The sequence below is a fragment of the Parafannyhessea sp. LCP19S3_B1 genome (assembly GCF_052121955.1).
In the GTDB taxonomy this organism is placed as follows: Bacteria; Actinomycetota; Coriobacteriia; order Coriobacteriales; family Atopobiaceae; genus Parafannyhessea.
On record NZ_JBQKDH010000003.1, the window covers coordinates 57,672 to 115,052 of the forward strand.

General features: G+C 66.5%; 49 protein-coding genes (2 of these 49 running past the window's edge). 26 read left to right on the plus strand and 23 right to left on the minus strand.

Annotated elements, in window-relative coordinates; all coding sequences use genetic code 11:
- The 6 genes from iorA to ACTQWE_RS01995 all read left to right on the plus strand — a co-directional run.
- Positions 1-1,527, plus strand: the 3' portion of a protein-coding gene (gene iorA, locus ACTQWE_RS01970; RefSeq protein WP_441855489.1) for an indolepyruvate ferredoxin oxidoreductase subunit alpha. 351 nt of this gene lie to the left of the window's left edge; the window shows 1,527 of its 1,878 coding nt (coding positions 352-1,878); its start codon lies off the left edge, out of view; the stop codon is at positions 1,525-1,527.
- On the plus strand, positions 1,517-2,095 hold the full coding sequence (locus ACTQWE_RS01975; protein WP_441855487.1) for an indolepyruvate oxidoreductase subunit beta: 579 nt from the start codon (positions 1,517-1,519) through the stop codon (positions 2,093-2,095). The genes iorA and ACTQWE_RS01975 overlap by 11 nt, the downstream gene beginning before the upstream one ends.
- A 43-nt stretch (positions 2,096-2,138) precedes the next feature.
- Positions 2,139-3,374: a phenylacetate--CoA ligase family protein gene (locus tag ACTQWE_RS01980; RefSeq protein ID WP_441855485.1), complete on the plus strand. Its 1,236-nt coding sequence runs from the start codon at positions 2,139-2,141 to the stop codon at positions 3,372-3,374.
- Between the two features lie 169 nt (positions 3,375-3,543).
- Positions 3,544-3,975 (plus strand): zinc ribbon domain-containing protein, encoded by a 432-nt coding sequence (locus ACTQWE_RS01985; RefSeq protein WP_090846166.1) that lies wholly within the window; start codon positions 3,544-3,546, stop codon positions 3,973-3,975.
- A 550-nt stretch (positions 3,976-4,525) separates the two neighbouring features.
- Positions 4,526-6,295, plus strand: coding sequence for a threonine--tRNA ligase (thrS, locus tag ACTQWE_RS01990; RefSeq protein ID WP_441855483.1), 1,770 nt, complete (start codon positions 4,526-4,528; stop codon positions 6,293-6,295).
- 110 nt (positions 6,296-6,405) lie between these two features.
- Positions 6,406-7,326, plus strand: a complete 921-nt coding sequence (locus tag ACTQWE_RS01995) for a PLP-dependent transferase (protein WP_441855481.1) — start codon at positions 6,406-6,408, stop codon at positions 7,324-7,326.
- A 53-nt stretch (positions 7,327-7,379) separates the two neighbouring features.
- On the opposite strand, the gene ACTQWE_RS02000 is transcribed toward ACTQWE_RS01995, so the two are convergent.
- The 6 genes from ACTQWE_RS02000 to ACTQWE_RS02025 all read right to left on the minus strand — a co-directional run bounded on the left by ACTQWE_RS02000 (position 7,380) and on the right by ACTQWE_RS02025 (position 11,324).
- Entirely contained in the window at positions 7,380-7,895 is a 516-nt protein-coding gene (locus ACTQWE_RS02000; RefSeq protein ID WP_441855479.1) for a dihydrofolate reductase, read from the minus strand.
- Between the two features lie 7 nt (positions 7,896-7,902).
- Complete coding sequence (thyA, locus tag ACTQWE_RS02005; protein WP_170104010.1) at positions 7,903-8,751, minus strand: thymidylate synthase; 849 nt, start codon at positions 8,749-8,751, stop codon at positions 7,903-7,905.
- Positions 8,752-8,828: 77 nt separating this feature from the next.
- Entirely contained in the window at positions 8,829-9,122 is a 294-nt protein-coding gene (locus ACTQWE_RS02010) for a hypothetical protein (protein ID WP_170104012.1), read from the minus strand.
- Positions 9,123-9,166: 44 nt separating this feature from the next.
- Positions 9,167-9,601: a (deoxy)nucleoside triphosphate pyrophosphohydrolase gene (locus tag ACTQWE_RS02015; RefSeq protein WP_441855476.1), complete on the minus strand. Its 435-nt coding sequence runs from the start codon at positions 9,599-9,601 to the stop codon at positions 9,167-9,169.
- Positions 9,601-10,320: an acyl-[acyl-carrier-protein] thioesterase gene (locus ACTQWE_RS02020; protein WP_441855474.1), complete on the minus strand. Its 720-nt coding sequence runs from the start codon at positions 10,318-10,320 to the stop codon at positions 9,601-9,603. Before ACTQWE_RS02020 ends, ACTQWE_RS02015 begins: the two co-directional genes overlap by 1 nt.
- A gap of 65 nt (positions 10,321-10,385) precedes the next feature.
- Entirely contained in the window at positions 10,386-11,324 is a 939-nt protein-coding gene (locus ACTQWE_RS02025; RefSeq protein ID WP_170104017.1) for a diacylglycerol/lipid kinase family protein, read from the minus strand.
- 126 nt (positions 11,325-11,450) lie between these two features.
- On the opposite strand from ACTQWE_RS02025, the gene rnd reads away from it, so the two are divergent.
- The 6 genes from rnd (at position 11,451) to ACTQWE_RS02055 (ending at position 16,906) form a co-directional block, all read left to right on the plus strand.
- Positions 11,451-12,581 carry a ribonuclease D gene (gene rnd / locus ACTQWE_RS02030; protein ID WP_441855472.1) on the plus strand — a complete coding sequence of 377 codons (1,131 nt, stop codon included), beginning with the start codon at positions 11,451-11,453 and terminating at the stop codon, positions 12,579-12,581.
- Positions 12,582-12,773: 192 nt separating this feature from the next.
- Positions 12,774-13,460: a zinc metallopeptidase gene (locus ACTQWE_RS02035; protein ID WP_441855470.1), complete on the plus strand. Its 687-nt coding sequence runs from the start codon at positions 12,774-12,776 to the stop codon at positions 13,458-13,460.
- A 2-nt stretch (positions 13,461-13,462) separates the two neighbouring features.
- On the plus strand, positions 13,463-14,890 hold the full coding sequence (gene xseA / locus ACTQWE_RS02040) for an exodeoxyribonuclease VII large subunit (RefSeq protein WP_441855468.1): 1,428 nt from the start codon (positions 13,463-13,465) through the stop codon (positions 14,888-14,890).
- A gap of 26 nt (positions 14,891-14,916) precedes the next feature.
- Entirely contained in the window at positions 14,917-15,186 is a 270-nt protein-coding gene (xseB, locus tag ACTQWE_RS02045; protein WP_441855466.1) for an exodeoxyribonuclease VII small subunit, read from the plus strand.
- 45 nt (positions 15,187-15,231) lie between these two features.
- A complete protein-coding gene (locus tag ACTQWE_RS02050) occupies positions 15,232-15,579 on the plus strand; it encodes a histidine triad nucleotide-binding protein (protein ID WP_441855464.1) in 348 nt (115 codons plus the stop codon).
- Between the two features lie 148 nt (positions 15,580-15,727).
- On the plus strand, positions 15,728-16,906 hold the full coding sequence (locus ACTQWE_RS02055; protein ID WP_441855462.1) for an acetate/propionate family kinase: 1,179 nt from the start codon (positions 15,728-15,730) through the stop codon (positions 16,904-16,906).
- 180 nt (positions 16,907-17,086) lie between these two features.
- Here ACTQWE_RS02055 and ACTQWE_RS02060 read toward each other — a convergent pair whose 3' ends face one another.
- On the minus strand, positions 17,087-17,968 hold the full coding sequence (locus ACTQWE_RS02060; protein WP_441855460.1) for an aldose 1-epimerase family protein: 882 nt from the start codon (positions 17,966-17,968) through the stop codon (positions 17,087-17,089).
- 157 nt (positions 17,969-18,125) lie between these two features.
- Here ACTQWE_RS02060 and pckA point away from each other — a divergent pair, with 157 nt between their 5' ends.
- The 5 genes from pckA (at position 18,126) to ACTQWE_RS02085 (ending at position 25,449) form a co-directional block, all read left to right on the plus strand.
- Complete coding sequence (gene pckA, locus ACTQWE_RS02065; protein WP_170104028.1) at positions 18,126-19,727, plus strand: phosphoenolpyruvate carboxykinase (ATP); 1,602 nt, start codon at positions 18,126-18,128, stop codon at positions 19,725-19,727.
- 200 nt (positions 19,728-19,927) lie between these two features.
- Positions 19,928-21,733 carry an NAD(P)-binding protein gene (locus tag ACTQWE_RS02070; protein WP_235927335.1) on the plus strand — a complete coding sequence of 602 codons (1,806 nt, stop codon included), beginning with the start codon at positions 19,928-19,930 and terminating at the stop codon, positions 21,731-21,733.
- Positions 21,727-23,550 (plus strand): [FeFe] hydrogenase, group A, encoded by a 1,824-nt coding sequence (locus tag ACTQWE_RS02075; RefSeq protein WP_441855458.1) that lies wholly within the window; start codon positions 21,727-21,729, stop codon positions 23,548-23,550. Before ACTQWE_RS02070 ends, ACTQWE_RS02075 begins: the two co-directional genes overlap by 7 nt.
- Before the next feature lie 258 nt (positions 23,551-23,808).
- On the plus strand, positions 23,809-24,402 hold the full coding sequence (locus tag ACTQWE_RS02080) for a TetR/AcrR family transcriptional regulator (RefSeq protein ID WP_170104030.1): 594 nt from the start codon (positions 23,809-23,811) through the stop codon (positions 24,400-24,402).
- Between the two features lie 57 nt (positions 24,403-24,459).
- Positions 24,460-25,449, plus strand: coding sequence for a DUF5692 family protein (locus ACTQWE_RS02085; RefSeq protein WP_170104031.1), 990 nt, complete (start codon positions 24,460-24,462; stop codon positions 25,447-25,449).
- 118 nt (positions 25,450-25,567) lie between these two features.
- Here ACTQWE_RS02085 and pta read toward each other — a convergent pair whose 3' ends face one another.
- Positions 25,568-26,545, minus strand: a complete 978-nt coding sequence (gene pta / locus ACTQWE_RS02090; RefSeq protein WP_441921220.1) for a phosphate acetyltransferase — start codon at positions 26,543-26,545, stop codon at positions 25,568-25,570.
- Between the two features lie 203 nt (positions 26,546-26,748).
- Between pta and glf the strand changes: the two genes are divergently transcribed.
- Together glf and ACTQWE_RS02100 are read left to right on the plus strand one after the other, a co-directional pair.
- Positions 26,749-27,948 carry a UDP-galactopyranose mutase gene (gene glf / locus ACTQWE_RS02095; RefSeq protein ID WP_170104033.1) on the plus strand — a complete coding sequence of 400 codons (1,200 nt, stop codon included), beginning with the start codon at positions 26,749-26,751 and terminating at the stop codon, positions 27,946-27,948.
- Between the two features lie 64 nt (positions 27,949-28,012).
- Positions 28,013-29,044, plus strand: a complete 1,032-nt coding sequence (locus tag ACTQWE_RS02100; protein WP_441855453.1) for a glycosyltransferase family 2 protein — start codon at positions 28,013-28,015, stop codon at positions 29,042-29,044.
- 265 nt (positions 29,045-29,309) lie between these two features.
- Here the strand turns inward: ACTQWE_RS02100 and ACTQWE_RS02105 are convergent, their stop codons facing one another.
- The 6 genes from ACTQWE_RS02105 to ppk1 all read right to left on the minus strand — a co-directional run bounded on the left by ACTQWE_RS02105 (position 29,310) and on the right by ppk1 (position 36,873).
- Positions 29,310-30,422, minus strand: coding sequence for a glycosyltransferase family 8 protein (locus ACTQWE_RS02105; RefSeq protein WP_441855451.1), 1,113 nt, complete (start codon positions 30,420-30,422; stop codon positions 29,310-29,312).
- Positions 30,423-30,595: 173 nt separating this feature from the next.
- Entirely contained in the window at positions 30,596-31,612 is a 1,017-nt protein-coding gene (locus tag ACTQWE_RS02110; RefSeq protein ID WP_441855449.1) for a P1 family peptidase, read from the minus strand.
- Positions 31,597-32,226 (minus strand): Maf family protein, encoded by a 630-nt coding sequence (locus ACTQWE_RS02115; protein WP_441855447.1) that lies wholly within the window; start codon positions 32,224-32,226, stop codon positions 31,597-31,599. Before ACTQWE_RS02115 ends, ACTQWE_RS02110 begins: the two co-directional genes overlap by 16 nt.
- A 118-nt stretch (positions 32,227-32,344) precedes the next feature.
- The gene (locus ACTQWE_RS02120; protein ID WP_170104040.1) at positions 32,345-32,530 is read right to left on the minus strand and encodes a ferredoxin; all 186 of its coding nucleotides are present in this window, start codon (positions 32,528-32,530) and stop codon (positions 32,345-32,347) included.
- Between the two features lie 132 nt (positions 32,531-32,662).
- Positions 32,663-33,979, minus strand: coding sequence for a 23S rRNA (uracil(1939)-C(5))-methyltransferase RlmD (rlmD, locus tag ACTQWE_RS02125; RefSeq protein WP_170104170.1), 1,317 nt, complete (start codon positions 33,977-33,979; stop codon positions 32,663-32,665).
- Positions 33,980-34,065: 86 nt separating this feature from the next.
- Positions 34,066-36,873 carry a polyphosphate kinase 1 gene (ppk1, locus tag ACTQWE_RS02130; protein ID WP_441855444.1) on the minus strand — a complete coding sequence of 936 codons (2,808 nt, stop codon included), beginning with the start codon at positions 36,871-36,873 and terminating at the stop codon, positions 34,066-34,068.
- 609 nt (positions 36,874-37,482) lie between these two features.
- Here ppk1 and ACTQWE_RS02135 point away from each other — a divergent pair.
- The 6 genes from ACTQWE_RS02135 to ACTQWE_RS02160 all read left to right on the plus strand — a co-directional run bounded on the left by ACTQWE_RS02135 (position 37,483) and on the right by ACTQWE_RS02160 (position 46,429).
- Positions 37,483-38,736: an arginine deiminase gene (locus ACTQWE_RS02135; RefSeq protein WP_170104043.1), complete on the plus strand. Its 1,254-nt coding sequence runs from the start codon at positions 37,483-37,485 to the stop codon at positions 38,734-38,736.
- A gap of 118 nt (positions 38,737-38,854) precedes the next feature.
- Entirely contained in the window at positions 38,855-39,850 is a 996-nt protein-coding gene (gene argF / locus ACTQWE_RS02140; protein ID WP_170104045.1) for an ornithine carbamoyltransferase, read from the plus strand.
- A 154-nt stretch (positions 39,851-40,004) separates the two neighbouring features.
- Positions 40,005-41,486 (plus strand): amino acid permease, encoded by a 1,482-nt coding sequence (locus ACTQWE_RS02145; protein WP_170104047.1) that lies wholly within the window; start codon positions 40,005-40,007, stop codon positions 41,484-41,486.
- Positions 41,487-41,559: 73 nt separating this feature from the next.
- Positions 41,560-42,690, plus strand: a complete 1,131-nt coding sequence (locus ACTQWE_RS02150; protein ID WP_441855441.1) for an aminotransferase — start codon at positions 41,560-41,562, stop codon at positions 42,688-42,690.
- A 376-nt stretch (positions 42,691-43,066) separates the two neighbouring features.
- On the plus strand, positions 43,067-44,665 hold the full coding sequence (locus ACTQWE_RS02155) for a YfcC family protein (protein ID WP_441855439.1): 1,599 nt from the start codon (positions 43,067-43,069) through the stop codon (positions 44,663-44,665).
- Positions 44,666-44,890: 225 nt separating this feature from the next.
- The gene (locus ACTQWE_RS02160) at positions 44,891-46,429 is read left to right on the plus strand and encodes a YfcC family protein (protein WP_441921222.1); all 1,539 of its coding nucleotides are present in this window, start codon (positions 44,891-44,893) and stop codon (positions 46,427-46,429) included.
- A gap of 171 nt (positions 46,430-46,600) precedes the next feature.
- On the opposite strand, the gene trpS is transcribed toward ACTQWE_RS02160, so the two are convergent.
- Both trpS and ACTQWE_RS02170 read right to left on the minus strand, forming a co-directional pair.
- On the minus strand, positions 46,601-47,653 hold the full coding sequence (trpS, locus tag ACTQWE_RS02165; protein ID WP_441855435.1) for a tryptophan--tRNA ligase: 1,053 nt from the start codon (positions 47,651-47,653) through the stop codon (positions 46,601-46,603).
- 59 nt (positions 47,654-47,712) lie between these two features.
- A complete protein-coding gene (locus tag ACTQWE_RS02170; protein ID WP_441855433.1) occupies positions 47,713-48,447 on the minus strand; it encodes a M48 family metallopeptidase in 735 nt (244 codons plus the stop codon).
- A gap of 109 nt (positions 48,448-48,556) precedes the next feature.
- Here ACTQWE_RS02170 and ACTQWE_RS02175 point away from each other — a divergent pair, with 109 nt between their 5' ends.
- Positions 48,557-49,168 (plus strand): 5-formyltetrahydrofolate cyclo-ligase, encoded by a 612-nt coding sequence (locus ACTQWE_RS02175; protein ID WP_441855431.1) that lies wholly within the window; start codon positions 48,557-48,559, stop codon positions 49,166-49,168.
- A gap of 49 nt (positions 49,169-49,217) precedes the next feature.
- Here ACTQWE_RS02175 and ACTQWE_RS02180 read toward each other — a convergent pair whose 3' ends face one another.
- The 7 genes from ACTQWE_RS02180 to ACTQWE_RS02210 all read right to left on the minus strand — a co-directional run.
- Entirely contained in the window at positions 49,218-50,285 is a 1,068-nt protein-coding gene (locus ACTQWE_RS02180) for a type II 3-dehydroquinate dehydratase (protein ID WP_441855429.1), read from the minus strand.
- 175 nt (positions 50,286-50,460) lie between these two features.
- Complete coding sequence (locus tag ACTQWE_RS02185) at positions 50,461-51,756, minus strand: shikimate kinase (protein WP_441855556.1); 1,296 nt, start codon at positions 51,754-51,756, stop codon at positions 50,461-50,463.
- 10 nt (positions 51,757-51,766) lie between these two features.
- On the minus strand, positions 51,767-52,912 hold the full coding sequence (locus ACTQWE_RS02190) for a bifunctional chorismate mutase/prephenate dehydratase (RefSeq protein ID WP_441855427.1): 1,146 nt from the start codon (positions 52,910-52,912) through the stop codon (positions 51,767-51,769).
- Positions 52,913-53,002: 90 nt separating this feature from the next.
- Positions 53,003-54,127 carry a chorismate synthase gene (gene aroC / locus ACTQWE_RS02195; protein ID WP_441855425.1) on the minus strand — a complete coding sequence of 375 codons (1,125 nt, stop codon included), beginning with the start codon at positions 54,125-54,127 and terminating at the stop codon, positions 53,003-53,005.
- Positions 54,128-54,130: 3 nt separating this feature from the next.
- A complete protein-coding gene (gene aroA / locus ACTQWE_RS02200; protein ID WP_441855424.1) occupies positions 54,131-55,435 on the minus strand; it encodes a 3-phosphoshikimate 1-carboxyvinyltransferase in 1,305 nt (434 codons plus the stop codon).
- Positions 55,436-55,452: 17 nt separating this feature from the next.
- Positions 55,453-56,547 carry a 3-dehydroquinate synthase gene (gene aroB / locus ACTQWE_RS02205; protein ID WP_170104065.1) on the minus strand — a complete coding sequence of 365 codons (1,095 nt, stop codon included), beginning with the start codon at positions 56,545-56,547 and terminating at the stop codon, positions 55,453-55,455.
- A protein-coding gene (locus ACTQWE_RS02210) for a prephenate dehydrogenase (protein ID WP_170104067.1) crosses the window boundary here: on the minus strand, positions 56,544-57,381 show its 3' portion. 26 nt of this gene lie beyond the right edge of the window; 838 of the gene's 864 nt are visible here — the last part of the coding sequence; the start codon falls outside the window, past its right edge — the gene reads right to left on this strand; its stop codon occupies positions 56,544-56,546. Before ACTQWE_RS02210 ends, aroB begins: the two co-directional genes overlap by 4 nt.

Sequence of the window (57,381 nt, forward strand, 5' to 3'; positions counted from 1 at the left end):
GACACGCGCACGTTTGCCCAGTTCAGCAAGGTGCCGTGCCTTGACCCGTCCGGCGTCGCGGACGCGTACCAGATGATGCGCGACGCGTTCGCTCTCTCAGAGGAGCTCCACAGCCCCGTGTTCCTGCGGCCGACCACGCGCGTGGACCACGGCTACGAGGCAATCGACGTCCTCGAGCCCGAGGACTACCTCAAGAGCAAGCCGGAGGGCTTCGTTAAGGATTCCTCCAAGTGGGTCATCTTCCCGCGACTCTCCGTGCAGGCGCACGCACGCATCGAGCAGAGAAACGCCAGGCTCTCGCACGAGCTGGGCTCGTACGCCGGAAACTTCGTGGACTGGGAGGCGGGCCACGCCGGCGCCGCAACCCACGCCGGCGCCGCAACCCACGTCGGCGCCGCGGCGCCGCGCCCTTCTCGCAAGGCGATCGCGACGCACGGCATCAACTACCAGTACGTTCGCGAGAACCTTGCCGAGGGCGAGTGCCGCGTGCTGCGCGTGGCGACGCCGTTCCCGTTCCCGGACGACCTTGCGCTCGAGTTCCTGGACGGCGTGGACGAGGTCCTGTGCGTGGAGGAGCTCGACCCCGTGATCGAGCGTGCGCTCACGGCGCTCGCGGGCAGGCACCACCTGGACGTGACGGTGCGCGGCAAGCTCTCCGGCGACGTGAAGCCGTCCGGAGAGAACTCCGTGGAGTACGTGGGCCAGGTGCTCGACGCGTTCCTGGGGCGCGACGTCGCCCGCGGCGCTGGCTGGCCCGATCCACCGCAGCTTCCCGTGAGGCCGCCCGTGCTCTGCGCCGGCTGCCCGCACCGCGCGAGCTTCTATGCGGTCAAGCAGGCCATGCGCGGCAAGAAGACCATCTACTGCGGCGACATCGGCTGCTACACGTTGGGAAACGCCCGCCCGCTCGACATGTGCGACACCTGCCTGTGCATGGGCGCCGGCATCAACATCGCGCAGGGCGTGGGCCGCGTGGAGCCCGACACGCACTGCTTCGCTTTCGTGGGCGACTCCACGTTCTTCGCGTCCGGCATCACGGGCGTCGTAAACGCGTTCTACAACCAGGCCAACATGACGCTCTGCGTGCTGGACAACTCCACTACCGCCATGACCGGCCACCAGCCGCATCCTGGCACGGGCCGTACGGCCATGGGCGAGAAGGTCGCCCCCGTGAGCATCGAGCGCGTCCTCAGGGCAATCGGCCTTACCGTGGTCGAGACGGTGGACCCGCTCGACCTGCAGGCGACGGTGGAGACCGTCGCGCGCGTGGACGCGGAGCCCGGCGTTAAGGCCATCATCTTCAAGAGCCCGTGCGTGTTCCTGTACAAGCCGGGCGCGCAAAGCCACGTGGACCAGGCGCGCTGCGTGGGCTGCCAGCGCTGCGTCAAGCAACTGGGCTGTCCCGCGCTCGTGCCGCAGGCAGACGGCAAGGTAAAGATAGACGACTCGCAGTGCACGGGCTGCACGCTGTGCGAGCAGGTGTGCCCGTTCGACGCGATATCGGGAGGCAGCGCATATGAGGCGTGACATCGTGTTGTGCGGGACGGGCGGCCAGGGCACGGTGCTCGCGTCCTGCCTGCTTGCGACGGCGGCCATGCGCAAGGGCCTTCCCGTCAAGACGGCCGAGACCATTGGCATGGCGCAGCGCGGGGGCTCCGTCCTCAGCCACGTGCGCGTGGGCGAGGGCGTGGCGTCGCCCCTGGTGGGCAGCGGCCGCGCGGACGTCATCCTCGCGTTCGAGCCGGCGGAGGCCGCGCGCCAGCTGCACCTGCTCAAGCCCGACGGCGCCGTTGTCGTGAGCGGGCGGCCCGTCGTGCCGGTATCGGCCGTCACGGGCGGCCCGGCGTACGACCTCGATGCCGTCATGGGCTACCTGGAGGGCGCCGTCAAGAGCCTCACCGTGGTGGACGCGGACGCCGCCGCGCGCGAGCTTGGCTCCACGAAGGTGCTGAACGTGCTGCTGCTGGGTGCGGCCGCGCGCACGGGCGCGCTCGGCTTTTCCGTAGAGGAGGTGCGCGCCGCCGTGCACGACGTGGTGCCGGAGCGCTTCCTCGCGCTCAACGACCGCGCGCTCGACTACGGCGCCTCGCTGTAGCACGCCGCCGCGCCGTACAAAGACCACCCAACCGGGAGGAAAGATGCAGATAAGCGACACCCAGCTCGAGCTCGTCAACACGCAGATCGCGCGCCTCCGCGCGTCGGACAACTTCTACGGACGCCGCCTGAAGGAGGCCGGGATCACCGGCGTGGCAGACGCCGACGACTTCGGGCGCCTGCCCTTCTCGTCCAAGCAGGACCTCCGCGAGGCGTATCCGCTGGGCCTCGCCGCGGTCCCAGAGGAGAAGATCGTGCGCATCCACTCGAGCTCCGGCACCACGGGCACGCCGGTCATCGTCCCGTACACCGCGCGCGACGTGGAGGACTGGGCCACGCAGTTCGCCCGCTGCTACCAGATGGCCGGCGTCACGAACCGCGACCGAGTGCAGATAACGCCCGGCTACGGCCTCTGGACCGCGGGCATCGGCTTCCAGGCCGGCGCGGAGAAGCTCGGTGCCATGGCCATCCCCATGGGCCCCGGCAACACCGAAAAGCAGCTCCAGTTCATGATAGACATGCAGTCCACGGTCATCTGCGCCACGTCCAGCTATGCGCTGCTGCTTGCGGAGGAGGTGCAGAAGCGTGGCCTTCAGGACAGGATCTGCCTGCGCCGCGGCGTCATAGGGTCCGAGCGCTGGGGCGAGAAGATCCGCCGCCGCATCAACGAGGGCCTCGGGATCGAGTCGTTCGACATCTACGGGCTGACGGAGGTGTACGGTCCGGGCATCGGCATCAGCTGCAGGGAGAACGACGGCATCCACTACTGGGACGACTACGTCTACATCGAGGTGGTGGACCCTGCCACCGGCGAGCCCGTGCAGGACGGCGAGTGGGGAGAGATCGTCATCACCACGCTCGTGAAGGAGGGCGCGCCGCTCATCCGCTTCCGCACGCACGACCTCAGCCGCATCATCCCCGGCCAGTGCCCGTGCGGCAGCCGCTACCCGCGCATCGACACCATCCGCGGCCGCTCGGATGACATGTTCAAGATCCACGGCGTCAACGTGTTCCCGCGCCAGGTGGAGGAGGTCATCGCGTCGTTTCCGCAGCTGTCGAGCGAGTACCAGATCCGCCTGTCTCACCTGGAGGGGCGCGACACCATGCGCCTGTACGTGGAGACGGACGGCACGCAGAACTTCCTCGCGCTCGCGGACGAGGTGGCGCACGAGTGCCGCAACCGCATAGGCTTCACGCCGCTCGTGAAGATCGTGGAGCTGGGCGTGCTGCCGCGCAGCGAGAAGAAGACGCGTCGCGTGTTTGACGAGCGCTACGATTAGCGGCAACGCCGCGGACGTTGCGCGATGTAGTGAGCTTGTGCGCAACCTGCACAAATGCCCATCGCGCGCGGCGCCCGCGCGCAGTCTGTTACAATCTTCTGCGATGCTGCAGCTTCCTGCGAGCGCAAGCCGGGAAGCACGTATGTCAAATAAGAAAGGTCACTAAGACATGTCTGAGCTTCTCGACCAGCTGATTACGCCCGAAGTCCGCATGGTGCTCTACCTCATGGTTGCGTGCCTTGTCATGCTCTACATCCTCTCCATCGTCTACGTCATCCGCGACGCCCAGCGCCGCGGTGCGGAGCCCTGGTGGCTGTGGGCCGTCATCTCCATCATCCCCATCGTGGGCCTTCTGGCGTACGTGATCCTGCGTCCCAGCTCCTACCTGGTGGACCGCGAGGAGCAGGACCTGGACATCGCGCTTCGCGAGCACCAGCTCAGCCACTATGGCATCTGCCCCAAGTGCGGCGCGCCCATCGACCGCGACTTCGTGGTGTGCCCCATCTGCAACACCCAGGTGCGCAACGTCTGCCCCACCTGCCACCGCCCGCTGAACGCGGACTGGAAGGTGTGCCCGTACTGCCGCACCCGCATCCAGTAGCGCGACATCCGATAGCGTCGCACAAGGAAGTCACCCGCAAGGGCACCGCGCAAGTCGCGGTGCCCTTCTTGTGCCGGGCGCACGGCCGCCTCGCGTGCCCGCGCATGTGGCTTTTGGCTGACGCGGAGGTCGCGGCCACATATCGCACGAAGCTGTTGTAAAGTAGTCACGTCTGTAATTGGTTTGCGAACGGCCGTGGGCCGTCGGCAAACGCAAGTCGTGCCGTCAGGCACGGGGGAGTCGTCAGGTCATGCGTTCGAACAGTGACGAGTACAGGTTCTGCCCACGCACGCGCGCGAGTCGCGCCAACGCGAACGGTATTCCCACCATCACTACGACGACTATCTAGGCGCCTGTCCTTTCGATGGGACGGCCACGCGCTGTCTTGCGGCAGGCGCCGCGCTGCGTTGACCCCAGGGCTTCGGCCGGGCGCGCACGCTCTTCTCCCTTGGTATGAGCAAGGTCATCACACGGCACTTACATCATTTCACGGCAATGTCTGAGGGCGGGACCCATGGCGGGCACGCCCCACACACGAAAGGTTGCGAGCATGAAGGTTCTTTACAACGACGGTCACGTGGGAGAGGTTCCCGCCGACGAGGAGCTCCACGTACTTCGTCACTCCGCGGCGCACATCATGGCGCAGGCCATCAAGCGCCTGTACCCCCAGGCGGACTTCGCGTACGGCCCCGCCACGGACAACGGCTTCTACTACGACATCGACCTTCCCGAGGGCACCAAGATCTCCGAGGACGACTTCCCGGCCATCGAGGACGAGATGCGCAAGATCTGCAAGGAGAACCTGAAGTTCGAGACGTACGAGCTCCCGCGCGCGGAGGCCATCAAGCACATGGAGGAGCGCGGCGAGAAGTACAAGGTGGAGCACATCGGCGACCTTCCCGAGGACGCGCGCATCACGTTCTACAAGCAGGGCGAGTACGTTGACATGTGCGTGGGCCCGCACATCCTGTACACGAAGGCGCTGAAGGCGTTCAAGCTGACGGGCGTCTCTGGCGCGTACTGGAAGGGCGACAGCAAGAACAAGATGCTCACCCGCATCAACGGCGTCGCCTTCCGCAACAAGCAGGAGATGGACGAGCACTTTGCCCTGCTGGCGGAGGCCGAGAAGCGCGACCACCGCAAGATCGGCCAGGAGATGGAGATCTTCATGATGAACGAGGCCGGCCCCGGCTTCCCGTTCTGGCTGCCCAACGGCATGCGCATCCGCAACTCCCTCATGCAGTACTGGCAGGAGATGCAGGACAAGTACGGCTACGACCAGGTGCAGACGCCGATCATCCTCTCGCGCAAGCTGTGGGAGACCTCCGGTCACTGGGACCACTACAAAGAGAACATGTACACCACGAAGATCGACGACGAGGACTACGCGATCAAGCCGATGAACTGCCCCGGCGCGTGCCTCATCTACAAGAGCAAGCCGCGCAGCTACCGTGACCTGCCGCTGAAGCTCGCCGAGGCCGGCATCGACCACCGCCACGAGCTGAAGGGCGCGCTGCACGGCCTGTTCCGCGTGCGCGAGTTCCAGCAGGACGACGCCCACCTGTTCATCCGTCCGGACCAGATCACGGAGCAGGTGACGGACGTCGCGCACCTGATCACGGCGTACTACGCGCAGTTTGGCTTCCCGTACCGCGTGGAGCTGTCCACCCGCCCGGAGAACTCCATGGGCTCCGACGAGGACTGGGAGCGCGCGGAGGAGGGCCTGAAGAAGGCGCTCGAGGCCATGCACGTGGACTACAAGCTCAACCCCGGCGACGGCGCGTTCTACGGCCCCAAGATCGACTTCCACCTGGAGGACTGCCTCGGCCGCGAGTGGCAGTGCGGCACCATCCAGCTCGACTTCCAGCTGCCGCACAACTTCCAGCTTGAGTACGTGGACAAGGACGGCACCAAGAAGCAGCCGATCATGATCCACCGCGCGGGCTTCGGCAGCTTCGAGCGCTTCATCGGCATGCTCATCGAGCAGTATGCCGGCAAGTTCCCCACGTGGCTCTCGCCTTGCCAGGTCAAGGTGCTCCCCGTGAGCGAGAAGACCCGTGACTACGCGAACGAGGTCGCGCAGACGCTGCGCGACGCCGGCGTCCGCGTGAAGGTGGACGACCGCGACGAGAAGATCGGCTACAAGATCCGCGAGGCCCGCTCCGTGGACCGCGTCCCCTACATGCTCATCCTGGGCGAAAAGGAGAAGGAGGCCGGCAACATCAGCGTCCGCGACCGCGCGACGAACGAGACCACGCAGCGCGACCTGACCGACTTCGTGAAGGGCATCTGCGCCGAGATTAAGGAGCGCCGCGGCTAGGTTGCTGCGACAACCTCATGGCAAGACAGGGGCCGTCCCGCGGGGCGGCCCCTTTTGCGACGGCGGCACACGTGCGCCGCTCGGGCGAAACGCGACGGGAGGGGAGAGCGATGGGACAGGAGCAAACGCGCACGGACGCGGCACGTATGGACGCGCCGCAAGCCGGGCGAGAAGGGCGCGACGCCGTGGCGGGGGAGACCCTGCAGGACGCATGCCGCACCTTTGCCCGGGCCCTTGGCGGCCGTAGCCGCGCGTGGGTCGTTGCGGCGCCGGACGTCGCGGACGTGGCACGCCGGCTGGGAATCGACCCGACGGCCGTGGTGGAGCCCCTCGGCGGGACGCCCATCCGCATGCGCGACGTGCGGACGCTGGCGCGCCGCCGTGACGAGGCACCCGCCGCCGAGCGCATTCCGCTTGCGGTTGACGTGAGCCTGACGTCCGCACTGGGATGCCCCGCCGGCAGGCTGGGGGCGGACGTTGCCCTCGCCTCGCTCGACCGCGTCATCTGCCAGCCCGGCTGCGGCATGGCGATGGTGGGCCTCCGCCGCGAGGCCCTGCAGGGAAGGGATGGCTGCGCCGGCATGGCGGACGTGGCGTCTGCGCTGCCCGTGCCGGACGGGCAGCGGCTGCGCGCGCTTGCGGCCGGCATGGCGACCTTCGACGAGCGCCGCCGCCGCGCGAACGACGTCGCGCAGGTCATGGCGGCATACCTGCGCTGCCACCCCGTGGTGCGCGACGTGCGCTACCCCGGCCTCACGGACGACCCCTCGTACGAGGCCGCGGCCGCGAACCTGGAGGACGGCTTCGGTCCCGCCGTCGACGTGCTCGTGGATGCGGACGTCGCGTGGCGCGCGGTGGGCCGCGGCGTGGACGGCTCCGTCGACCTGTGCGGACGATACGTGCCCGGCGCCACGGCAAGCCGCGTGCGGCGCCTGGCCACGGCCGCGGGCGGCGCGTGGCTCAGGGTCGAGTGCGGCTGTGGGGACGCGAGGGAGCTCGTGGCCGCGGCGGAGGCTCTTCTCCGCCCGTAGGCCCTGCGGCCATCGTAGTGGACGGACGGCCCCGTGCCCGTCCGTGCTATACGCTACGCGCGCCTGTCGTAGCGCGCGAAGTCAAACGCGACGCCCGCCTTCGTGACGCCGCCGTCCTCGCGCTCGGCGAGCACCCACGAAGGGTCCTCGTCCAGGTTTGGGAAGAACGCGTCCGCGCCGGGCACCACCGTGTCGTTTCTGGTGACGTAGCAGCTGGAGCAGCGGGAAAGAAGGGCGCGGTACAGCGACTCGCCGCCTATGAGCCACACGCGCGCGTCCGCGGACGTCGCGTCGAGCGCGGCCTGCGGAGACGTCACCACGTCCACCGTCGTGCCCGCGGGGAGGTCCTCCGCCTTGGGCGGCACGTAGGCGGCGTCGTGCGTCACGATCACGTTGCGGCGGCCCTTGAGAGGACCTCCCGGGAAGCTCTCGTAGGTCTTCCGGCCCATGACGCAGGTGCAGCCGCGCGTGAGCTCCACGAAGCGGTGCATGTCCGCCTTGTTGCGGACCAGCAGCCTGCCGTCTTTGCCGATGGCCCAGTCGCGCGTGACGGAAACGATGGCGTCCATGGTCCTCCTAGATCGCTATGGGGATGTCCTTCACCTGCGGGCCGTGGCTGTAGCCCTCCACGATGAGGTCGTCGGTCGTGAAGTCGTAGAAGTCGTGCACGTACGGGTTCAGGCGCACCTTCGGGGCGGGGTAGGTCGGCCTGCTGATGAGCTCGCGCACGATGTCGACGTGGCGGTCGTAGATGTGGGCGTCCGCGATCATGTGAACCAGCTCGCCGGCGTGCATGTCGCTCACCTGCGCCACCATCATCAGAAGGATGGCGTACTGGCACACGTTCCAGTTGTTCGCGGCAAGCACGTCCTGGCTGCGCTGCACCAGCACCATGTTCAGCGTGGGCTTGTCGTCGCCGGGCCGTTCCGTCACGTTGTAGATCGCGTTGTACGCGCACGGGTACAGGTGCATCTCGGACAGGTCGGAGAACGTGTACAGGTTCGTCATGATCCTGCGGCTGAACGGGTTCTCGCGCAGGTCCTTCAGCACGCGGTCCATCTGGTCGAAGTCGCCGTCAGCGTAGTGGCTCACCTGGGCCACCTGGTAGCCGTACGCCTTGCCGATCGACCCGTCCTCGTCTGCCCACTCGTCCCAGATGTGCGGCTTCAGGTCGTGGATGTTGTTCGACTTGCGCTGGTAGATCCACAGGACCTCGTCCATGCAGCTCTTGAGCGCCGTGCGCCTGAGCGTGAGCGCGGGAAACTCCTCGCGCAGGTCGTAGCGGTTGCACACGCCAAACTGCTTTATGGTGTACGCCGGCGTGCCGTCCTCCCAGTGCGGGCGGACCTTCTGCCCCTCCGTCGTGGTGCCGTTCTCGATGATGTCCCGGCACATGGAGATGAAGATGTCGTCAGCCTTGCTCATGCGTGCCTCCTTCGTGGATGCTGCCCTGGCTCCATCAGCCGTCCTGGTCGTCGTAGGTGTTCCATGCGTCGGAGTCGTCAGAGTACCCCGTACGCGCCGTCGGGCACGTCAAGCTCAATCGTGTCCGAGTGACGTCCCAGCTCGTTCAGGAGGGCGAACCTCGTGACGCCCGCGACGAACCCTCCAAGCGCGTTCGCCAGAAGGAGAAGGACCACCACGCCGACCGCGGCGATCACCACCGGCTTCGCGCCGGAGTTCGCGTTGTCCGGCGACGTCGTGGCCGATGCCGTCTCTATCACTGCGGGGCGCGTCGCGGCGTCCGCCTGGGCCATGCTCGTCTGGTCGCTCGCGACCGGTTGGGTGTCTGGCATGTATATCCTTTCTCTAACTCAGGGCACTATCATAGCAGCTGCGGCTACAGGCGCCCCTCCGTGAACACCTCGTCCCAGCTCATGCCCAGGCTCATGACGACGTCGCGGTCCGCGGGGAGCCACCCCACGTCCAGAAGCTCGTCGCGCGTAAGCCAGCGCTCCGCCTCGTGCTCCCTCGAGTGGGGCGCCTCGCCCGCGGCGGGGGTGCACGCGAACACGTCCATGCTCAGGTGGAAGTCGTCGTAGTCGTGCTCCACGGTGTCAAGGTAGAACACGCCGCCCAGCTCGCAGCCAAGCTCCTCCCTCACCTCGCGGCGCAGCGCCTGCTCCGGCGCCTCGCCCTTCTCGACCTTGCCGCCGGGGAACTCCCAGCCGTCCTTCATGTCGCCGTATCCGCGCTGGGCGGCGTACACGCGGTCGTCCCTCCAGATGACCGCCGCCACCACGCGAACCACTGGCCTGTCGTCCTGCGTGCCCATCAGTCGCGCACCTCTATCCTCACGATCGCGTACGGCTCTCCGTCCGGCCGCGCGAGCCTGACCGTGCGGCCGCCCTCGGAGCGAAACACCTGCGGTTCCACGATGTCGTGCAAGAGCGCCATCGACTCGTACTGCACCGTGATGCGCCACGGCACGAGGGCCTGGCCCGTCTGCTCGAGCGCGTCGAGCGCCATCTGGATGTACTGCGCGTTGTTGACGTGGCCGTTCGTGTCCAGGTGCTGGCGCGTCACCGTAAGCGCGGGAGCGCATGCGAAGTCGCCCTCGACGTCGATCTTGCGCCGCGTGGGTGGCATGTCCAGGCGCGGCGTGTCCTCCAGGTAGGCCATCTGGGGCTCCGGGAACTTGATGGGCCGGCCGAGCTTCGTGTCGAACAGGAACCACAGCGAGTCCGCGCGCACGTACGGGGTGCCGTCCTGGTCCGATATGGTGAAGTTCCTGCTAGCGAGCAGGCGCTTCACGCCGTAGCACCACGTGCTGACGGCGATGGGCGTGTTGAAGCGCGGCAGGTCCTCGATCTCTATCTGCCAGGCGGAGAGAAACCACGCATAGTGGTTCCTCCTCATGTCGTCTAGGCCGATGCCAAGGCTCTCGCTCTGGAAGCACGAGCAGTCCTGCAGGTAGTTGACGAGCCCCAGAAGCGACAGCCGCGCGTCGCTTGCGCACTCGCTGTAGCGGACCCTGCTCTCGAACGTGTACATCTGTCTCCTATCGCATCGCAAAGGCCCCCGGACTCCGGGGGCCAAGGCGCTCTTGCTCCGTTGTGCTATCCCAGCTCGACGCGGTTCCTGCGGTCGAAGTACGGGCTCGCCTGGTCGACGACGAGCTTGTTGCACCGGGGGATGACGTGGGCCTTGTAGCCCATGACCATGCCGGGGATGGTGTCACCGTCCACCTGCATGGGGATGGGCGAGTCGGACCTCACCTCGATCTCGCTGCCCGAGAAGTGCTCGATGAAGGGCCTGCCGCCCTTTGCCTGCTTGTCGAAGAGCCCCGTGAAGATGGGGACGAGCAGCTGGACGGCATCGGAGGTCTCGAGCACGATAACGTCGAGCTTGCCGTCGGACATGGAGCAGTCCGGCACGATCTGGATGTCGGCCTGCATCTTGGCAGTGTTCGCGACGATGCAGGCGATGCCGTCGCGCTCGAACGTCTCGCCGTCGACGGTGATGGTGAAGTGCTCCACCTTGGGGTGGGCGTTCGCGAGGGCCGCGGTGAAGTACGCGGCCTCGCCTATGATCTGCTTGTTGGGGATGGCCTCGCGCATGAGCACGGCGTCGTAGCCCGAGCCCGCCATGAGGCCGAAGCCGCGCGAGTCGCTGTTGCCGTCCGTGTCCGTCCACGAGATCTCGCCAAAGTCCGCGCGCACGAAGTAGCCGTCGCGGCACGCCTTCGCGATGGAGGCGGGCTCCGGGGCGTTCGCGAGGTTCTCGAACACGAGGTTCGCGGTACCAGAGGGGAAGACGCAGGTCAGGACGTTGCGGTCGCGCAGCTCGTACAGCAGGCTCGTCACGGTGCCGTCGCCGCCCGAAACGACGACGAGGTCGAAGGACTCCGCGTCGCGCAGCTCCTCCTCGCCCTGCGAGTTGGAGTCGAGGCCGCGGATGACGATCTCGTCGTCCTCGCGCATGAGCGCGTGGACGAAGTCGAATACGTCGATCGAGCTCATGCCCGACTTGAGGTTGTGAACGATGAGGATGCGCACGGTGCCCTCCCGCCTTGTTATGTATCATGGTGTAGTCGCGCCGACGTCGCGAGCCATATCCACAAAGGATAGCGTAACGCCCGTCGGCGCAGGGCGAATGCTGACACAATCAACGAAAGAGCTTGCGTGTATATATCTGATTCAAAGGAGCTTGCCGCGTTCTGCGAGCGAGCCTCATCCTCGCGGGTGCTTGCCGTCGACACGGAGTTCCTGCGCGAGAAGACCTTCTATCCCAAGCTGTGCCTCATCCAGGTCGCGACGGAGGACGAGTCCGCGGCCATAGACCCCATCCTCATCCGCAACCTCTCGAGCCTGCGGGCGCTGTTCGAGGACGAGTCGATCACGAAGGTGTTCCACGCCTGCACCCAGGACCTCGAGGTCATCCTCGAGGAGATGGGCTGCATCCCCGCCCCCGTGTTCGACACGCAGGTCGCGGCCGCGTTTCTGGGCTACCGCCAGCAGATAGGCTACGGCGCCCTCGTGGAGGCGTGCTGCGGCGTGAGGCTCCCGAAGGCGGAGTCGCTCACGGACTGGTCGAGGCGCCCCCTCGACCCCGAGCAGCTGCAGTACGCGGAGGACGACGTACGCTACCTGCCCGGCATATACCGGCAGATGACGGAGGAGCTCACGCGCCGCGGCAGGATATCGTGGATTGCCCCCGAGATGGCCGAGGTCACGAGTCGCGAGCACTTCTCGCGCCCCCCGGAGCTCGCGTACCTGCACCTGAAGCGCTCCGGCTCGCTCACGCGCAAGCAGCTTGCCGTCGCGCGCGAGGTGAGCGCGTGGCGCGACGTGGTCGCGGCGGACCGCAACATCCCGCGCAAGTGGGTCGTGTCCGACGAGGTCATCATCGAGTCGTGCAAGCGGGTGCCGCGCTCCGTGGACAGGCTGCGCCGCATCCGCGGCACGGAGCAGCTGAGCGCGAAGGACGCGCAGGGCATGGTCGACGCCGTGGGCCGCGGCGTCGCGTGCCCGCCCGACGACTACCCCCAGACGAAGCGCCACGACCGCCCGTCCGCCGAGACGGAGAGCGTCGTGGACCTCATGTACGCGATGCTCCGCCTGATATCCGAGAAGAGCGGCGTCGCCACGCAGGTGATCGCGACGAGGGACGACCTGCTCGACGTCGCGAGCGGCAGGAAGGGGTCGCGGCTCATGAAGTCGTGGCGCTACGAGCTTGCCGGACGTGAGCTGGAGGGGCTGCTTTCCGGCAGCGTCGGGCTCACCGTGAAGGACGGCAGGGTGGAGCTGCTGTAGCCTCGGGCACGCCTCTCGTGCCGGATTCGCGCGCGGCGAGCCCGACCGGCGACGCGGCTTACAGCAAATCGCGATTTGTTGTTTGGGTGCTGCGGCGCGGCCCCGATTGCGTTACGGGTTCGGCTCCGGGGGAATTTGTGTCCACCGCGTTGGGTACAAGGACTCCATACGTCTACTAGATCGGAGAATCACATGTACTACGGCTACGGCATGGACTACGCCTACCTAGGGATCATCATCCTCTCCATCGTCCTGGGCGGCATCACGCAGTCCTACATAAACACCCAGTACAAGAAGTGGTCGCGTGTGCCGGCGTCCATGGGCAAGACCGGCGCCCAGGTCGCGCGCGCCATGCTCGACTCGTCCGGCGCCTCGTCCGTGGGCATCGGCACCGTCGACGGCCACCTGACTGACTACTTCGACCCGCGCGACAACAACCTGCACCTCTCGAGCGAGAACTACGAGGGGGGCTCCGTCGCGTCCGTCGCCGTCGCGTGCCACGAGGCCGGCCATGCGGTCCAGACAGCGAAGGGCTACGCGTTCGGCCGCTTTCGCACGGCGCTCGTGCCCGTCATAAACTTCACGTCGCGCACGTGGGCGATCGTCCTCGTCATCGGCATGGTGCTCGGCATCGCCGGCCTCACGCAGCTCGCAGTCGCGTTCTTCGCGTTCTCCGTGCTGTTCCAGCTCGTGACCCTCCCGGTCGAGATTGACGCGTCGCGCCGGGCCGTGCGCTACCTCTCCACGGCGGGCGGCGGCATCGACGAGCGCGGCGCGCGCCAGGTGCTGACGGCCGCGGCCCTCACGTACGTCGCCGCGGCCCTCATCTCCGTGCTCCAGCTGCTGTACCTGCTCGGACGCACGGGCGACAGGAACTAGCCGTGGGTGCTGCACAGGAGGGGCCGCTCTCGGTGCACGAGGCGGTCACCGTCGCCGGCGCGCACGTGGACGCCATACCCTCGCTCGTCGTAACGGGCGAGGTCAGCGGCTTCCGCGGCCCCAACGCGCGCTCTGGGCACTGCTACTTCCAGCTGAAGGACGACCAGTCCGCCATGGACGCCATCGTGTGGCGCGGCACGTACCAGAAGTGCGGCTTTGCGCTCAGGGATGGCCTGAAGGTCGTCATGGGCGGCAAGTTCAACGTGTACAAGGGCTCGGGCAGGCTCTCGTTCGTCGCGCGCACGGTGAGCCTCGCGGGCGAGGGCGCACTCAGGCAGAAGGTCGCGGAGCTCGCGCGCAGGCTCGAGGCAGAGGGCCTCATGGCGCAGGAGCGCAAGAGGCCCATCCCGCGCTTCTGCACGCGCGTGTGCGTCGTGACGTCGCTCTCCGGCAGCGTGATCGACGACGTGAAGCGCACGCTCGCGCGGCGAAACCCCCTCGTCCAGATTCAGGAGGTCGGCTGCTCCGTGCAGGGGCCCGGTGCGCCGGCGACGATCATCCGCGCGCTTCGCGTCGCCGCGGAGGCGCGGCCGGACGCCATCCTGCTCGTAAGGGGTGGCGGGTCCTTCGAGGACCTCATGACCTTCAACGACGAGGCGCTTGCGCGCGCCGTCGCGGCCAGCCCCGTGCCCGTCGTCACGGGCATCGGGCACGAGCCGGACACGTCCATCTGCGACATGGTGTCCGACAGGCGCTGCTCCACGCCCACGGCCGCGGCCGAGTCCGTGGCGCCCGCGCTCGAGGAGATCGTGGGCATGATAGAGGACCGCAGGACGCGCCTCGTGCGCACCATGCAGGGCATCGTCAGGTCAGACGTCGCGGCCGTCGACCAGCTGGACGGCTCTTCTCGCGTGGCGATGCGGGCGTACCTCGACAAGAGGCGCCTGTACGTGGAGTCCATGGCGTCGCGCAAGTGCCTGACGGACCCGTACGCCACCATCGAGGACAGGTCCGCCCAGCTCAACATGACGGAGGAGCGTCTCGCGGCCTCGATGCCCCGGCTGATCTCCCGTCTTGCGGACGGCGTCGAGGGCGACGCGCGATCGCTTCGAGGCGCCATGCCGGGCGCGCTCGCTCGTGCCGAGAAGGGCGTGTCCCAGAGCGGACGCGCGCTCGGCGTGCTGGGAACGAGGCTGCTCGCACCGTACGAGAGCGGGCTTGCGCGCATGGCGGGACAGCTGGACGCGCTCTCGCCGCTGAGGGTGCTCGGCAGGGGGTACGCGATCGCGCGGGGGCCGGCCGGCCACGTCGTGAGCGACGCCTCGAGGCTCGCCCCCGGCGACGCGGTGAGCGTGCTTCTGGGCAAGGGCTCGTTCGAGGCGACGGTGAGCACCGTCGACACCGCGGGGAAATCCGCACCGGAACGCTGACGTAACGCATGCAACTTGGAGGAGACATGGCAGAGACCGAGTTCAGGAACATTGACGAGATGAGCTTCAAGGAGGCCTCCATCGAGCTGGAGCAGATCGTGAGGTCGCTCGAGGTGGGCGATCTGGAGCTCGAGGAGTCGCTCGCGCGCTACACGAGGGGCGTCGAGCTCCTGAAGAGCCTGCGCGAGCGCCTCGCGAACGCGGAGCAGAAGGTCCAGGTGCTGATGGACGCGTCCGACACGGACGTGAAGGCGGACAGCACCGCGGCGCCGGCGACGGCGTTCCTGGACGACTAGACGGCTTTCGGCAGGCGGAGAACGCAAGCAAGGGAGAGTGCCAGCATGGCCAAGAAGGACGACTGCATCTTCTGCAAGATCGCGAACCACGACATCGAGTCCGACTACGTGTACGAGGACGACCTCGTGTGCGCGTTCAAGGACATGAACCCCCAGGCCCCGGTGCACGTGCTCGTGGTGCCGAAGGACCACTACGACAACATCGTGGACGACGTTCCCGGCGAGGTCCTCGCCGCGATGGCGAACGCGATCAAGGAGGTCGCGAAGAGGACCGGCATCGACAAGACCGGCTTCCGCGTCATCGCGAACACCGGCGAGGCGGCGGGCCAGACGGTCATGCACCTGCACATGCACGTGCTGGGCGGAGAGCCCCTCGGCGAGAGGATCATCTAGCCTGATCTCCACGGATATGGTGGAGCTATGGCCCGCGGCACCTTTTTCCTGTGGCGAAAGAGGTGCTGCGGGTTTAATATGTCCAAGGTTCTTTAGTCATTTGGGCTTATCGAAGCTATGCGGTCATGCACCGCGCGAGAGGAGACTCATGATAGTACTCGTGATCAACGCCGGCAGCTCTTCGCTGAAGTACCAGCTGCTCGACACCACGACCAAGAAGGTCTATGCAAAGGGCAACTGCGAGCGCATCGGCATCGACGGCTCCTTCATCGGTCACGAGGAGAACGACGGCGGCAAGCAGAAGCTGGAGGTCGCCCTCCCTGACCACAAGACCGCCATCAAGCACGTCTTCGACATCCTGGCTGAGGCGGGCTTCGACACCGACAAGATCGAGGGCATCGGCCACCGCGTCGTTCAGGGCGGCTGGTACTTCCCCGAGTCCAAGGTCGTCACCGACGAGACCCTGGGCTGGGTGCGCGAGGTCGCGCCCCTGGCGCCGCTGCACAACTACGCAGAGGCCGACGTCATCGAGATCTGCCGCGAGATGTTCCCCTCCATCGGCAACGTGATCGTCGCCGACACCTCGTTCCACTACAACATGCCCGAGAAGGCCTGGCGCTACGCGCTGCCGCGTGACGTGGTCGACAAGCTGCACATCCGCAAGTACGGCGCTCACGGCACCTCTCACCGCTACATCTGGAAGACCACGAGCGAGTTTTTGAACGGCGACGTCCACAAGCTCGTCTCCTGCCACCTCGGCTCCGGCGCGTCCCTCTCCGCAATCGAGGACGGCCACGACATGGACACCACCATGGGCCTCACGCCGCTCGACGGCCTCATCATGGGCACCCGTTGCGGCACCATCGACCCCGCCACCGTCTGCTACCTCCAGCGCGTCGGCGGCTACTCCGTGGACGAGGTCGACACCATGATGAACAAGCAGTCCGGCCTGCTCGCCGTCTCCGGCGTCTCGTCCGACTCGCGCGACATCGAGGCCGGCGCGCACAACGGTGACGCCAACTGCCAGATGGCACTCGACATGTTCTATTACCGCACGAGCCAGCTCATCGCCGAGATGGCGCAGTCCATGCACGGCTTCGACACCATGGTCTTCACGGCCGGCATCGGCGAGAACTCCGCCGAGATGCGCCTGGGCGTCGCGAAGGAGCTCGAGTGGCTCGGCGTCAAGATCGACGAGAAGGCCAACGAGGTCCGCTCCGACGAGCCGCGCGTCATCAGCACCGACGACTCCAAGGTGAAGGTGCTCGTCGTCCCGACGAACGAGGAGCTCATGATCGCCCTCGACGTCGAGGCGCTGCTCGGCTAGAACTCAGCCTTCGGCCAAAGGGCCGCTGGGCGAGAAGAGCGCAAGAAACGGGGCGGATGGTGATACGGGTCGCCATCCGCCCTTTGTCGTGCCGGCCCGTTGTCTGGGCGAAATCTCACGTGCAAGGTCGCGGAGCGTCTCTGCGCGCCGCGCGGACGCTCGCTTGGAATGGGCGCGGCCCTACAGGGGCATGAGCGAGAACGACCACGCGCGCCTCTCGCCCGGCGCAAGCGTCGTCATGCCGCGCTTGTGCTCGAACTCGTCGTCCTCGTCGGTCGCGGTGGCGCAGCCGGTCCAAGGCTCGAGCGCCACGAAAGGCGCGTCGTTTGCGGCGGACCAGACGCCCAGGTAGTCGAAGCCGTCGAAGTCGACCTGCATGCCGTGGCCGGCGGGTCCCACCAGCCGCACGGAGCGGTCGGGCACGTCCTCGAACACGAGCGTGTCCACGTCGAACAGACGGTGCGTCAGCGCGAGCGTGTCGGCGTCTTCCAGGAGCTGGAAGCGGTCCTGGAAGTTCAGCAGGCCGGTCGACGTGTCGATGCGAGGGCTCGCGTACGTCCACGGCCGCGGAAACTCGAGGCGGTAGTCCGAGAAGGACTCGCCCTCGTCGCCGGCGACGGGGACGTTGAACGCGGGGTGTCCGCCGAGCACGAACGGCAGGGGAGAGTCGCCGGTGTTCGTGACCGCAAACGTCTGGGTGAGGCGTCCGTCTGCGGCCGCGTAGGTCATGTCGAGCTCGAAGTCGTACGGGAAGGACTGGCGCGTGGCGGCGGAGGAGCGAAGGCGGAACGCGAGCGTGCCGTCCGTGGAATCCAGCGCGTCGAACTCGCAGTTGCGCGCGAGGCCGTGGCGCCCCAGGCGCACCTCGCCCCCGCGGGAGTGGGCGCGGTCGTCGCGGATGTTGCCGACGATGGGGAAGAGCACGGGCGCCCTGCGCGGCCACCACGTGGGGTCTCCCTGCCACAGGTACTCGCGCCCGTCCTTGCGCAGGCTCATGAGCTGCGCGCCCTTGGAATCGACCGTGAACGCGAGGCCGCCGGCCTCGCACGAGTGCAACGACATGACTCCTCCTTCTGGCATGCGGCCCAAGGCGCGGATGGCAGATCTTCTCGGCCGCCGAATCTTGCGGATGACTTGATTGTAAACTCTCTTCTAACTTGCCGGTAATAGGTTCAAAATGTCATATGTGAAGAGTCCATGTTCGTCTTTTGGAGGTCCAATGGTAATTGAGGAGCTTGCAAAGTACGGCATCAACCACACCGATGACAGGACGGTCATAGACGGCTCCACGGCGGCGCTCGTCGAGAAGGCGCTCGAGCGCGGAGAGGGAACCCTCACGGAGACGGGTAGCCTGCGCGTCATCACGGGCGCGTACACGGGCCGCTCCCCGCACGACCGCTTCATCGTCGACACGCCGGACGTTCACGACAAGATCGCCTGGGGCAGCGTGAACGTGCCGTTTACGGTCGAGGGGTACGAGAAGATCAGGGCGGAGGTCATCGGCTACCTATCGGAGCGCAGAATCTTCATGGTCCACGCGCTGGCCGGCGCCGACCGCCGCTACGCCCGCAAGGTGCTGGGCCTGTGCGAGCTCGCGAGCCAGGCGCTCTTCATGAGGCAGATGCTCGTGCGCCCGACGGAGGAGGAGCTCGAGGACTTTGGCGACGCTGACTTCGTCGTGATGGCAGCCCCGATGCTGAAGCTCGACCCGAAGGAGTACGGCACGAACTCCGAGGCCGCGGTGCTCCTGAACTTCGAGCGCCACGAGATCCTTGTTGTGGGCACGCAGTACTCCGGCGAGATCAAGAAGTCGATCTTCTCGATGATGAACTACCTGCTCCCGGTCGAGAACAACGTCCTGAGCATGCACTGCTCGTGCAACATGAACCCCCGCAGCCACGGCACCACGGTGTTCTTTGGGCTTTCCGGCACCGGCAAGACCACGCTTTCCGCCGCGGAGGACAGGCTCCTCATTGGCGACGACGAGCACGGCTGGGCGGATGACTCCGTCTTCAACATCGAGGGCGGCTGCTACGCGAAGACCATCAACATTACGCCCGAGACCGAGCCGCAGATCTTCAACGCGATCAAGTTCGGCTCCATCTGCGAGAACGTCGTGATCGACGCGAAGACCCGCAAGCCCGACTACTTCGACACGTCGCTCACCGAGAACGGTCGCGTCGCATACCCCGTTGAGTTCATCGACAACGCCGTGGTGAGGGGCGTCGCCAAGCGCACCCCGGACGTCGTGATATTCCTGACGTGCGACGCGTTTGGCGTGCTGCCCCCGATCTCGAAGCTGGACGAGAACTCGGCCATGTACCACTTCATGACCGGATTCACCTCGAAGGTCGCCGGCACGGAGCGCGGCATCAAGGAGCCTACGCCCACGTTCTCGTCGCTGTTTGGCGAGCCGTTCATGCCGCTTGACCCCATGGTGTACGCGGAGATGCTCGGCAAGCGCATCAGCACGGGCGGCACGCGCGTCTACCTGGTGAACACCGGCTGGAGCGGCGGCCCCTACGGCGTGGGCAGCCGCGTGAAGCTGAAGTACACGCGCCGCATGGTCGAGGCCGCGCAGTCCGGCATCATCGACGAGTGCGAGTTCGTGCACGACGACCGCTTCAACGTGGACGTGCCGACGGAGTGCCCCGGCGTTCCCGCGGAGCTGCTGAACCCGAAGGCCACGTGGGCGGACGGCGACGCATACGAGAGGACCGCGGAGAAGCTCGCGCGCATGTTCGAGGAGAACGCCCAGAAGCGCCTGACCTCCATGACGGAGGAGGTGCGTGCGGCAGGCCCGCATCCTCTGTCAAAGTAGCGAAACCGCGGCGGAGATTGCATCAAATTGGTTGTTCACCGTCGAATTTTGACATCTTACCGACGAATAAATGACCATCAATCGCTAGTCATATAGGTTATTGAGGGGGGCGCTGTCCGGCGTCCCCCTGTTTTTTTGGGAGCCGTCGAGGCTCCCGACGACTTGCCACGATTGGGGGAACTATGGCAAGAATGCACGTAATGGAACGTAGCGAGGCGCAGCAGATCATGGACGAGCTGCACGATGCGGTTGGTCGGCGCCTTGCGGTGAGCTCGCTGGCGCCTTGCCCGGTGGAGTTCACGATGGCCTTCGTCGACATGTGCTCGACGCAGAGCTGCGGAAAGTGCACGCCGTGCCGCGTGGGCCTGAGGATGCTTCGGCACATGCTGTCGGACGTGCTCACCGGCAAGGCCACCATGCAGACGCTGGATGACATCGAGAGGCTCGCGAGGAGCATCTACCTGTCCGCCGACTGCGCCATCGGCTACGAGGCGGGTGCGATGGCGCTGAAGGCCATCCGCGGCTTCCACGACGACTTCGTTCACCACGTCACGCAGCGCGCCTGCGGGTTTACGCAGTCCCAGCTCGTGCCGTGCGTGTCCGGATGCCCGGCTGGCGTCGACATCCCGGGCTACATCGCGCTCGTGCGCGCCGGCAGGAACACCGACGCCGTGAGGCTCATCCGCAAGGACAACCCGCTGCCCCTGGTCTGCGGCCTCGTGTGCGAGCACCCGTGCGAGATGAACTGCCGCCGCGGCATGGTCGACGACCCGATGAACATCCGCGCCATCAAGCGCTACGCGTGCGAGCACATGGAGGGGGACTACGCCCCCAGCATGGCGGAGCCCACCGGAAAGAGGATCGCCGTCGTGGGCGGCGGCCCGGCCGGCCTGAGCTGCGCCTACTACCTCACGCTCATGGGGCACCACGTCACGATCCTAGAGCAGCGACACCACCTTGGCGGCATGCTGCGCTACGGCATCCCGGCGTACAGGCTCCCGCGCGAGCGCCTGGAGGGCGAGATCCAGTGGATCCTGGACCGCGGCATCGACGTCGAGCTCGACACGTCCGTGACGGACGTCGCGGCACTGCGCGAGAAGTACGATGCCGTGTACCTGGCGATCGGCGCCCACGCCGACAAGAAGCTCGGGCTCGAGGGCGAGGACGCCGACGGCGTCGAGTCCGCCGTGCAGATGCTGAGGGCCGTGGGCGACGGAGAGATGCCCGACTACACCGGACAGCGCGTGTGCGTCGTGGGCGGCGGCAACGTCGCGATGGACGTCGCGCGCACGAGCGTGCGCTGTGGCGCGGAGAAGGTCTCCATCATCTACCGCCGTCGCGTGGCGGACATGACCGCGCAGGACGAGGAGATCGCCGGCGCCCAGGCGGAGGGCTGCGAGCTGCTGGAGCTTAACGCGCCGCTGCGCATCTCCGTCGGCGAGGACGGCAAGGTGAACGGGCTCGTGGTGCAGCCCCAGATCATCGGCGAGGTGAAGAGGGGCCGTCCTTCTCCGCGTCCTGCGGATAAGCCGGAGGTGACCATCCCCTGCGAGCGCGTGATGGTGGCCATTGGCCAGGCGATTGACTCGAAGCCGTTCGAGGAGCATGGCGTCCAGACGAAGTGGGGGCGCATCGTGACCGACGCCGCGGCGGAGGTACCGGGGCTCGACGGCGTGTTCTCGGGAGGCGACTGCCAGACCGGCCCGGCCACGGTGATCCGCGCGATCAACGCCGGCAAGGTCGCGGCGGGCAACATCGACGGCTACCTGGGCTTCGAGCACAAGATCGAGCTCGACGTGGACATCCCGCAGGTGCAGTTCCAGGGGAAGATGGAGTGCGGCCGCTGCGAGACCACCTTCCGCGAGGCGGAGGAGCGCAAGGGCGACTTTGACGAGATCGAGAACGGCCTCACGACCGAGGAGGTCATGCAGGAGTGCTCCAGGTGCCTGCGTTGCGACCACTTTGGGTACGGCGCGTTCCGTGGCGGGAGGATCGTGGAATGGTAGAGCAGCTCAAGACGAAGGTCTTCGCGAGGGACGCGGAGAGGATCGTGACCGTCACGGTCGACGGCAAGCAGGTGCAGGTGCCCGGCAACACGACGATTCTGGACGCGTGCCGCAAGGCGGGCCAGAACGTCCCGACGCTCTGCTACCTGAGGGGCATCAACGAGATCGGCTCGTGCCGCGTGTGCGTGGTCGAGGTCGAGGGCGTGGACCAGCTGGTGGCCTCGTGCAACAACTACGTGCTGGACGGCATGAGCATCAAGACGAACAGCCCGAAGGTGCGCCTCGCGCGCCGCGAGAACGTGATGCTCTTGCTGGCGCAGCACGACACCACGTGCACCACGTGCGCGAGGGGCGGCAACTGCAAGCTGGCGGAGGTCTCGAACGACCTGGGGATCATCGACTTCCCGTACAAGAGCATCCTGACGAACACCCCGTGGCCGCACGACTTCCCGCTCATCCGCAACAACGACAAGTGCATACGCTGCATGCGCTGCATCCAGATCTGCGACAAGGTGCAGGCCTCCCACGTCTGGGGCATCACGAACCGCGCGACCCACACCCTGGTGGACGTTGCCGGCGGCGCGAACATCCACGACGTGGACTGCACGCTGTGCGGCCAGTGCATCACGCACTGCCCGACGGGCGCCCTGCGCGAGCGCGACGACGTCATGCGCGTGTATGACGCCCTCGCCGACCCGGACGTCACCACGATCGTGCAGATAGCGCCCTCGGTCAGGACGAGCTGGGCCGAGCACTGGGGGCTTTCGGACGACAAGGCCACCATCGAGCACATGGTGGCGGCGCTGCGCCCGATGGGGTTTGACTACATCGTGAACACGGACTTCTCGGCGGACCTCACCATCATGGAGGAGGGGACCGAGCTTCTGGAGCACATGCGCAGGAACGCGAACGGCGGCTCCGGCTTCCCCATGTTCACGTCGTGCTGCCCGGGCTGGGTGCGCTTCGTGAAGGCGCACTACCCGGAGCTGGTGGACGACGTGTCGACGAGCAAGAGCCCGCAGCAGATGTTTGGCGCGGTGGTGAAGAGCTACTATGCCGAGATGCTGGGAATCGACCCGCACAAGATCTTCTCGCTGTCCATCATGCCGTGCGTCGCGAAGAAGGCGGAGTGCGCGTACCCCAACATGAACGACGCGTGCGGCGACCCGGACGTGGACTGCGTGCTGACGGTGCGCGAGGTGTCGCGCATGCTGCGCGCCGACCACGTGGACGTGGCGAACCTAGAGCCCGAGCCGTTTGACGAGCCGCTTGGCTATGGCACGGGCGCCGGCATCATCTTTGGCGCGACAGGAGGCGTCATGGAGGCGGCCCTGAGGACCGCGTACCACATCGTGACGGGCAAGGTGCCGAAGGACGACATGTTCGACGAGGTCAGGGGCCTGAAGGGCTGGAAGGAGGCCACGTTCGACATGGACGGCACCAAGGTCCGCGTCGCGGTGGCGTCCGGCCTGCAGAACGCGAAGGAGCTGTGCGACGCCATCCTGAGCGGCGAGGTGAGCTACGACTTTGCCGAGGTCATGGCATGTCCCGGCGGCTGCGTGGGCGGCGGCGGGCAGCCCATACACGACGGCGAGGAGCTCGCGGGAGCGCGCGGCAAGGTGCTGTACGGCCTGGACCGTGTGGCTAAGTATCGCAATTCCTACGAGAATCCGGACATCGTGAGGTGCTACGAGGAGTACTTTGGCGAGCCCATGAGCGAGCGCGCCGAGAGGCTCCTGCACACGGACCAGCACGGCTGGATGATGCCTGCGGAGTGGATTCGCCAGGCGGAGGAGGCGCCCGCGGCGGGGGAGTAGCCCGCGCGGCGTCGCATGGGCGCCGCGACCGCGAGGCATAGGCCAACGAGGCAGGCGAGGGCGGGCCGGGGTGGATGCTCCGGCCCGCCCCCTTGTGCTTCTCGGCGTTCCGTTGGTACGTGGCGTGCCTACGAACGCACGATTTGGCTCGGTGGGCGGCGTATGTTGACACATTGTCAAAACTGTTCGTTGCTACACAGACCCTTCACATATACCATCTGGGCGTAAGTTGACACGGTGTCAGCGAAGGAGGTGGCGATGTCGAAGGCAGAGGCGGCGGAGGCAAGGCGCGAGCAGATCGTCCGCGCGGCACGCGAGCTGTACGAGGAGCGCGGCATCGACCGCACCTCCGTGACGGACATCGCGGCGCGCGCCAGCATGACGCGAAGCCTGTTCTACCACTACTTCACGCACAAGGACGAGGTCACAGCCGCCATCCTGGACGGATACGTGCAGGGCTTCGTGGAGGCCGTGCGGCAGTGGGACGAGAAGCGCGTGCGCGGCGACGTCGCGGGCGCGCTCGGGAGCTGCGTCGCCATGCTGAGGCTGCACCTCTTCGACAGGGACTCGTTTCGCACCGACCTTCGCAAGAGCCAGAACGCCCAGCTCTACCAGCGCTTCAGCCAACAGGTCGCAAGCACGCTCGCCACGTACTTCTCGTCCGTGGTCGTGCCCGAGTACGCGTGCTACCACCACGTGGAGGTGCGCCATCCCTACGAGGAGTTCTACCTGCTGATCATCGGCCTCATGAGCTACATGAGGACCCATCCCGAGGCGCCGGACGAGCTCGTGGCGGACCTGATTTCCGACACGCTCCACCTAGACCTCGACCCAACCAACACCGCGGACTAGCCGCGCCGCGCGCGACGGCTTGCACGTGCCTGTCAGCCTCTCGAGAGGGGAAGTGTCATGTTGTTCGACCACAGTGCCAACCTGCCGTTCCAGCTTCTGGGCTGGGTGATGGTCTTCGTGGGGCTCATCGTGCTCAACGAGTTCGCCCGCAGGTCAAAGCTCGGCGGAATCGTGATGTTTGGCGTGCTGCCCGTCGCGATGACCGTGTACTGCGTCGCGATCGCCGTCGGCGTGGCCCAGGGCCAGCAGTGGGCGCTCACCAACCCGACGCACGTGTACCAGAACAGCTGGTTCCACTACGCGAAGGTGTATGCCGCGCTCGCCGGCTGCATAGGCTTCATGGCGATCAAGTACGAGTGGGGGAAGCTGGGCAAGGCCAGGTGGTTCCGCGCCTTCCCGTTCGTGATCGTCGCCATCAACATCCTGATCGCCGTGTGCTCCGACTTCGAGAGCGCGTACCACTACTTCGCGCTTGGCCAGTCCACGTGGGTCACGTCCGAGGGCGCCAAGCAGCTTGCCGGCTGGAACAACGTGTTCAACGGCGTCGCGGGCCTCATCAACATCTTCTGCATGACGGCGTGGTGGAGCGTGTACTCCTCCAAGGACGGCCGCGACATGCTCTGGCCCGACATGACGTGGGTCTTCATCGTGGCGTACGACGTCTGGAACTTCTGCTACACCTACAACTGCCTGCCGCACCACGCCTGGTACTGCGGCCTTGCCCTGCTGCTTGCGCCCACGGTGGCCAACGCCCTGTGGAACAAGGGCGCCTGGATCCAGAACCGCGCGAACACGCTTGCCATCTGGTGCATGTTCGCCCAGGTGTTTCCCGCGTTCCAGGAGAAGTCCGTCTTCGTGACGCACTCGACGCTGAACCCGGCCGTCGCGACCGCCGTCTCCGTCGTCGCGCTCGCGGCGAACGTCGCGGCCATCTGCTACATCGCGTACCGCGCGAAGAAGCTTGGCGTGAACCCGTACAAGCAGGACGTCTTCCGCGGCACGCGCGACTGGGAGCAGGCAACTGCCCGCCGCGCCGACGTGGCGTAGGCCCGCGCGCCCGCGCTTGCGGGCATGACATAAAGAAGTGGGGGCGCCGTCGCAGCACGTGGTCTGCGGCGGCGCCCCCGTTGCGCACGGAGCGCGTGCGCGGGTCGCTTAGTGGCGGCTACTCTGCCATCTGGGCCTGGACCGCGGTGATGGCCACGACGCCCACGATGTCGTCTGCGGAGCACCCGCGCGAGAGGTCGTTCACCGGCTTCGCGATGCCCTGCAGGATCGGGCCGTACGCCTGGGCGCCGGCGAAGCGCTGGACGAGCTTGTAGCCGATGTTGCCGGCCTCGAGGTCCGGGAAGACCAGGACGTTCGCCTTGCCGGCGACGGCAGACCCCGGGGCCTTCAGCGCGGCGACGGACGGCATGAGCGCCGCGTCGAGCTGCAGGTCGCCGTCGACGGAGAGCTCGGGCGCCTTCTCGTGGGCGAGCTCGGTCGCCTCCTGGACCTTCGTCGGCACCTCGCCCTTGGCGGAGCCCATGGTGGAGAAGGACAGTATGGCCACCTTCGGCTGGGTGCCCATGTACTTCTCCCACGAGCCCGCGGACGCGATGGCGATCTCGGACAGCTCGTCCGCCGTGGGGTCGATGTTCAGGCCGCAGTCGGCGAACAGCAGGGTGCCGTCCTCGCCGTACTCCGCCTTGTCGGTGCACATGATGAAGAACGCAGACACGAGCTTCGTGCCGGGGGCGGTCTTCAGGATCTGCAGCGCCGGGCGCAGCGTGTTTGCGGTGGAGTGGCAGGCGCCGGAGACCAGGCCGTCGGCGTCGCCCATCTTGACCATCATGGTGCCGAAGTAGGTGGCGTCGTTCATCTGCTCCATGGCCTCGGGCAGCGTGACGCCCTTCTTCTTGCGGAGCTCGGCGAAGGCGGCGGCGTACTCGTCGTGCTTCTCGGCGTTGCGCGGGTCGATCACCGTGACGCCCGGCACGTCGATCTTGCTGGGGTCGCCTAGGATGATGAGGTTCGCCAGGCCCTCGGCGACGATCTTCTTCGCGGCCTCGATGGTCCTGGGATCCTCGCCCTCGGGCAGGACGATCGTCTTCTTGCTGGACTTGGCAGCCTTCTTCATTCTTTCCAGAAAATCGCTCATTAAAGCTCCTTTGCCTTGCCACGCGCGGCCAAAGCCACGCACTTGAACGACGATTGTGCACGTCGGCTGGGTATTTTCCCCGGCAGTCCTGTATTATATGCCCTCGTGATAGAATCGGCTCCGTGAACGCCCGCCGCGCGCGGGCCAGAGCAATGGTTGCTGCCGTGGATGGCGGCGCCGGTACATGAAGGGAATCAATCGACATGGGTATCACCAAAGGTCTTCCCGAGGGCTTCAACCCCCAGAACTACGACGTCATCGTCGTGGGCGCGGGATTCGCCGGCGCTGTCTGCGCACGTCGCCTTGCGGAGGCCTGCGGCGACAAGGTTGCCATCATCGAGCGCAGGGACCACATCGCCGGCAACGCGTACGACTGCCTGGATGACGCCGGGGTGCTGATTCACAAGTACGGTCCGCACATCTACCACACCCAGAGCGAGCGCGTGCACGAGTACCTTTCGCGCTTCACGGAGTGGACGGACTACAACCACAAGGTGCTGGCGAACATCCACGGCACGCTGATGCCCGTGCCCTTCAACCACCAGTCCCTGAAGCTCGCGTTTGGCGACGAGAAGGGCGAGCACCTGTACCAGAAGCTCGTGGCTGCCTTCGGCGAGGACAAGAAGGTCCCCATCATGGACCTCAGGGAGAAGAACGACCCCGAGCTCGCGGAGGTCGCGGACTACGTGTACGAGAACGTCTTCCTGCACTACACCATGAAGCAGTGGGGCAAGACGCCCGACCAGATCGACCCGTCCGTCATGGGCCGCGTGCCCGTCTTCGTCGGTGACGACGACCGCTACTTCCCGAAGGCCCCGCACCAGGGCATGCCCGCCGTCTCGTACACGGACCTCTTCGAGCACATGCTCGACCACGACCTCATCTCCGTGTTCCTGGACGTGGACGCCCGCGACCTGCTCTCCCTGGGCGACGGTCACGTCAACGTGTGCGGCCAGCCGTACGGCGGCGAGGTCATCTACACGGGCGCCCTCGACGAGCTGTTTGGCTTCGACCTCGGTGCGCTTCCGTACCGCACGGTCGACATGGTGTTCGAGACCCTGGACGAGGACCAGTTCCAGCCGGTCGGCACCGTCAACTACACCGTGTCCGAGAACTTCACCCGCATCACGGAGTTCAAGAACATGACCGGCCAGGTCGTTCCCGGCAAGACCACGATCCTGCGCGAGTACTCCAGGACGTACCTGCCCGGCGTGGGCGAGACCCCGTACTACGTCATTAACGAGCCGCAGAACATCGAGCTGTACAAGCGCTACAAGGCGCGCGTGGAGGACATCCTGAACTTCCACGTCGTCGGCAGGCTCGCGGAGTACCGCTACTACGACATGGACGGCGTCACGGCCTCGGCGCTCGAGCTGTCCGACGACCTCATCTCGAACCACTAGGAACAATCGATAGGGTGCCGGCCGTCGCTTGCGCGTCGGCCGGCTTTTGGCATGTAGGAACCATATGAACAAGATTCTGAGCTTCGGGATACCCTGCTACAACTCGTCCGCGTACATGGACCACTGCATCTCGTCCATCCTCGAGGGCAGCGACTACGCGGAGGACGTCCAGATCATCGTCGTGGACGACGGCTCCGCCAAGGACGACACCCTCGCGAAGGCGCAGGACTGGGAGCGCCGGTACCCCGGCATCGTCAAGGCGGTCCACCAGGAGAATGGCGGACACGGCATCGCCGTCATGAAGGGGCTCGAGAACGCGGAGGGCACCTACTACAAGGTGGTCGACTCGGACGACTGGGTGGACGCGGACGCGCTGAAGGCGCTCCTGAGGCAGCTCAGGCGCTTCGAGGAGCTGGGCACGAGGGTGGATCTCGTCATATCCAACTACGTGTACGAGCACGTGGAGGACGGCAAGCAGAACTACGTGAGCTACGAGGCGCTCCCCAAGAACAAGATCTTCACCTGGGACGACATCGGCCACTTCAGCATGAGCAAGTACCTGCTCATGCACTCGCTCTGCTATCGTGCGGACGTGCTGCGCGACGGCGGCCTGCCCATGCCGCCCCACACGTTCTACGTGGACAACATCTATGCGTACGTGCCGTTCCCACGCTGCAAGACGTTGTACTACCTTCCGGTCGACCTCTACCGCTACTTCATCGGCCGCGAGGACCAGTCCGTCAACGAGAAGGTCCTCACCTCGCGCATCGACCACTACTGGCGCGTCGCGCGCGTCATGATGAAGTCGTACCACCTCTACGACGACATCAAGAGCGCGAAGCTCCGCAGCTACATGCTGAGCTACTTCACCATCATCATGGCGATCTGCTCCGTGTTCTCGCGCCTCTCGGACCGCCCCGACGCCATGGACGAGCTCGACAAGCTCTGGGCGGAGCTGAAGGCGTACGACCCGCGCATGTACCGTCACGCGAAGCACGGCGTCGTCGGCACGTTCACGAACCTTCCCACCAAGGTGGGCGAGAAGACCACCATCGGTCTGTACAAGGCCGCCCAGAAGCTCGTCAAGTTCAACTAGCCGCGCACGTGTCGCCGCACGCAGCACGCCGTGCGACGCGCGAGAGCCGCGTGCAAGGAGCGGGTGCCGGATAGCGTGCCGAAATGGCGCGCACAAAGGGGACCTTGTCGCAAATCGCGATTTGCGACAAGGTCCCCTTTTACGTTTTCGCAGCTAGAGGCACAAGTGACCCAATTCGCATATCGCGATATGCGAATTGGGCGAGCCGCGTCGCGCCATTCGGGACTGCGTCGCGCCCCTCAGGCCCGCACGTCGCGCATGGCCGCTATCCCAGGTCGCCGCCGATCGCGACGTAGCCCTTGATGAGCTTCGTGCGGCGCTTCGTGCCAGGGGGAAAGGTCTTGTCCACCAGAGGCATGATGCCCTTGAAGATGACGCTCACCTTCGCGCGGTCGAGCTTGCCCGCGACGGTGGTCTGGGACTGCTGCAGGCGCTCCTCCAGCACGTCGGCAAACGCGCTCCTCTTGGCATAGTCCCAGAAGTAGGCACCCATGTCGCAGTCGGGGTAGTCCCACGGGCGGTCGTCCGGCCCGGCGTAGTGCACGATGGCGGGGTCCTGCCGCGCGGCCTCGTACTGCTCGCGGAGCTCCTCCGGGGCCTGGGCGATGATCTTCTCGCGCCTTATGCCCTTCCAGTCCATCAGGGTGTTCCAGCGCATGTCCACGCGGACGTAGTTGCCGTCGGCCAGCATGTTCAGGATGTCCTGGTCCAGCCAGCGCCACACGTGGACGGTCGACAGGCTCAGCATGTCCGCGACCGTGAACGCGTAGCGGAACGCCTCGAGGTTCATCACGAGCACGCCCGCCTGGAAGTACTGCATGGGGTCCGTGAGCTTGATCTCGTTCTCGAGGTACGGCCCGACGGTGCCGTCGTAGCCCAGCATCATGCCAACGGTGTCCGCGTCGCGCGTGGCCCCCAGGAGGCAGCCCTCGACGTCCGTGTCAAACAGCTCCGCCACGTCCGTGAGCGCCACGAGGTCGCTGTCTAGGTACACGGCCTTCTTCACGTTGGGAAGGAGCCACGGCGCCAGCAGGCGGAAGAACGTCTCGGGCCTGAAGTGGCCGTGGTGGGGGAGCTTCGTGCCCTTGAGTGCGACCTCCGGGTTCAGGAAGCCAAGCGACATGTTGGGGTAGGGGAGGTGCCCCACAAGGGAGTCGATGGTGCGCTGCGTCAGGTCGCGCGTGAGCACCACGATGTCGTAGTGGCGCTCCGGCGACATGTGCTCGACGATGGACTGGATGGTCACCGCGGTGTACGGCACGAAGTACTCGTTGCATGCAAGCAGGATGACCACGTCGTCGAGGGCGAGGCCCATCTCCTCGACGGTGCACGAGAGCCTGGTGAGCATGCCGGGTTCAGACGATGAGCTGGTAGGCATAAAACCCCATAGGTGCCTGAGCTGGCTTGGGCGCCGGCGCGGGCGAGACAAGTTGCTGATGTGACAACGTGAGTGTATCAGAGCGCAAAACGCGGCCCCCGCTCGCACCGCAGATTGCCGATAGGTAACACGATACGCGCCGTGGGCGAGAAGGGCGCGGTCCCTCTGTGGCGTCAGAGGTCGCAGGCCGCGGTGAAGCCGTACGCGGAGCGTGCCTCGCGGGCACCGCGTACGATGGCCCCCTCGAGGGCCCTCACGGCGAGCATGCCTACCGCGTCCACGGGCGCCTCGACCGAGCCCGTCGCCATCACGAACACGGTGTCGCCGTCGTTCGTGGTGTGCGTGGGCCTTATGGCGTGCGCGTACGCGTCCGCGGACATCTGGGCCACCTTCGTGGCCTGCGCCTTCGTCAGGCGGGCGTTCGTCACCACGCAGCTGATGGTCGTGTTCGACCTCAGCCACGGCGCGGCGGCCGCAACGGCGGCGATCGGGTCCGCATCGACCGCGATCGAGCGCCCGTCCTGGGCAAGAGCGCCTGCCACGGGGGCGCCGGTCGCGGGGTCCACGACGTTTCCCAGGGCGTTCACGGCAGCGACGGCGCCGCACACGAGCTTTCCCGCACGCTCCACGTGCTCACCCAGGCCGGACTTCATCGCGCGCTCGGGCCCCAGGAACTTGCCGACGGTGCACCCCGTGCCGGCGCCGTGGTTGCCGCACGCGAGGGGCCCGTGCGGGCCGTCCAGCGCCAGGGCGGCAGCACGTGCCCCGTCCGCGGCCGTGGGCCGCACGTCGGGGGCGCCGCACGCAAGGTCGAACAGGCACGCGGAGGATACGATCGGCACCCTGCCCACGCCCACGTCCACCCCTATGCCGCGCCGCTCCAGCTCCTCCGCGACGCCGCACGAGGCTGAAAGCCCAAACGCGCTGCCGCCGGACAGCACCACGGCATGCAGCACGTCCACGGTCTCCTCCGGCCTCAGCAGGTCAGTCTCGCGCGAGGCGGGCGCCCCTCCGCGCACGTCCACAGCGCCCGTGGCGCCCCGTGGGCACACGATCACGGTGCAGCCCGTGCCGGCCCCCTCGTTCGTGACGCTCGCGGCGTACACGCCGTCTATCTGCGCGACGCCCCCAAGGGGCCCGCGGCACTCGCCGCCCGATGTCACGACTCCCGATCCTACCTGCCCAGACATGGCTCTCCTCTCAGCGCGCCGCATACGACGGACGCCTCGCCTCCCGCGCCCTCTCCCACAAGCGCGTCCAGCTCTCGCGCAAGACGCGCCACGGGGAGCCCCACGATGTTGAAGTAGTCCCCCTCGATCCCGCTCACGAGCAGCCGGCCGCGCCCCTGTATGCCGTACGAGCCCGCCTTGTCGCGCGGCTCGCCGCTTTGGACGTACGCGTCGATCTGGTCGGGCGAAAGCTCGAAGAACGTGACGGAGCTCGTCTCCACGAACGAGGTCTCGCCCGCGGGCGCCAGCATGCACACGCCCGTCGAGACGTGGTGCGTCCTTCCGGACAGGCGCGTCAGCATGGCGCGCGCGTCCTCGTCGTCGTGGGGCTTTCCCAGCTCCAGGTCGTCTATCCACACCGTGGTGTCCGCCGCGATGACGACCTGGCCCAGGAGCTTGTCGGGCAGGCCCTTCTCGCATGCGCGCGCCTTCTGGCGCGCAAGGCGCAGCACGAGGTCGGTGGGAGACTCGCTGGGACGCGGGGTCTCGTCGATGTTCGCGGGGCGCACGACGGGCGAGAAGCCCATCTGCCGTAGCAGCTCGAGCCTGCGGGGCGAGCCAGATGCCAGGATCATGGCGTTCCTTTCCGGCGACGACTGCGCACGCGGGCGCGCGGCATGCGTCGCACAAAAACGGGGCCGCCCGAGGGCGACCCCAACATTCTAGGCGAATCGCTGTGCGACGTGCCCGAGGCTACTCGACGGTGATGGCGCCGACGGGGCAGCCCTCCTCGGCCTCCTTGGCGGCATCCTCGTACTCCTCGGGGATGTCCTCGTCGATGGCGACGGCGACGCCCTCGTCGCCGATGCTGAAGACGGCGTCACACGTGCTCTCGCAGAGGCCGCAGCCGATGCACTCTTCGCTCACAGTAGCCTTCATGGTGAATTCCTCTCCTAGACCCTTGGGTCCCATACCCAAGTGGGTTACATGACTTTTTTACTCTAAAGGGCGTTCGAGTTCTACCCCCAATCTCATATTTATTTTTCGGCCAGCGGCGGCAGGCTCCGTGCCTCAGCGTCTGCGCAGGATGGTTACGTCCTCAACGTGGTACGTCTGCGGGAACAGGTCCACGGGCGTGACGGATTGAACCGCGAACGCGCCTTCCTGCTCGAAGCGCGAGAGGTCGCGCGCGAGCGTCGCGGGGTCGCACGAGACGTACGCGATGGCGCGAGCGGGCTGACCGGATAGCTTGCGCACCACGTCCTGGGCAAGGCCGGCGCGCGGCGGGTCCACCACGATCACGTCCGCGTCGGAATCCGGGAACTCGCGGTCGGCGTCACCGCCCACGGGGTCGGCGTTGTCGAGGCCGGCGCGCTCGAGGTTGCGCCTGAGGTCGCGCACGGCGGGTCCGTAGGACTCGACGGCGTCCACCCACGAGGTCCTGCGCGCGAGCGGCAGCGTGAACGTCCCGGCGCCGGAATAGAGGTCCATCGCGACGTCCGACTCACCTGGCTCTAGGCCTGCGAGCACGAGGTCCACGAGCTTCTCGGCGCCCTTCGTGTTCACCTGGAAGAACGAGGGGGCGGAAACGGTCATGCGCTCGTCGCCGATGAGCTCCGTCCAGCTGCCCGCGCCCGAGAGGCGCTCCACGCCCACGACGCGGCGCGCCTTCTTCGGGCCCTTGGTGAGCACGCGCACGATGGACGTGGCCGAGGTTGCGTCGCCCAGGATCTTCGCGGCCTGGGCGCGCGGGAACGCCCCCGGCTCCGTCCAGAGCGCCACCTCGACGTCGCGCGTGCGCCTGGAGGCGCGGATGCCCACGCGGTCGATGTCGAGCCCGTGCGAGTTCGACAGGTACGAGAGGGCGCCGGACACGGCCTTCGCGAGCTTCTGGTGGCGTGACTCGAGCAGCAGGCAGCGGTCCACCCTGACCACCCCCGTGCCGCCGGCATCGTGCATGCCGATAACGGCTCGCTGGCCACGGCGCTCGAACGCGAGCTCGATCTTGTTGCGGTAGCCCCACGGCTCGCCAGGCTGGACGCACGGCGCCACGAGCTGACGGGCGCGGTCTGCGTCGAAGTGGCCGATGCGCGTGAGGGCGTCTACCACGTTGTCGCGCTTTGCCGCGAGCTGAGCCTGGTACGAGACGGACGCCCACGGGCAGCCGCCGCAGACGCCCGCGAACGGGCACGGCGACTGCACGCGGTCGGCCGACGGGTCCAGCACGCGCGTCACGCGCGCCTTCGAGAAGGACGGTCCGTCCTGCACGAGGGCCGCCTCCACGGTGTCGCCCGGGACGCCGCCCTGGACGAAGACGGTCTTGCCCTCGTCCGTGTGGGCGATGGCGTCCGCCCCGTAGGCGAGCCTCTCTATCTTGAGGGTGAGCAGGGGCCCGTCCTGCGGGCGGGGCGCCCGCTGTGGTGCGATGGGCCTTTGGCGGGCGCTGCCGCCGTGGTGGTTATGGTGCGTGGGCACTAACGACTCCTTCGCGTGAGGTTTCCGGTAAAGAGCTCCGCAAAGCCGAGCCCGATGAGCTTGAGGGCGACTGCGAAGCGGTTGGGCCTGCGGATCTCGATGGACGTGGTCTGGGCGTCGCCGCGGGACGTGCGCTCGGAGGGCGGCTCTTCCTCGATTACGCGGGCGTCCACGGGCGCGGGCTGCGGCTTGGACTCGGGCTGCGGCGCCGGCTTGCCCTCGGGCTTCGGCTCGCTTGCCGCCGGGACCTCCGGGGCCGCGGCCGGCACGTGCTCGTCGTTGGGGGCGGCCTCCGCGGGGGAGGGCGCCTCGTCCTTCTCGGCCGAGCTCATGTGCTTGGGAGCCGTGGGCGTAGCCGGCGCGGGGGCCTCGCCTGCGGTCGGCGCGGGCTCGGCGTGCGACTCGCCGCCGATGCCCAGTATCTGGCGCTCTTCGCGCACGAACTCCCTTGGCGTCACGATGCGTGTCCTGACCTGCGGCTCGCCGTCCACATCCACCTCGTAGCGGCCTATGCGCGGCAGCGCCTGCAGCGTCTGGCTCGCGTCCGCCTCGAGCATGGGGTTCGCCTTTGCCACGAGCGACGCGTCCACCGCGGCGTCCGCGTACTCCTCGGTCTGGAGGTACGCCTTGGCAAGCAGCAGCTCCTGCGCGTCGATCCGGGGTTCGTCCGCCGCGGGCGCCAGCTTCTCCCACGTGCCCTCGCGCGTGAGCCTGCGTGCCTTCACGTTGTCTGCAAGCTGTAGGTTCACGAACTCGATCACGCGCTCCTTGCACGCGGGGTCGAGCACGGGGTACGCGATCTCGACGCGGCGCTCGGTGTTGCGGGTCATCATGTCCGCGCTGGAGAGGTACAGGATGTCCGTGTCCACGCCAAACGCGTACACGCGCGCGTGCTCCAGGAAGCGCCCCACGATCTGGTGGGCGATGAGACCCTCCGTCTTGTGCGGGATGTCCGCCTTGATGCAGCAGATGCCGCGAATCACCAGCATAACGCGCACGCCGGCACAGCACGCCTCGGAAATCTTGTCGATAACGTCACGGTCCGTGAGGGAGTTCATCTTCATGAACACCTGCGCGGGCTCGCCGGCGCGCGCACGGCCGATCTCACGGTTCAGGCCACGCATCACCAGCGGCTTCAGGCCGGACGGTGCGACGCCCAGGTAGCTGTAGCTGCCCTTCAGGTTGCCAAGCGACAGGTTCCTGAAGAACGTGTTGCCGTCCTCCGCGATGCCCCTGTGCGCCGTGAGCAGCATGAAGTCAGAGTAGAGCTTCGCCGTCTTCTCGTTGAAGTTTCCGGTGCCCAGGCAGGTGATCCTGCTGATGCCAGACTCGTCGTGGTACGTGATCTGGCAGATCTTGGAGTGGACCTTGAAGCCCTCCTGCCCGTAGATCACCGTGCAGCCCGCCTGCTCCAGCCTGTCCGCCCACTCGATGTTGTTCGCCTCGTCAAAGCGGGCGCGCAGCTCCATCAGGACGGTGACCTCCTTGCCGTTCTCGGACGCGGCTATGAGGCTCTCGCAGAGCTTCGAGCGCTTCGCGACGCGGTACAGCGTGATCTTGATGGAAATGCACGCGTCGTCGCCGGAGGCCTCGCGCAGCAGCTGCAGCAGGGGGGACATGCTCTCGTAGGGATAGGTGAGAAGAACGTCGTGGTCCTCCACCTGCGGCCGCATCGGACGCGAGGCGTCCACCATGGGCGAGACCTGCGGTACGAACGGGTCGAAGACGAGGGCGGGGCGGAAGGCCTCTGGGATCTTTCCCTCGAGCCCGTACACGTAGCCGTCCAAGTCGAGCGGCATGTCGGTCTGGAACACGCGCTTGCTCGTGAGGCCGAGCCGCTCCCGAACCTCCGTCAGCTGCTCCTCGGGGAGGTAGCCCTCGACCTCCAGGCGCACCGGCTGCAGGCGCTGCCTGCGCTTCAGCACCTTCTTCATGTGCTGGCGGTAGTCCTCCTCCTCCTCGACGCCTTCGCCGTCGGGGTCGATGTCCGCGTTTCTCGTCACGCGGATCACGGCGGAGGCGGTGGGGGCATAGTCGCCAAAGCAGCCGCTCAGCATCTCGAGCATCGCGTCCTCCATCAGGATGTAGCGATACTCGCGCTCCGTCGAGGGGAGCTTGATGACGCGCCCGAGCGAGGTGGGGACCTCCACGATGCCCAGAAGGCCCTTCTCGTCCTCCCCGTCAAGCGCGCACGTCACGTACAGGTTGCCGTTGCGGAGGTTGGGGAAGGGGTGTCTGGGGTCGATGATCATGGGAGATATGATCGGTGCGATGGACAGGTCGTACGTGCGCTTGATCTGCGCCCTGTCCGCATCCGTCAGGTCCTCGCTCGCGACGCGCGTGAGGCCGTGCTCGGCAAGGCTCCTCTCGATCGAGGCGAACGCGCGCCCCTGCCGCGCGATGAGGTCCGGCAGCATCCCGAGCACGGTGTCGATCTGCTCGGACGGCGTCTGGTTCGACTTGTTCTCGCGCGGCTGGTGCTTGAGCAGCGTCAGGTCGCTCAGGCCGCCGATCCTGATCATGAACCACTCGTCGAGGTTGCTCCCGAAGATGGAGACGAACTTCAGCCGCTCGAACAGGGGAACGGTCTCGTCGAACGCCTCGTCCAGCACGCGGTTGTCGAAGCGTAGCCAGCTGACCTCCCTGTTCTGCGTATACGAGAAGTCCCGGGCCTTCGCATGGGCGTCCTTCTGATCCTTCGCGCTCACGTACTTCGCGGCCCGCTTCTCGAGGGCCGCCTCGGTGTGCTCAAAGTCGGTCGTGGAGTCCGCGGCCGTCGCCTTGTCCTTATTCTTCTTCTTTCCCATTGCCTTCCGTCCGTCCCGAGTCGCCTTGGCCTCCGCGTGCCAAGGGCATGGCGCGCGGCTGGTGTAGGTATTAGATTTTATCGCTCGAACGGGCACGGCGTCGCTCGTCGGCCAATCATTACGCAGACGTAACCGCGGGACGACATAGCGTCCACGGGACTTCCCGCGTGGGGGACAGCGTACGCGTGGCGATTCGTTTTCCCCGCATATATGGTGTTGTCGTAATAGTGAATATAAGCTCATTTTGATAGTATATTAATGCTGTCAATAACGCGTTTGAGTCACTGGGCTGATTACGCTCTTTTGCGCGGGTAGTTTCTAATAGTGCACGATAGGAATCTAGAAATATGCAGGTAAAGACAGCGTAAACTCAACTCAACCAAACCAAATGAACCGTTTGGGGGCGCTTTGCTACCGTTCCCCCAACAAGAAAAACTTTGCCTATTTCGAAAAAAGTTATTGGATATAGTTGGTTTTGGCGTTATTGTTGGAGCTGCAAGTTCGACGCCAGTTTCCGAGTCAGCTCGCTGGTTTGGTAGCACGTAGCGATTGCAGCGTCTTATTCATCTCGTTAGTCGGGTTTACCCGACGCGAAAGGAGTGGGAGGACATGGCTAACGGACTCTACGTCCACAGCGAGATCGGTCCCCTGAAGAAGGTTTGCCTTCACCGCCCCGGCGAGGAGCTCCTGAACCTCACCCCGGACGACCTCGAGCGCCTTCTGTTCGACGACATCCCCTTCCTGGAGGTCGCACAGGCCGAGCACGACAAGTTCGCCGAGCTGCTCCGCGAGCAGGGCGTCGAGGTTCTCTACCTTGAGAAGCTCGTTGCCGAGGCTCTCGATGCCGCAGGCTCCCGCGAGGAGTTCACGCAGCAGTGGCTGAACGAGTCTGGTCTCAAGGGCAAGGAGGCTCGTGCCGCCGTCAAGGAGTACATGGACTCCATCAAGGACACGAAGGCCTTCGTCGACAAGTGCATCGCCGGTCTCCGCAAGAACGAGATCGACCTGCCCGTCAGGTCCAGCAGCACCCTGTCCGAGCTCGTCGGTACCGACCAGGACGGCGAGACCGATCTTCTCGTCGACCCGATGCCGAACACCTACTTCACCCGCGACCCGTTCGCGGTCGTCGGCCGTGGTGTGAACCTGAACCACATGTTCTCTGTCACGCGCAACCGCGAGACGCTGCTCGGCAAGTACATCTTCCGCGATCACCCCGATTACAAGGACGCTCCGCTCTGGTACCGTCGTGACAGCGCGTTCCACACCGAGGGTGGCGACGTCCTGAACATCAACGCCCACACCCTCGCAATCGGCATCTCGCAGCGCACCCAGGCTGCCGCCATCGACGCCCTCGCCCAGAACATGTTCTGGGGCGACAACGCCGAGAAGTGCGAGATCACCGATATCTACGCCTTCAACATCCCCGTGTCCCGTGCCTTCATGCACCTCGACACCGTGTTCACCCAGATCGATGTTGACAAGTTCACCATCCACCCGGGCATCATGGGCACCCTGCAGGTCTTCAGGCTCACCAAGGGCGCTGCCGAGGGCGAGGTCAAGATCGAGGAGCTCAACGACACCCTCGAGCACATCCTCGAGAAGGCCACCGGCGTCGACGCCATCAAGCTCATCAAGTGCGGTGGCGGCGACCCCGTTGCGGCTGCGCGCGAGCAGTGGAACGACGGCTCCAACACCCTGGCTGTCGCACCTGGCAAGATCTGCGTCTACCAGCGCAACTCCGTCACCAACGACGTTCTGTACAAGGAGGGCCTCGACCTCATCGTCGTGCCGTCCGCAGAGCTGTCCCGTGGTCGTGGCGGCCCCCGCTGCATGAGCATGCCGTTCGAGCGTGAGGACATCTAAGTCCTAGCTAACCTTTGGCTAGACCGGGGACGCCTCGGCGTCCCCGGCATTAGTACGTTTAGTCAGACTGCATACCCACCAAAAAGTGCGTTGGGGTGCAGATATAGAAAGGAACAACATGGGCGTCAATCTTCGTGGCCGTCACTTCCTGAAGCTTCTGGACTTCACTCCCGAGGAGATCAACTACCTCCTGGACCTCTCCACCGACTTCAAGAACATGAAGCGCGCCGGCGTTCCCCACCGTTACCTCGAGGGCAAGAACGTGGCCCTTCTCTTCGAGAAGACCTCCACTCGTACCCGCTGCTCCTTCGAGGTCGGCGCCTATGACCTCGGCATGGGCTGCACCTACCTTGACCCCAGCGGCTCCCAGATGGGCCACAAGGAGTCCATCGCCGATACCGCCCGCGTCCTCGGCCGCATGTTCGACGGCATCGAGTACCGTGGCTTCGAGCAGTCCAAGGTCGAGGAGCTCGCCAAGTACGCCGGCGTCCCCGTCTGGAACGGCCTGACCAACGAGTTCCACCCCACCCAGATGCTCGCTGACATCCTCACCATGAAGGAGAACTTCAACAACGACATCAAGGGCCGTCAGCTCACGTTCATGGGCGACGCTGGCAACAACGTCGGCAACTCCCTCATGGTCGTCTGCGCCAAGCTCGGCGTCAACTTCGTCGCCTGCGGCCCCAAGGAGAACATGCCTTCCGCCGACCTGGTCAAGGAGTGCGAGGCCATCGCGGCCCAGAACGGCTCCACCGTCAAGCTGACCGAGGACGTCCACGAGGGCGTCAAGGATGCCGACGCGATCTACACCGACATCTGGGTCTCCATGGGCGAGCCGGACGAGCTCTACAAGAAGCGCATCCCTCTGATGGAGCCGTACCGCGTCACCTCCGACGTCATGAGCCAGGCCCACGACGACTGCATCTTCCTGCACTGCCTGCCCTCCTTCCACGACACCAACACCAAGAAGGGTGCCGAGGTCGCCGAGAAGTTCGGCATCACCGAGATGGAGGTCACGAACGAGGTCTTCGAGTCCCGTGCCTCCAAGGTCTTCGACGAGGCCGAGAACCGTATGCACACCATCAAGGCCGTCATGTACGCGACCCTGAAGTAGTCAGGTCGTAGCATACTGTTGAGCCTCCGCGGCTTGACCGCGGAGGCTCTTTTGATGCCTCGGTTACAAATTGTATTTTTAATGTTCGAAACTATAAAACAATTTATTAAATATGTTGTTTTATGGGTGTCCCTTACATAAAGGGAGGATTTTCATGGCAAACGATAACGCAAAGGTCGACAACCCTAACGGCGTAAGCTTCTTCGGCCTCGTCGGCATGGTCGTCTCGTCCTGCATCGGCTCCGGCGTCTTCGCCTTGACCGGACAGCTCGCCAACGTCGCGTCCCCCGGCGCCGCGCTCGTGGCGTGGCTCGTGTGCGGCCTCGGCTTCCTGTTCCTGGCCCTCGCGCTCGCATACGTCGGCTCCAAGCGCCCTGAGCTCGACGGTGTGTGCGCCTACGCCGAGGAGGGCTTTGGCCCGTTCCACGGCTTCATCAGCGGCTGGGGATACTGGCTGTCCGCATGGCTTGGCAACGTCGGCTTCGCCACGATGATCGCCCAGGTCCTCGGCTCCAAGTACTGCCTTGGCGGCCTTCTGCCCGGCGTGTTCTCCAACCCGCAGACCGGCAACCCCGCCGTCGTCGGCGTCGTGGTCGTCTCCGTGCTCCTCTGGGCCATCACCTTCCTGGTCATCAACGGCGTCGAGTCCGCCGCGTTCCTCAACGCGGTCGTCATGGTCGTCAAGTGCGCCGCCATCCTTCTCTTCATCGTCTTCGCCGTCGTGAGCTTCAACGCCGGCGTCTTCACCGCCGACTTCTGGGGCACCGCGCAGCGCAACGCAGTGATCATGGCCGCTAACAAGACGGGCCTTGGCTCCGTCGCGCACCAGGTCACCCAGTGCATCCTCGTCATGATGTGGGTCTTCATCGGCATCGAGGGCGCGTCCGTCATGAGCAACCGCGCGAAGAAGAAGTCCGAGGTCGGCTCTGCCACCATCCTCGGCCTCGTCGTTCTTCTCGTCCTCTACATCGGCGCTTCCGTGATCCCGTATGGCGTGCTTCCCTACAAGGAGCTCGTCGCCGCCCCGAAGCCTGCCACCATCACTGTGTTCGAGCACATGCTCCCCGGCTTCGGCGGCGCGTTCATCAGCTGGGCGATCATCATCTCCGTCGCGGGCTCCTGGCTGTCCTTCACCATGCTGCCCGCCGAGGTCTCCTCGATGATGGCAGACCACCACGAGCTGCCCGCGAAGTGGGGCGAGCTGAACAAGAAGAACTCCCCGCAGTACTCGCTGCTCATCGTCGGCGCCCTGACCGAGATCTTCATCATCGTCGCGACCTTCGCCGCGGACGCCTACACCTTCGCGATCTCGATGTGCACCGTCACCATCGTCGTCACGTGGGCATATGCCGCCGCCTACCAGGTGAAGCTCGCAAAGGCCAACAACGACACGGGCCAGATGGTCATCGGCGTGCTCGCGCTGCTGTTCCAGGTCGTCGGCGTCCTGTTCACGGGCTGGGGCTTCCTGCTGCTTGCCTGCCTGGGCTACATTCCCGGCTTCTTCTTCTACAAGCAGGCTCGTGACGCCGAGGGCAGCGGCATCGTGAAGAGCGAGGTCGTCCTCGCCGTCGTGATCGCCATTGCCGGCATCATCTCGATTCCCCTCACCGCCGTGGGCATCATCCCCGTCTTCTAGGCGAAGGGCAATCAAAACCAGCGAAGGGCGAGGGGCTGATGTGCTTCTCGCCCTTCTGTGTAAGGAGGAACCTATGAACAACCCTATCAAGCTCATCGGCTGCGAGGACTGGCTGAACGTGTACGAGAAGAGCGCGAAGTGGGACATCGCGCAGTCCACCTTCGCCTCGTTCACGATGGACGAGCTGATGGCCCTCGACGGCGAGGAGGGTGCGACGTTCTATGAGAGCCTCAACCGCGAGGTCATGAACTACGGCTGGATCGAGGGGTCCCCGGAGTTCAAGGACGAGGTGGCGAAGCTGTATCGCAACCCCGTGAGCCCGAGCAGGATCCTGCAGACGAACGGCTGCACCGGCGCGAACCTGAACGCGATGCACGTGCTCATCGAGCCCGGCGACCACGTCGTGGCGGAGTGGCCCACGTACACGCCGCTCTACGAGGTTCCGCGCCAGCTTGGTGCCGAGGTCGACTACTGGGAGCTCGAGGAGGGACTCGGCTGGAAGCCGGACGTCGAGAAGCTGAAGCGCCTCGTCAAGCCCAACACGAAGCTCATCTGCATCAACAACGCGTCCAACCCCGTGGGCTGCGTGCTGGACAAGGACACGCTCGAGCAGATCGCTGACATCGCGAGGTCCGTCGGCGCGTACGTCCTGTCGGACGAGGTGTACATGCCGATGGACGACACGGAGAACTACTGGTCCATGGCCGACGTGTACGAGAAGGCCATCGTCACGAACTCCGTGAGCAAGACGTACTCCACTCCCGGCGCCCGCATCGGCTGGGTCGTCGCGGACGAGGACGTCGCCCAGCGCGTGCGCGTCTATAGGGACTACTCCATGATCTGCGCCGGCGTGTTCAACGACATCCTCGCCACGTACGTGCTGAAGAACCGCCAGACCATCCTCGAGCGCAACCGCAGGATCTGCCACACGAACCACGACATCGTGGCGGAGTGGGTGAAGGGGCAGCCCCGTGCGAAGTGGAACGACCCGAAGGGCGTGTCCGTCTCGTACCTGCAGCTCGACATTCCCGAGTCGGACGAGGAGTTCTGCAAGAGGATCCTGAGCGAGAGGGGAGTGCTGCTCGTGCCCGGCACCAGGTTCGAGCTGCCTAACGGCGCCAGGCTCGGCTACTGCTGCCACGAGGACGTCCTGAGGAAGGGGCTTGCCCTCCTTGGCGATGCGCTTGCGGAGTACGACAAGTAGCGACTTCTGACGAAAACAGTAATATTATTGAAGCGGATATGCATAATACATATCCGCTTCTACTTTTTGAATACAGCGGGGTGAGAGGATTATCCCCTTGACCCAAAATGACGTCATGACCTTGAGCTGGCATTTGTTGCGCGTGCAAAACCCATGCATCGGCAAGCGGCTTAGTTTCGCTGGTGGGCGCATCGAATTCCGTGATTAACGTCCGTGTAACAACTCACCGACTATTGGATAACGCTCACGAACCGCGTGGACGAGATTTGGCGAATGCGTGTAGGATATATAGCGGAATTGAGCGTTTTGTGTACCGATGGTGTTACACAGGCGCTGTAAAGTTCAAGGGCGCCTTGCGCCGAAAGGAGTTGCGGTCATGTCTGATACGACAGCGCAGCCGAAGAAGAAGAGGAAGATGCTCACGTCTTTCTCGATCATCTTCATTCTGTTGGCCCTCGTGGCAATCATCTCGATTCTGCTGAACGGAACCTCGTTCCACTATGAGGACATCCAGGGAACCGTCACCGGCGCCACGCTCGGCAGCTTCACCATGGCGTCCGTCAACGGCTTCAAGGACGCCGTCGACGTCTGCCTCTTCGTCATGGTCCTCGGTGGCTTCCTCGGCATCGTGAACAAGACCGACGCCCTTGCGACCGGCATCGACGTCCTCGTCGCGAAGATGAACGGCAACGAGCTGAAGCTCATCCCCATCCTCATGGCGATCTTCGCCTTCGGCGGCACCACCTACGGCATGTGCGAGGAGACCGTCGGCTTCTACGCCCTGCTCTCCGCCACCATGATCGCCGCAGGGTATGACTCCCTCAGCGGTGCCATGATCGTGCTGCTCGGCGCCGGCGTCGGCTGCCTCGGCTCCACGGTGAACCCCTTCGCCACCGGCATCGCGAGCTCCGCGCTCACCGACATGGGCATCAAGGTCAACCAGGCCGTCGTCATCGGCCTCGGCCTCGTCCTCCTCGTCGTCTCCTACGCGATCTCCGTCTTCTTCGTCCTGCAGTACGCCAAGCGCGTCAAGGCCGACCCCTCCAAGTCCCTCATGAGCCAGGATGAGATCGACGCGTCCCTCGCCTCCTATGCCAGCGACAACGAGTCTGACGAGAAGAAGAGCCTCACCGGCAAGCAGAAGGGCGTCCTCTGGGTCTTCGCGGCCGCCTTCGTCATCATGGTCATCTCCTTCGTGCCCTGGGAGGACCTCGGCGTGAACGCGTTCGTGGCCGGCTCCTCCTCGCACGACGAGACCTCCACGGTCACCGCGGCTGACATCGAGCAGCAGTACTCGGACGACGATCTCGGCACCCTTAAGCTCGACAAGAACGTCAAGGGCAAGCTCACGACCACCGTCACCGACAACGCCGGCTGGTCCGCGTTCCTGACGGGCACCCCGCTCGGCCAGTGGTACTTCGCCGAGTCCACCACCTGGTTCCTGCTCCTCGCCATCCTCATCGGCATCATCGGCGGCCTGTCCGAGCACGAGATCGTCGACACGTTCATGGCGGGCGCCGGCGACATGATGTCGGTCGTCATGATCATCGCGGTCTCCCGTGGCGTCTCCGTCCTCATGAAGAGCACGGGCCTCGCGAACCTGGTCCTCGCGAACTCCGCGAACGCCCTCAACGGCACCCCCGCGGTCGTGTTCACCATCGGCTCGTTCCTGCTCCTCTTCCTGCTGTCCTTCCTCATCCCGTCGACCTCCGGCCTGGCAACGCTGTCCATGCCCATCCTCGGGCCCCTGGCTGCAAGGCTCGGCTTCAATCCCGCGATCATGATCATGGTCTTCTCCGCCGCGTGCGGCGTCGTGAACCTGATCACCCCGACCTCCGGCGCGATCATGGGCGGCCTGGCCCTGTCCCGCATCGAGTACGGCACCTGGGTCAAGTTCGCGCTCAAGATCGTCATCGCGATCTCGGTCGCCTGCATGGTAATCCTCTCCATCGCGATGGTCGCCATCCCGGCGTAGCCTGCGCGCAAGAGGCAGAGAAGGGCGTCTCCCTCGGGAGGCGCCCTTTTTGGGATGCACGGCTTGGCAGCGGCACGTTTACCGAAGGTTGCCCACATCTGCAAATATGTAAGAATTTCATGTTACGATGATGTTACAGTACATCTGTTATCGAATGGTTGGGCCGCATGGGCGGCCCGTTTTCATGAGAGGATGTACCGTATGTCAGCTGGGCACAAGCGGAGAATGCTCACATCGTTCTCCATCATGTTCATTCTTCTTCTTGCAATAGCGATACTCAGCCTCGTAATGTCACGCTTTACGAGCGAGGTGACGGCCGTTCCGTTTGGGGACCTCATGATGTCCCCTGTGAACGGTTTCAAGGACGGCCTTGGCGTCGCGCTCTTCGTCTTTGTGCTCGGAGGCTTCCTGGCAATCGTGAACAAGACTGACGCGCTGTCCGTGGGCATTGGCGCGCTCGTGCGCAAGATGGGCGGAAACGAGCTCAAGCTGATTCCCGTCCTCATGCTCATATTCGCGATCTTGGGTAGCACGTACGGCTTCTGCGAGGAGACGGTGGGCTTTTACGCCCTGCTCTCCGCAACCATGATGGCCGCGGGCTTCGATGCGCTCACGGGCGCGATGATGGTCCTTCTCGGCGCAGGCGTCGGCTGCCTTGGCTCCACGGTGAACCCGTTCGCGACGGGCATTGCCGCGGACGTGCTGGCGTCGAGCGGAATCGTCGCGGACCAAGGCGTGGTCATCGGTCTTGGTCTGGTGCTTCTTGTCACGTCCTACCTCGTCTCCGTGTACTTCGTGATGAGGTACGCGAAGGGCGTGAGGGCCGACCGCAGGCGTACGCTCATGAGCGCGGACGAGGTTGCGGCCTCGGAGGAGGCGTACGGCGACACGACGGCCGTCGGCAACCAGTACGAGCCGCTCTCGCGCAAGCAGAAGGTGGTCCTGTGGCTGTTTGGGCTCTCGTTTCTTGTGATGATCGTGGGGTTCGTGCCCTGGGGCAAGCTTGGCATAGACGCGTTCTCGGCGGGCTCGAGGTCACACGAGGTGACCGAGACCGTGACGGCGAAGGACATCGAGCGCCAGTACGAGGCGGACAAGCTGGGACGCCTTAGCGTCACCCCGAAGGACGCCAAGGGGACGCTCACGAACGAGGTCGTGGACGACGCGGGATGGTCGTCCTTCCTCACGGGCGTTCCGCTGGGCGAGTGGTACTTCGCGGAGTCGACCACGTGGTTCCTCGTCATGGCAATAGTGATCGGCATCGCCGCGGGCTTCGACGAGCACGAGCTCGTGTTCACGTTCCTCTCTGGCTGCGGAGAGATGACGGGCGTCGTGATGATCGTGGGCCTCTCGCGCGGGGTCGCCATCCTTATGGGACAGACGGGGCTCTCGCTCTACGTGCTGCACCAAGTGGCGGCTGCGCTCAACGGCACGTCACCCGTCGTGTTTGCCGCGGGAAGCTACGTGCTGTACTTCCTGCTGTCCATCCTCATTCCGGGCACCTCGAGCATGGCGACGATCTCGATGCCCATCATGGGGCCGCTGACGCAGTCGCTTGGGTTCAACCCGGCCATCATGATCAACGTGTTCGCCTCTGCAAGCGGCGTTGTCAACTACTTTACGCCCGCGAACGGCGCGATCATGGGCGGACTTGCGCTCTCGCGCGTGGAGTACGGCACGTGGCTCAAGTTCGTGGGCAAGGTCGTGCTGGTGACGGCCATCGTGAACGTGGCGGTGCTCGCCGTCGCGATGGTGGTGCTGTAGGCTCGGCTTCGTGTGGCATGCTGACGAGCCCAGGAAGGGGCGTCACCTGAACCGGGAGCCCCTCTCGCCTGCGCCAGGTGCGCTGGGCGAGAAGGGCTCCTGTCTTCGTTGGTGCAAGTGGTCGGCAGCGGTGTCTGCCGTGCCCGTGGCGGCCGCGCGGACCGCGCGGCGCTAGTAGACCATGCCCATGGCCTCGCGGACCTCGTCCAGGGTCTGGCGCGCGATGTCGTTGGCCTTGGCGTTGCCGTCGTGCAGGACGTCCCTCACGTAGTCGAGGTCGTCCTCGTACTGGTGGCGACGCTCGCGGATGGGCTCGAAGTAGTCGTTCACGGCCTGTGTGACGTACTTCTTGAGCTGACCGGAACCGCCGTTGCCGATCTCCTCCGCGATCTCACGCGGGTCGCGGCCGGTGCAGATGCCCGCGGTGGTGAGCAGCGCGGACACGCCGGGGCGGTTGTCGGGGTCGAACGTGATGAAGCGCTCGGAGTCGGTCTTGGACTTCTTGATGAGGCGCGCGGTCTCATCCGCCGTCATGGAGATCGAGATGGCGTTTCCGTAGGACTTGCTCATCTTGCGGCCGTCGAGGCCGGGGATGAGCGGCGTGGAGGTGAGGAGGCCCGTCACGTCCGGGAACACCTTGCCGTAGCGCTCGTTGAAGCGGCGCGCGATCTTGCTGGTGACCTCTATGTGGGGGAGCTGGTCGCGGCCGACGGGCACGATGTTGCCCTTGCAGAACAGGATGTCGCACGCCTGGTGCACCGGGTAGGTGAGCAGAAGCCCCGTGAGCGAGTGGCCGGACGCCTCCATCTCGGCCTTCACGGTGGGGTTGCGCTGGAGCTCTGCCTCGGTCACGAGCGAGAGGAACGGCAGCATGAGCTGGTTCTCGGCCGGGACGGCGGAGTGGGTGAAGATCATGGTCTTGGCGGGGTCGATCCCGCAGGCGAGGTAGTCCATCACCATGTTGTACACGTTGTCGCGGATGTGCTCCGTCGTGTCGCGGTCCGTGATGACCTGGTAGTCCGCGATGATGATGTTCGTGCGGACGCCGAGGTCCTGCAGGCGCACGCGCTCCTTGATGGTGCCGAAGTAGTGGCCCAGGTGCAGGCGCCCGGTGGGCCTGTCGCCCGTGAGCATGGTGTACTTCTCGACCTTGCCGGCGGCGATGTCCGACTCGACCTCCCTGCTACGCTTCAGGGCGGCCTCGTAGCTTCCCTCGTTGGGCATGGGTTTCTCTCCTTGCGTGGTTTGGTGTCAGGTGCCGGCGAAAGGCCAGCCCCTCTATCCTACGGCAAAACGGGGCGCGTGGGCGGCAGGGAGTTGAGCTCTGCCCTGGCCTCGCGCCACCAGGGGCAGAAGCCGTCCATGAGCGCGTGGAAGCGCTCGTTGTGGCTGGGCTCCAGCAGGTGGCAGAGCTCGTGCGCGACGACGGACTCCACGCTGGACGCGGGATGGCACGCGAGCTCGAGGTTGAGCGTGACGCGCCCCGTGCGGACGTTGCACGAGCCCCAGCGCGACGTCATGCGGCGGAGGCGGATCCCGGTGCAGCGGACGCCCATTAGGTGCTCGTAGCGCTCGAGCAGGGGAGGGAGAAGCTCCTCCAGCGTGGAGCGCCACAGGGACTGCAGCGCGAGGTCCACGCTTGCGGGGCCGGCGTCCGCGGCGTCCACGTGGGCGACGACCGCGCCGTCTGCGCACGTGGCATGCGGCGCGGACCCGGAGGGGAGGTCCTTCTCGACCGAGAGGGCGAGCGTCCTGCCCAGAAGGCGCGTGGTGCCGCCGTCTTGCAGGGACTGGGCGCGCGCGGCCTGGCGGGCGAGCGCCTGCGAGCGCGCGGAGCGGACCCAATCCTCGCGCGACTCGACGAACGCGCGGATCTGCGCGAGCGGGACGCGGGCGGGGGCGCTCACGGCGACGGAGCCGTCGCGACGGACGCGCAGGTTGACGCGGCTGACTCGCTTTCTGATCACGGTGACGTCTATGGTGCCGAGGCGGATGGTCTGTTGCGCGGTCTGGGGCACGGGCGCATCTCCATTGTGGGACGAAATTGTTGCCGGGCGGGGATGGACGTCCCCGTTGCGGGCCTGTATGGGTTAGACTTTAGACGAATGCGACGTGGAAAGGGAGCCGATGGCCAGTTCTTGTGGTGAGGATGCGAGCAAGTCCGCGCTCCGCGAGAGCTACCTGGCCGTGCGGAAGGGGCTGAGCCCCAGGTTCAGGATGAGGCTGGACGGAAGCATCGCCAGCAACCTGAGGGCGCTTCCGGAGTACCGTCGCGACACGTGGCTTCTGGCGTACGTGCCGTTCGAGGACGAGATTCCCACCCGCAAGATCGTCGAGCGCGCATGGGCGGACGGCAAGCGCGTGGCGCTGCCGCGCTGCGTTCCCGGTCCGACGTCGCTCCAGTTTGTGGAGGTGTCCACGCTGGACGGCCTGCGCGCCGGCGCGCGCGGCGTGCTGGAGCCCGCGGCGGACGAGGCCGCCATTTTGACGAGCGAGGCGCTTGCGGACTCCGTCTGCCTGGTGCCAGGACTGGTTTTTGACGCGGAGGGCCACCGCATTGGCTACGGTGCCGGCTACTACGACAACTTCCTGGCGAGGTACGCGGGCACGAAGGTGGGCCTTGCGCGCGGCATGCAGATTAGCAGCAACCCGCTTCCGCACGACGACCACGACGTGGCCGTGGACGTAATCGTGAGCGACGGCGCAATCTGGCGCTGTCGCAGGGACGAAGGCAGGTAGCGCCCGGACCGGGGCGCCTTGTGGCGGGGCTCGGGGCCGGCGGGGGACGCTAGAGCCGCGACAGGTGGTCTGCCAGGTCGCGGATGGCCTTCGCGTAGCCCTGGATGCCCATGCCCATGATGGTCTCGAAGCACGCCTTGCGCACGTAGGAGACCTGGCGGAAGTCCTCGCGCTCGCTCACCTTGGAGATGTGGACCTCCACCGCGGGAATCTGCACGGCCTTGAGCGCGTCCAGGATCGCGACGGACGTGTGCGTGTAGGCGGCCGGGTTGATGACGATGCCGTCGATGGTGCCCATGGCCTCCTGTATGCGGTCCACGATGTCGCCCTCGTGGTTGGACTGGTAGCACTCGCACGACGCGAAGCCGGCGTCCTGGGCCACCTCGTGGCAGAGCGACAGCAGCGACGCATAGTCCTCGTGACCGTAGAGGTCAGGCTCACGCACGCCCAGCAGGTTGATGTTGGGCCCGTTGATCACGAGCAGGCGCGGGCCGCTGGCGGGGAGGGCGCCTTCGCCCGCGGCGCCCGCGTCCTTCTCGCCCGCGGGGACGTCCTCCGCGGGGTCGTCCCCGAACGTCTCGTACAGGTCGTCGGCATCGTCGTCCGGGTCGATGGCCTCGTCCAGCTCCATGAGGCGCTGCAGGTCGAGTGCGCCGTCGGCGTCCGCCGCGTTACGCGGGCGCCCGGCCTCGGGTGCATGGGGGAGAGGCGCCTGCGCACGGGGCTGGGGCGTTGCCGTGGAGGCGTCGTCCACGGCGCCCGCGGGCCCGTCGAAGACGGTCTCGCGTGGCTTGGCGTCCGTTATGTGCACGTTTATGCCGTTTGCGGCGCGCCTTCCCAGGGGCGGGAGCTCCATGGTGGGCTCCAGGCCCGTGAGCTCCTGGAACGCGTCGAACACCTCCTGCACGGAGCGCGGGCCAAACACGACCTCGAGCCCATTGGAGCCAAAGGTCACCACGCCGAGCACGCCCTTCGTGCCGATGAGAGCGTCGCGGTCGATGAGCGTGGGGTTTGCCACGCGCAGCCTAAGACGCGTCATGCACAGGTCGTTCTGCACGACGTTGCCCTTGCCTCCGATGTTCTTGAGTACCGCCCGCGCGGCCGCCTGCGCGTCCATATGCCAGAGTCTCCAAACGTTGAGCCTTGTGTCCGAAGCCAAGTATACGGGTGCGCGGGGAAAGAGGCGTTTCCATTGGGTGTCGGCGGCGTGAGCGTAGCGATGTTTTCCGTAAACGTTCCCGACAACGTTTCCGAGAAGCGCTCGTTCCCGGAACGCGCCCCACGTGGCACGGCTATCGCGCAGAGAGCCCCAACGACGCCGCGATGGCGCGGGCGTCGCCCGCGGCGCTTCCCGTGCACGGCTGCACAAGGTCCGCCCACGCGCGGTACAGCGGCAGGCGCTCCCTCGCGAGCGCCTGGACGCCGCGCTCCTGTGACAGCGGCCTGTTTGCCTGCGACAGCTGCTCGGCGGGGCGGTCCAGCTGGACGATGGTGCCGTTCTGGTGCAGGAGGTCGTAGTTGCGCGGCTGGGTGACGATGCCGCCGCCGCAGGCCACCACGAGGCTGGAGCGGCTGCCGTAGTCGGCCGCGACCCGCGTCTCCCTCGCGCGGAACTCCGCCTCGCCGTGCGCGCGGATGAAATCGGCCGCCGAGGTGCCAAACTCGAGCCTGAACGCGTCGTCCAGGTCCACGAACGGACGTCCCAGCAGGTGCGCGAGCGCACGGCCCGTGGTGGTCTTTCCCACGCCCGGCATGCCAATGAGCACGACGTTGGCGGTCTGGCTCAAGATCTCGCGCTCGATGGCGCCCACGAGCGACCGGTCGAGCGGCGTGCCCTGGAACAGCTCGCTCGAGAAGAGCGCCTGCGCCACCAGCATGGCCAGGCCGCTCTGCCACGGCAGGCCCAGGCGCTCCGCCGCAAGGCAGATGCCGGTGCGCCGCGGGTTGTACACCACGTCCAGAACGCCGCGCAGCTCCGGGAGCGCGGCGAGGTCGTCCTCCGCCACCACGGAGGCCGGGCACTTGGGGTACATGCCCACCGGCGTCGTGTTCACGACGAGAAGCGCGTGGGGGTGCCGCCCGGGAAGGCCCTCGTAGCCGTCGTTCCCGTGGCGCGATATGACGGACACGTGCGCGCCGGTGTCCTCAAGCGCCGCCTGCACGGCCTGGCTCGCGCCGCCGTCGCCCAGCACGAGGACGTCCGCCCCCGAAAGCGCGGAGGCGCCCGCAAGGCCCAGGCGCTCGCGGCAGAACGACTCCAGCATCCACCCAAAGCCCAAGACGTCCGTGTTGTCCGCGTAGACGCTGCCGTCCGGCCTGCGCACGAGCGTGTTCGCAACGCCCAGGCGCTCCACGCGCTCGGAGCGCTCGTCCGCGAGCCGCGCCGCGTCGCGCTTGTACGGGATGGTCACGTTGAGGCCGCGCCACGACGCGTCTTCGCGCACGAACGGGGCGACCTCATCGGGCTCCAGCTCGATGAGGTCGTACGGGGTGGAGCCCAGCCGCGCGTGGATGAGCGGCGACCAGCTGTGGCCAAGCGTGCGTCCCAGCAGGCCAAAGCGGCTGCCGCGCGAGGGCGCGCTCTCCATCTGCGACACGTCAGATCACCTCGCTGTAGCTGCCGAGGTAGCGGAACTCCTCGCACGTGGACTCCAGCGAGCGCACCAGCGTGAAGAACTCCGGGGAGGCGGCGGGGCAGTCGATGTCGAAGTAGAACATGAATTCGAAGTCGCGGTCGGGTATGGGGCGGCTCTCGAGCTTGATGATGTTGATGTCGAGGTCGTAGAACTTCGCGAGCACCTTGTACAGCGCGCCCGGCTCGTGGTTCACCACCAGCATGAACGTGCTGCGGTCGGCGCCGGGGTAGATGGCGAGGTCCTTAGATATGCACGCGAAGCGCGTGTAGTTGTTGCCCTGGTCCTGCACGCTCGACGCGAGCACGTCCAGCCCGTAGATCCTGGCGCACGCGCGGGACGCGAGGGCGGCCACGTCGCGCCGCTCGCTCTCCGCAACCATCTTCGAGGCCATGGCCGTGTTCTCGCACGCGTGCACCGTGACGCCCTCAAGGGACGAGAGGAACTCGCCGCACTGGTTGATGGCCTGTTCGTGGCTATAGATGTGACGTATTTCCCCAAGGCCGCAGCCGGGCTTCGCCAGCAGGTTGTGGTCCACCTTCAGGCGGCACGTGCGCACGATGTGGAAGTTGTGGCGCATCATGAGGTCGAACACCTGGTTGACCGAGCCGGCCGTGCTGTTCTCGATCGGCAGCACGCCGAAGTCGGCGTAGTTCTCCTCCACGGCGCGGAACACCGCGTCGAACGTGTCGAAGTAGCCGATGTTCGCGTGACGGAAGATGCGGTCCGTCGCGATCTGCTGGTACGCGCCCTCGACCCCCTGGCACGCCACGTACGCGTCCCGCGGGAACAGCTCCGGGCTGTGCGCGAGGGCGTCGCGGATCTGCTCCACCGTGTGGCCCTCCGTGCCCAGGTGCTCGCCCTGGCGGTTGCGCGACGCCTCCATCAGCAGCTCAAACAGCACCTCCGTGTAGACCTTCATGTCCTCGGGCACCTGCGCGGCGCGCCTGGACAGCAGCTCGCGCTCGCGCGACCTGTCGAGCACGGGCAGGTCGTGGGCGCGCTTGTACGCGGCGACCGCGTCGGCGCACGACATGCGGCGCTTGAAGAGCTCCACGATCTGCGTGTCTATCGAGTCGATCTCTTTCCTGATGTCAGAGAGGTCTTCCACTGTTCCTCCGTGGTCCTTCTCGCCCGTGGCGCCGGCCTGGCCAACGCGCGGGCCTCGTGTTACGTGATTGGTGGGCGTGCACGCCCGGGCCTACGCCCGGGGCTCCGGCGGGAAGCTCAGGAGCGCGTCCAGCAGCGCGAGCGCGCAGATGGCCTCCGCCACGGGCACGGCTCGCGTCGCGACGCACGGGTCGTGGCGTCCGTGCACCTCGAGCGTGGCGTCGGAGCCGCTGGTGAGGTCGACGCTCTCCTGCGGGCGAGAGATGCTGGACGTGGGCTTGAGGGCCATGCGGAAGAGCACGGGGGCGCCGGTGGTGATGCCGCCGAGCGCGCCGCCCGCGTTGTTCGTGACGGGCGTGACGGCGCCGTCCACCATGCGGTACGGGTCGTTGTCCTCGCTGCCGCGCAGGCGCGCTGCCTCGAACCCGCGGCCGAACTCCACGCCCTTCACGGCGGGCACGCCAAACGCCGCGCGCGCGACGAGGTTCTCGATGCCGTCGAACATGGGCGAGCCCACGCCCGCCGGCATGCCCGTGGCCACGCACTCCACGACGCCGCCGACGGAGTCGAGCTCGCGGCGAGCGTCGTCTATGGCGGCGAGCATGGCCTTGCCGGCCGCGTCGTCTATCGTGGGGAACGTGCGGCCGTTCGCGAGCGCGTCGAGCTGCGCCCGGAGGCGCGCCTGGGACGCAGGCGCGTTGTCGAGCGCGCACAGCGGCTCGTCGCGCACGTCGGCCACGCTCAGGAGGTGCGCGCCCACGCGCACGCCGCGCTTGGCCAGCACCTGGAGCGCGATGCCGCCCGCGGCGCACAGGGGGGCCGTCAGCCGGCCGGAGAAGTGGCCGCCGCCGGGAACGTCCTGGTTGCCGTGCCACTTTGCCCATGCGGTGTAGTCCGCGTGCCCCGGGCGCGGCACCGCCATGAGGTTGTCGTAGTCGCGCGAGCGGGTGTTCGTGTTCTCGATCACGACGGCGAGCGGGGCGCCGCACGTGGCGCCCTTGGGGTTGAGGCCGCTCACGACGCGCGGGAGGTCCGCCTCCTTGCGCGGCGTCGTCCACGGGCCCTGGCCGGGCGCGCGTCGCGCCATGAAGCGCCGGAGCGCCTCCATGTCGACGACGTGGCCGGAGGGGAGCCCCTCCACGACGCAGCCGACGGCCTGCGAGTGAGACTGTCCGAACACGGTGACCCTGAGGGCGTTTCCAAAGGTGGAGGGCATGGCTTACTCTCTTTCGCGCGCGACTCCGCCCAGCGAGCGGAAGTCCTCGAAGAAGGTGGGGTAGGACTTCGCGACGCACTCCGCGCCGCGGATGGTGGTGGGGCCCTGCGCATGCGCGGCGCACACGGCCGCCATCATGGCGATGCGGTGGTCGTTCGCCGCGTCGACGACGCCGCCGGGAAGGGTCCCCGTGCCGCGGACGAGAAGGTCGTCGCCCTCGACCGTGGCGTCGCCTCCCATGCCCGCGATGGCGGCGCGCACGGTCTCGAGTCGGTCGGACTCCTTCAGGCGCAGGCGCGCGGCGTCGGTGATGCGGGTCTCTCCCCGGGCGTACGCGGCCATGGCCGCGATGGGGGGCACCAGGTCCGGGATCTCGGCCACGCTCACGGTCCTGCCCACGAGCGCGGCGTGCTCCGCGGTTGCGGCTTCGCCCGCGGTGCGCGCGCGTGCGCCCAGAAGCGACGCGGCGCGGGCGATGGCGCGGTCGCCCTGGGAGCTCCTGGGGTCGAGCCCCGTCACGCACACGGGTCCGCGGATGGCGCCGGCCGCGAGCCAGAACGCGGAGTTGGACCAGTCGCCCTCGACGGCGACGGTCCCGGGCGTGCGCACCGGCTGGTGCGCCACCTCGAACACCTCGAAGGACGTGCCGTCCGCCTGCTCGCGACCAACGCGGACGTCCACGCCGAACGTGCGCAGGGCATCCGTCGTGATGGTGACGTACGCGCGCGACTCGAACGGCTCGCTCACGCGCACGCGCACGCCGCCAGGAAGGAGCGGCGCCGCCATGAGGAGGCCCGAGACGTACTGGGACGACACGTCGCCCGGGATGTCGAACGTGCCGCCGGCGAGGCTTCCCTCGACGCGAAGCGGCAGGACGCCCCTCTGGGAGAGGCGCGCGCCGTGGGACAGCAGCTCCTCGTAGAGGGGGGAGAGCGGGCGCTTGGCCAGGCGGCCGTGGCCGTCGAGCGCGCACGGGCGCCCCAGCGCCGCCGCCACGGGCAGCATGAAGCGCAGCGTGGAGCCTGACTCGCCGCAGTCGAGCGTCGCGCCCGAGGCGGCAAGCGGCGCGCCGTCCGCGTCGCGCGGGATGGGCCGCACGCGGAAGGCGCGCCTCGTGCGCGCGATGCGCGCGCCGAGCGCCTCGAGGCAGCGAGCCGTGGCGTCGATGTCCTTCGAGGTGGTGTTGCAGTCTATGTCGGTCGTGCCGTCCGCGAGGGCCGCGAGGATGAGCAGCCGGTGCGCGACGGACTTGGAGGCCACCGCCGCTACCGTGCCCGAAAGCGGATGGGGTTCGATCGTGACGTCCATGCTCTTCTCCTTAGGGCCTACGCGGCGCCCGTGCCGCAGCCCAGGTCGACGAGGTGGCGGAACTCGGGCAGCGAAACGGTCCTGACCTCGACCGCGCCGATGCGCGTGGGCACGACGACGTTCACCGTCGACCCGTGGCGCTTCTTGTCGTGCGTGGCGAACGAGAGGAGCGTGTCGTGGTCGACCGCGGTGTCCGTGGGGAGCCCATAGGCCGCCACGGCGCAGACGATGTCGTCCGCGACGTCCTGCGCGCACCAGCCCATGCGCGCGGACGCGCGGGCGATGCAGCACATGCCCGCGGCGACGCTCGAGCCGTGGCCGAGCGCGAAGTCGCTCGCCGCCTCGATCGCGTGGCCGATGGTGTGGCCGAAGTTCAGGATCTGGCGGAGCCCGCGCTCGCGCTCGTCCGCGTCAACCACGTCGCGCTTGATCTCGACGTTGCGGCGGATCACGTCCGCGAGCTCCTGGCGGTCGAAGCCCTCGGCGTTGATGGGATGCGCCGCCAGGCGGCGGAACAGCGCCTCGTCGCGGATGACGCCGTGCTTGATGACCTCGCCGCACGAGTCCGTGAGAAGCTCCGGGGTGAGCGTGTCGAGGCAGTCGACGTCCGCGACGACGAGCGACGGCTGGAAGAACGCGCCGGCCAGGTTCTTGCCGGCCTCGAGGTCGACGGCCGTCTTCCCGCCGACGGAGGAGTCCACCATGGCCAGAAGCGACGTGGGCACCTGCACGATCTTGCATCCGCGCAGGTACAGCGCCGCGGCGAGCCCGCCCATGTCACCGGTGACGCCGCCGCCGACCGCGACGACGACGTCGTCGCGCGAAAGCTCCGCCGCGGCGAGGCCCTCGAGCAGGTCCGAGAGGGTGGATAGGCGCTTGTGCCTCTCGCCCGCGGGAAACACCTGGAGCGTCGTGCGGTAGCCGGCGTCCTCGAGCGACTCGGCCACGGCGTTCGCGTACAACGGCGCCACGTTGTCGTCCGAGATGACGCATGCCGCCGCACCGCCGCACGCCCTTCGCGTGAGCGTGCCGACCTCGTCGATCACGCCCTGGCCGATGAGGACGTCGTAGCTGCGCGACGGCGTCCTCACGTGAACGGTCGAGGTGCTCATCTGCGCTCGGCCTCCTTCTTCAGGCGGTCGCCCTCGGCGAGAAGGGCCTCGAGCCTCTGCCCGTCGCGCGCGTCGATCGCGTCCTTGTACTGCTGGAGGTTTCCTATCAGCGTCCCGATCTCGCGCGAGAGGTTGTCCGCGTTGTCGAGGAACAGCTCGCGCCACATGGGGGCGTTCAGGCGCGCGACGCGCGTGAGGTCCTTGTACGAGCCGGCGGAGAAGCCCTTGTGGCTCTGGGCCGCGGGGCTCTTGACGTACGCGTTGGAGACGACGTGCGCCAGCTGCGACGTGTACGCGATCTGCTCGTCGTGGAACGCCGCGGTCGCGAGCGTGAACGAGCCGAAGCCGCACGGCTCGAGCAGGTGCTTCAGGCGCTCGAGCACGCTCGCGCGGTCGAAGTCGTCCATCTTGGGCGGCACGACCACCATGGGCGCGCCGTGGAACATGTTCGCGCGGGAGTGCGCGAAGCCGGAGTACTGGGTGCCCGCCATGGGGTGGCAGCCCACGAACGTCCAGTCGCGGCCCTCGGCGATGGCGAAGCACTTCTCGCATATGACGCGCTTCACGCCCACGGCGTCGATGACGATGGCGCCGGGAGAGACGAGGTCCGCCTTCCTCTGCAGCCAGTCGATGGAGAACTGGGGGTAGCCCGCGAGGATGACGAGCTCGCACGTGGGGATGATGTCGTCGGTGAGCTCGCCGTCGATGGTCTCTATCTCCGCGAGCTCCACGGTGGCGTGCGTGCGGTTCCACGCGTACACCTCGCGGCCGCCCTCGTGCTCCGCCTTCGCGAACGAGCCGCCCATGAGGCCGAGGCCGACGACGCCGACCCTG

What these genes read in the sequence shown, in the direction of transcription:
- ACTQWE_RS01975 (WP_441855487.1), top strand. Translation starts at nt 1,517, where the DNA reads ATGAGGCGTGACATCGTGTTGTGCGGGACGGGCGGCCAGGGCACGGTG.
- ACTQWE_RS01980 (WP_441855485.1), top strand. Translation starts at nt 2,139, where the DNA reads ATGCAGATAAGCGACACCCAGCTCGAGCTCGTCAACACGCAGATCGCG.
- ACTQWE_RS01985 (WP_090846166.1), top strand. Translation starts at nt 3,544, where the DNA reads ATGTCTGAGCTTCTCGACCAGCTGATTACGCCCGAAGTCCGCATGGTG.
- thrS (WP_441855483.1), top strand. Translation starts at nt 4,526, where the DNA reads ATGAAGGTTCTTTACAACGACGGTCACGTGGGAGAGGTTCCCGCCGAC.
- ACTQWE_RS01995 (WP_441855481.1), top strand. Translation starts at nt 6,406, where the DNA reads ATGGGACAGGAGCAAACGCGCACGGACGCGGCACGTATGGACGCGCCG.
- ACTQWE_RS02000 (WP_441855479.1), bottom strand. Translation starts at nt 7,895, where the DNA reads ATGGACGCCATCGTTTCCGTCACGCGCGACTGGGCCATCGGCAAAGAC.
- thyA (WP_170104010.1), bottom strand. Translation starts at nt 8,751, where the DNA reads ATGAGCAAGGCTGACGACATCTTCATCTCCATGTGCCGGGACATCATC.
- ACTQWE_RS02010 (WP_170104012.1), bottom strand. Translation starts at nt 9,122, where the DNA reads ATGCCAGACACCCAACCGGTCGCGAGCGACCAGACGAGCATGGCCCAG.
- ACTQWE_RS02015 (WP_441855476.1), bottom strand. Translation starts at nt 9,601, where the DNA reads ATGGGCACGCAGGACGACAGGCCAGTGGTTCGCGTGGTGGCGGCGGTC.
- ACTQWE_RS02020 (WP_441855474.1), bottom strand. Translation starts at nt 10,320, where the DNA reads ATGTACACGTTCGAGAGCAGGGTCCGCTACAGCGAGTGCGCAAGCGAC.
- ACTQWE_RS02035 (WP_441855470.1), top strand. Translation starts at nt 12,774, where the DNA reads ATGTACTACGGCTACGGCATGGACTACGCCTACCTAGGGATCATCATC.
- xseB (WP_441855466.1), top strand. Translation starts at nt 14,917, where the DNA reads ATGGCAGAGACCGAGTTCAGGAACATTGACGAGATGAGCTTCAAGGAG.
- ACTQWE_RS02050 (WP_441855464.1), top strand. Translation starts at nt 15,232, where the DNA reads ATGGCCAAGAAGGACGACTGCATCTTCTGCAAGATCGCGAACCACGAC.
- ACTQWE_RS02055 (WP_441855462.1), top strand. Translation starts at nt 15,728, where the DNA reads ATGATAGTACTCGTGATCAACGCCGGCAGCTCTTCGCTGAAGTACCAG.
- ACTQWE_RS02060 (WP_441855460.1), bottom strand. Translation starts at nt 17,968, where the DNA reads ATGTCGTTGCACTCGTGCGAGGCCGGCGGCCTCGCGTTCACGGTCGAT.
- pckA (WP_170104028.1), top strand. Translation starts at nt 18,126, where the DNA reads ATGGTAATTGAGGAGCTTGCAAAGTACGGCATCAACCACACCGATGAC.
- ACTQWE_RS02070 (WP_235927335.1), top strand. Translation starts at nt 19,928, where the DNA reads ATGGAACGTAGCGAGGCGCAGCAGATCATGGACGAGCTGCACGATGCG.
- ACTQWE_RS02075 (WP_441855458.1), top strand. Translation starts at nt 21,727, where the DNA reads ATGGTAGAGCAGCTCAAGACGAAGGTCTTCGCGAGGGACGCGGAGAGG.
- ACTQWE_RS02080 (WP_170104030.1), top strand. Translation starts at nt 23,809, where the DNA reads ATGTCGAAGGCAGAGGCGGCGGAGGCAAGGCGCGAGCAGATCGTCCGC.
- ACTQWE_RS02085 (WP_170104031.1), top strand. Translation starts at nt 24,460, where the DNA reads ATGTTGTTCGACCACAGTGCCAACCTGCCGTTCCAGCTTCTGGGCTGG.
- pta (WP_441921220.1), bottom strand. Translation starts at nt 26,545, where the DNA reads ATGAGCGATTTTCTGGAAAGAATGAAGAAGGCTGCCAAGTCCAGCAAG.
- glf (WP_170104033.1), top strand. Translation starts at nt 26,749, where the DNA reads ATGGGTATCACCAAAGGTCTTCCCGAGGGCTTCAACCCCCAGAACTAC.
- ACTQWE_RS02100 (WP_441855453.1), top strand. Translation starts at nt 28,013, where the DNA reads ATGAACAAGATTCTGAGCTTCGGGATACCCTGCTACAACTCGTCCGCG.
- ACTQWE_RS02105 (WP_441855451.1), bottom strand. Translation starts at nt 30,422, where the DNA reads ATGCCTACCAGCTCATCGTCTGAACCCGGCATGCTCACCAGGCTCTCG.
- ACTQWE_RS02110 (WP_441855449.1), bottom strand. Translation starts at nt 31,612, where the DNA reads ATGTCTGGGCAGGTAGGATCGGGAGTCGTGACATCGGGCGGCGAGTGC.
- ACTQWE_RS02115 (WP_441855447.1), bottom strand. Translation starts at nt 32,226, where the DNA reads ATGATCCTGGCATCTGGCTCGCCCCGCAGGCTCGAGCTGCTACGGCAG.
- ACTQWE_RS02120 (WP_170104040.1), bottom strand. Translation starts at nt 32,530, where the DNA reads ATGAAGGCTACTGTGAGCGAAGAGTGCATCGGCTGCGGCCTCTGCGAG.
- ppk1 (WP_441855444.1), bottom strand. Translation starts at nt 36,873, where the DNA reads ATGGGAAAGAAGAAGAATAAGGACAAGGCGACGGCCGCGGACTCCACG.
- ACTQWE_RS02135 (WP_170104043.1), top strand. Translation starts at nt 37,483, where the DNA reads ATGGCTAACGGACTCTACGTCCACAGCGAGATCGGTCCCCTGAAGAAG.
- argF (WP_170104045.1), top strand. Translation starts at nt 38,855, where the DNA reads ATGGGCGTCAATCTTCGTGGCCGTCACTTCCTGAAGCTTCTGGACTTC.
- ACTQWE_RS02145 (WP_170104047.1), top strand. Translation starts at nt 40,005, where the DNA reads ATGGCAAACGATAACGCAAAGGTCGACAACCCTAACGGCGTAAGCTTC.
- ACTQWE_RS02150 (WP_441855441.1), top strand. Translation starts at nt 41,560, where the DNA reads ATGAACAACCCTATCAAGCTCATCGGCTGCGAGGACTGGCTGAACGTG.
- ACTQWE_RS02155 (WP_441855439.1), top strand. Translation starts at nt 43,067, where the DNA reads ATGTCTGATACGACAGCGCAGCCGAAGAAGAAGAGGAAGATGCTCACG.
- ACTQWE_RS02160 (WP_441921222.1), top strand. Translation starts at nt 44,891, where the DNA reads ATGCTCACATCGTTCTCCATCATGTTCATTCTTCTTCTTGCAATAGCG.
- trpS (WP_441855435.1), bottom strand. Translation starts at nt 47,653, where the DNA reads ATGCCCAACGAGGGAAGCTACGAGGCCGCCCTGAAGCGTAGCAGGGAG.
- ACTQWE_RS02175 (WP_441855431.1), top strand. Translation starts at nt 48,557, where the DNA reads ATGGCCAGTTCTTGTGGTGAGGATGCGAGCAAGTCCGCGCTCCGCGAG.
- ACTQWE_RS02180 (WP_441855429.1), bottom strand. Translation starts at nt 50,285, where the DNA reads ATGGACGCGCAGGCGGCCGCGCGGGCGGTACTCAAGAACATCGGAGGC.
- ACTQWE_RS02185 (WP_441855556.1), bottom strand. Translation starts at nt 51,756, where the DNA reads ATGGAGAGCGCGCCCTCGCGCGGCAGCCGCTTTGGCCTGCTGGGACGC.
- aroC (WP_441855425.1), bottom strand. Translation starts at nt 54,127, where the DNA reads ATGCCCTCCACCTTTGGAAACGCCCTCAGGGTCACCGTGTTCGGACAG.
- aroA (WP_441855424.1), bottom strand. Translation starts at nt 55,435, where the DNA reads ATGGACGTCACGATCGAACCCCATCCGCTTTCGGGCACGGTAGCGGCG.
- aroB (WP_170104065.1), bottom strand. Translation starts at nt 56,547, where the DNA reads ATGAGCACCTCGACCGTTCACGTGAGGACGCCGTCGCGCAGCTACGAC.